General features: G+C 69.9%; 50 protein-coding genes and 3 pseudogenes. 26 read left to right on the top strand and 27 right to left on the bottom strand.

Annotated elements, in window-relative coordinates:
- From L6E10_RS25155 to L6E10_RS25140, 4 genes and pseudogenes are all read right to left on the bottom strand, one after another.
- Positions 1–1,515: pseudogene (locus tag L6E10_RS25155) on the bottom strand (hypothetical protein); the annotation flags it as partial.
- Entirely contained in the window at positions 1,515–1,823 is a 309-nt protein-coding gene (locus L6E10_RS25150; protein ID WP_236222012.1) for a type VII secretion target, read from the bottom strand. The gene L6E10_RS25150 and the pseudogene L6E10_RS25155, both read right to left, overlap by 1 nt.
- Before the next feature lie 36 nt (positions 1,824–1,859).
- Positions 1,860–2,393, bottom strand: coding sequence for a YbaB/EbfC family nucleoid-associated protein (locus L6E10_RS25145; protein WP_236222009.1), 534 nt, complete (start codon positions 2,391–2,393; stop codon positions 1,860–1,862).
- A 143-nt stretch (positions 2,394–2,536) separates the two neighbouring features.
- The gene (locus tag L6E10_RS25140) at positions 2,537–2,911 is read right to left on the bottom strand and encodes an FKBP-type peptidyl-prolyl cis-trans isomerase (protein ID WP_090095813.1); all 375 of its coding nucleotides are present in this window, start codon (positions 2,909–2,911) and stop codon (positions 2,537–2,539) included.
- A gap of 172 nt (positions 2,912–3,083) precedes the next feature.
- Here L6E10_RS25140 and L6E10_RS25135 point away from each other — a divergent pair, with 172 nt between their 5' ends.
- Complete coding sequence (locus L6E10_RS25135; RefSeq protein ID WP_236222007.1) at positions 3,084–5,039, top strand: beta-propeller domain-containing protein; 1,956 nt, start codon at positions 3,084–3,086, stop codon at positions 5,037–5,039.
- Here the strand turns inward: L6E10_RS25135 and L6E10_RS25130 are convergent.
- Complete coding sequence (locus L6E10_RS25130) at positions 5,029–5,784, bottom strand: EI24 domain-containing protein (RefSeq protein ID WP_236222006.1); 756 nt, start codon at positions 5,782–5,784, stop codon at positions 5,029–5,031. The two genes, L6E10_RS25135 and L6E10_RS25130, sit on opposite strands and share 11 nt — an antisense overlap.
- Before the next feature lie 49 nt (positions 5,785–5,833).
- Positions 5,834–6,511 carry a GNAT family N-acetyltransferase gene (locus tag L6E10_RS25125; RefSeq protein WP_236222004.1) on the bottom strand — a complete coding sequence of 226 codons (678 nt, stop codon included), beginning with the start codon at positions 6,509–6,511 and terminating at the stop codon, positions 5,834–5,836.
- Between the two features lie 136 nt (positions 6,512–6,647).
- Between L6E10_RS25125 and L6E10_RS25120 the strand changes: the two genes are divergently transcribed.
- Positions 6,648–7,013 (top strand): hypothetical protein, encoded by a 366-nt coding sequence (locus tag L6E10_RS25120; protein WP_236222002.1) that lies wholly within the window; start codon positions 6,648–6,650, stop codon positions 7,011–7,013.
- On the opposite strand, the gene L6E10_RS25115 is transcribed toward L6E10_RS25120, so the two are convergent.
- Positions 6,984–7,904, bottom strand: a complete 921-nt coding sequence (locus tag L6E10_RS25115; RefSeq protein WP_236222001.1) for a YihY/virulence factor BrkB family protein — start codon at positions 7,902–7,904, stop codon at positions 6,984–6,986. The genes L6E10_RS25120 and L6E10_RS25115 overlap by 30 nt on opposite strands.
- A complete protein-coding gene (locus L6E10_RS25110; RefSeq protein WP_236221999.1) occupies positions 7,891–8,076 on the bottom strand; it encodes a hypothetical protein in 186 nt (61 codons plus the stop codon). The genes L6E10_RS25115 and L6E10_RS25110 overlap by 14 nt, the downstream gene beginning before the upstream one ends.
- A gap of 96 nt (positions 8,077–8,172) precedes the next feature.
- On the opposite strand from L6E10_RS25110, the gene L6E10_RS25105 reads away from it, so the two are divergent.
- Complete coding sequence (locus tag L6E10_RS25105; RefSeq protein WP_236221997.1) at positions 8,173–9,786, top strand: hypothetical protein; 1,614 nt, start codon at positions 8,173–8,175, stop codon at positions 9,784–9,786.
- Here the strand turns inward: L6E10_RS25105 and L6E10_RS25100 are convergent.
- From L6E10_RS25100 to L6E10_RS25090, 3 genes are all read right to left on the bottom strand, one after another.
- On the bottom strand, positions 9,779–10,921 hold the full coding sequence (locus tag L6E10_RS25100) for a cysteine desulfurase-like protein (protein ID WP_236221995.1): 1,143 nt from the start codon (positions 10,919–10,921) through the stop codon (positions 9,779–9,781). The two genes, L6E10_RS25105 and L6E10_RS25100, sit on opposite strands and share 8 nt — an antisense overlap.
- A gap of 172 nt (positions 10,922–11,093) precedes the next feature.
- A complete protein-coding gene (locus L6E10_RS25095) occupies positions 11,094–11,759 on the bottom strand; it encodes a hypothetical protein (RefSeq protein ID WP_236221993.1) in 666 nt (221 codons plus the stop codon).
- 38 nt (positions 11,760–11,797) lie between these two features.
- The gene (locus tag L6E10_RS25090) at positions 11,798–12,940 is read right to left on the bottom strand and encodes a GNAT family N-acetyltransferase (protein ID WP_236221991.1); all 1,143 of its coding nucleotides are present in this window, start codon (positions 12,938–12,940) and stop codon (positions 11,798–11,800) included.
- 55 nt (positions 12,941–12,995) lie between these two features.
- Between L6E10_RS25090 and L6E10_RS25085 the strand changes: the two genes are divergently transcribed.
- From L6E10_RS25085 to L6E10_RS41250, 3 genes are all read left to right on the top strand, one after another.
- Positions 12,996–13,499 (top strand): DinB family protein, encoded by a 504-nt coding sequence (locus L6E10_RS25085; protein ID WP_236221989.1) that lies wholly within the window; start codon positions 12,996–12,998, stop codon positions 13,497–13,499.
- Positions 13,500–13,578: 79 nt separating this feature from the next.
- Positions 13,579–14,484, top strand: a complete 906-nt coding sequence (locus tag L6E10_RS25080; protein ID WP_236221986.1) for an NADP-dependent oxidoreductase — start codon at positions 13,579–13,581, stop codon at positions 14,482–14,484.
- A gap of 71 nt (positions 14,485–14,555) precedes the next feature.
- Positions 14,556–15,716, top strand: coding sequence for an endonuclease (locus L6E10_RS41250; RefSeq protein WP_374237478.1), 1,161 nt, complete (start codon positions 14,556–14,558; stop codon positions 15,714–15,716).
- Here the strand turns inward: L6E10_RS41250 and L6E10_RS25065 are convergent.
- The gene (locus L6E10_RS25065) at positions 15,676–16,149 is read right to left on the bottom strand and encodes an NUDIX domain-containing protein (protein ID WP_236221985.1); all 474 of its coding nucleotides are present in this window, start codon (positions 16,147–16,149) and stop codon (positions 15,676–15,678) included. The two genes, L6E10_RS41250 and L6E10_RS25065, sit on opposite strands and share 41 nt — an antisense overlap.
- Positions 16,150–16,159: 10 nt before the next feature.
- On the opposite strand from L6E10_RS25065, the gene L6E10_RS25060 reads away from it, so the two are divergent.
- Positions 16,160–17,221, top strand: coding sequence for a DNA polymerase IV (locus L6E10_RS25060; protein WP_236221982.1), 1,062 nt, complete (start codon positions 16,160–16,162; stop codon positions 17,219–17,221).
- Between the two features lie 28 nt (positions 17,222–17,249).
- A complete protein-coding gene (locus tag L6E10_RS25055) occupies positions 17,250–17,447 on the top strand; it encodes a hypothetical protein (protein WP_236221980.1) in 198 nt (65 codons plus the stop codon).
- Here L6E10_RS25055 and L6E10_RS25050 read toward each other — a convergent pair.
- Positions 17,444–18,160 (bottom strand): class I SAM-dependent methyltransferase, encoded by a 717-nt coding sequence (locus L6E10_RS25050; RefSeq protein ID WP_236221979.1) that lies wholly within the window; start codon positions 18,158–18,160, stop codon positions 17,444–17,446. The genes L6E10_RS25055 and L6E10_RS25050 overlap by 4 nt on opposite strands.
- 53 nt (positions 18,161–18,213) lie before the next feature.
- Between L6E10_RS25050 and L6E10_RS25045 the strand changes: the two genes are divergently transcribed.
- The 4 genes from L6E10_RS25045 to L6E10_RS25030 all read left to right on the top strand — a co-directional run bounded on the left by L6E10_RS25045 (position 18,214) and on the right by L6E10_RS25030 (position 22,322).
- The gene (locus tag L6E10_RS25045) at positions 18,214–19,041 is read left to right on the top strand and encodes a hypothetical protein (protein WP_236221978.1); all 828 of its coding nucleotides are present in this window, start codon (positions 18,214–18,216) and stop codon (positions 19,039–19,041) included.
- A gap of 216 nt (positions 19,042–19,257) precedes the next feature.
- The gene (locus L6E10_RS25040) at positions 19,258–19,455 is read left to right on the top strand and encodes a DUF397 domain-containing protein (protein WP_308102873.1); all 198 of its coding nucleotides are present in this window, start codon (positions 19,258–19,260) and stop codon (positions 19,453–19,455) included.
- Positions 19,456–19,644: 189 nt separating this feature from the next.
- Positions 19,645–20,499, top strand: coding sequence for a helix-turn-helix transcriptional regulator (locus L6E10_RS25035; protein ID WP_236221976.1), 855 nt, complete (start codon positions 19,645–19,647; stop codon positions 20,497–20,499).
- 230 nt (positions 20,500–20,729) lie between these two features.
- A complete protein-coding gene (locus L6E10_RS25030) occupies positions 20,730–22,322 on the top strand; it encodes a TIR domain-containing protein (protein ID WP_236221975.1) in 1,593 nt (530 codons plus the stop codon).
- 1 nt (position 22,323) lies between these two features.
- On the opposite strand, the gene L6E10_RS25025 is transcribed toward L6E10_RS25030, so the two are convergent.
- The 3 genes from L6E10_RS25025 to L6E10_RS25015 are packed head-to-tail and all read right to left on the bottom strand — an operon-like array spanning position 22,324 to position 24,012.
- Positions 22,324–23,205, bottom strand: a complete 882-nt coding sequence (locus L6E10_RS25025) for an SRPBCC domain-containing protein (RefSeq protein ID WP_236221974.1) — start codon at positions 23,203–23,205, stop codon at positions 22,324–22,326.
- A 3-nt stretch (positions 23,206–23,208) separates the two neighbouring features.
- Complete coding sequence (locus L6E10_RS25020) at positions 23,209–23,520, bottom strand: helix-turn-helix transcriptional regulator (RefSeq protein ID WP_090096078.1); 312 nt, start codon at positions 23,518–23,520, stop codon at positions 23,209–23,211.
- A 36-nt stretch (positions 23,521–23,556) separates the two neighbouring features.
- Positions 23,557–24,012 carry a GyrI-like domain-containing protein gene (locus L6E10_RS25015; protein ID WP_236221973.1) on the bottom strand — a complete coding sequence of 152 codons (456 nt, stop codon included), beginning with the start codon at positions 24,010–24,012 and terminating at the stop codon, positions 23,557–23,559.
- Here L6E10_RS25015 and L6E10_RS25010 point away from each other — a divergent pair.
- The gene (locus L6E10_RS25010; protein ID WP_374237471.1) at positions 23,912–24,868 is read left to right on the top strand and encodes a PLP-dependent aminotransferase family protein; all 957 of its coding nucleotides are present in this window, start codon (positions 23,912–23,914) and stop codon (positions 24,866–24,868) included. The two genes, L6E10_RS25015 and L6E10_RS25010, sit on opposite strands and share 101 nt — an antisense overlap.
- A 294-nt stretch (positions 24,869–25,162) precedes the next feature.
- Here the strand turns inward: L6E10_RS25010 and rnhA are convergent.
- Positions 25,163–25,600 (bottom strand): annotated as a pseudogene (rnhA, locus tag L6E10_RS25005) (ribonuclease HI); the annotation flags it as partial.
- Positions 25,601–25,611: 11 nt separating this feature from the next.
- Complete coding sequence (locus L6E10_RS25000; protein ID WP_236221971.1) at positions 25,612–26,217, bottom strand: TetR/AcrR family transcriptional regulator; 606 nt, start codon at positions 26,215–26,217, stop codon at positions 25,612–25,614.
- A 61-nt stretch (positions 26,218–26,278) separates the two neighbouring features.
- Between L6E10_RS25000 and L6E10_RS24995 the strand changes: the two genes are divergently transcribed.
- Positions 26,279–26,821 (top strand): NADPH-dependent FMN reductase, encoded by a 543-nt coding sequence (locus tag L6E10_RS24995; RefSeq protein WP_236221970.1) that lies wholly within the window; start codon positions 26,279–26,281, stop codon positions 26,819–26,821.
- On the opposite strand, the gene L6E10_RS40435 is transcribed toward L6E10_RS24995, so the two are convergent.
- A complete protein-coding gene (locus tag L6E10_RS40435) occupies positions 26,793–27,734 on the bottom strand; it encodes an amidase (protein ID WP_275676989.1) in 942 nt (313 codons plus the stop codon). The two genes, L6E10_RS24995 and L6E10_RS40435, sit on opposite strands and share 29 nt — an antisense overlap.
- Positions 27,735–27,744: 10 nt before the next feature.
- Between L6E10_RS40435 and L6E10_RS24980 the strand changes: the two genes are divergently transcribed.
- Positions 27,745–28,329, top strand: a complete 585-nt coding sequence (locus L6E10_RS24980) for a hypothetical protein (RefSeq protein WP_236221969.1) — start codon at positions 27,745–27,747, stop codon at positions 28,327–28,329.
- Between the two features lie 4 nt (positions 28,330–28,333).
- Here the strand turns inward: L6E10_RS24980 and L6E10_RS24975 are convergent, their stop codons facing one another.
- Positions 28,334–29,389, bottom strand: coding sequence for a beta family protein (locus L6E10_RS24975; protein ID WP_236221968.1), 1,056 nt, complete (start codon positions 29,387–29,389; stop codon positions 28,334–28,336).
- Positions 29,390–29,597: 208 nt separating this feature from the next.
- Here L6E10_RS24975 and L6E10_RS24970 point away from each other — a divergent pair, with 208 nt between their 5' ends.
- Both L6E10_RS24970 and L6E10_RS24965 read left to right on the top strand, forming a co-directional pair.
- The gene (locus tag L6E10_RS24970) at positions 29,598–29,876 is read left to right on the top strand and encodes a type II toxin-antitoxin system Phd/YefM family antitoxin (protein WP_236221967.1); all 279 of its coding nucleotides are present in this window, start codon (positions 29,598–29,600) and stop codon (positions 29,874–29,876) included.
- A gap of 99 nt (positions 29,877–29,975) precedes the next feature.
- Positions 29,976–30,209, top strand: a complete 234-nt coding sequence (locus L6E10_RS24965) for a hypothetical protein (RefSeq protein WP_236221966.1) — start codon at positions 29,976–29,978, stop codon at positions 30,207–30,209.
- 99 nt (positions 30,210–30,308) lie between these two features.
- On the opposite strand, the gene L6E10_RS24960 is transcribed toward L6E10_RS24965, so the two are convergent.
- Positions 30,309–30,986, bottom strand: coding sequence for an MBL fold metallo-hydrolase (locus L6E10_RS24960; RefSeq protein ID WP_236221965.1), 678 nt, complete (start codon positions 30,984–30,986; stop codon positions 30,309–30,311).
- A 139-nt stretch (positions 30,987–31,125) separates the two neighbouring features.
- On the opposite strand from L6E10_RS24960, the pseudogene L6E10_RS24955 reads away from it, so the two are divergent.
- A pseudogene (locus tag L6E10_RS24955) lies at positions 31,126–32,085 on the top strand (acyltransferase family protein); the annotation flags it as partial.
- A gap of 47 nt (positions 32,086–32,132) precedes the next feature.
- Here L6E10_RS24955 and L6E10_RS24950 read toward each other — a convergent pair.
- Complete coding sequence (locus L6E10_RS24950; protein ID WP_236221964.1) at positions 32,133–32,885, bottom strand: maleylpyruvate isomerase family mycothiol-dependent enzyme; 753 nt, start codon at positions 32,883–32,885, stop codon at positions 32,133–32,135.
- 225 nt (positions 32,886–33,110) lie between these two features.
- On the opposite strand from L6E10_RS24950, the gene uvrA reads away from it, so the two are divergent.
- Together uvrA and L6E10_RS24940 are read left to right on the top strand one after the other, a co-directional pair.
- Positions 33,111–35,990, top strand: coding sequence for an excinuclease ABC subunit UvrA (gene uvrA / locus L6E10_RS24945; protein ID WP_236221963.1), 2,880 nt, complete (start codon positions 33,111–33,113; stop codon positions 35,988–35,990).
- A gap of 193 nt (positions 35,991–36,183) precedes the next feature.
- Positions 36,184–36,651, top strand: coding sequence for an SRPBCC family protein (locus tag L6E10_RS24940; protein ID WP_236221962.1), 468 nt, complete (start codon positions 36,184–36,186; stop codon positions 36,649–36,651).
- A gap of 36 nt (positions 36,652–36,687) precedes the next feature.
- Here L6E10_RS24940 and L6E10_RS24935 read toward each other — a convergent pair whose 3' ends face one another.
- Entirely contained in the window at positions 36,688–37,284 is a 597-nt protein-coding gene (locus L6E10_RS24935; RefSeq protein ID WP_236221961.1) for a TetR/AcrR family transcriptional regulator, read from the bottom strand.
- Positions 37,285–37,359: 75 nt separating this feature from the next.
- On the opposite strand from L6E10_RS24935, the gene L6E10_RS24930 reads away from it, so the two are divergent.
- On the top strand, positions 37,360–38,511 hold the full coding sequence (locus L6E10_RS24930; RefSeq protein ID WP_236221960.1) for an NAD(P)/FAD-dependent oxidoreductase: 1,152 nt from the start codon (positions 37,360–37,362) through the stop codon (positions 38,509–38,511).
- A 72-nt stretch (positions 38,512–38,583) separates the two neighbouring features.
- Positions 38,584–39,744, top strand: a complete 1,161-nt coding sequence (locus L6E10_RS24925; RefSeq protein WP_236221959.1) for a hypothetical protein — start codon at positions 38,584–38,586, stop codon at positions 39,742–39,744.
- Between the two features lie 51 nt (positions 39,745–39,795).
- On the opposite strand, the gene L6E10_RS24920 is transcribed toward L6E10_RS24925, so the two are convergent.
- The 4 genes from L6E10_RS24920 to L6E10_RS24905 form a co-directional block, all read right to left on the bottom strand.
- On the bottom strand, positions 39,796–41,886 hold the full coding sequence (locus L6E10_RS24920; protein WP_236221958.1) for an alpha-galactosidase: 2,091 nt from the start codon (positions 41,884–41,886) through the stop codon (positions 39,796–39,798).
- A 98-nt stretch (positions 41,887–41,984) separates the two neighbouring features.
- Entirely contained in the window at positions 41,985–43,382 is a 1,398-nt protein-coding gene (locus L6E10_RS24915) for a GntP family permease (RefSeq protein WP_236221957.1), read from the bottom strand.
- Complete coding sequence (locus L6E10_RS24910) at positions 43,379–44,962, bottom strand: amidohydrolase family protein (protein ID WP_236221956.1); 1,584 nt, start codon at positions 44,960–44,962, stop codon at positions 43,379–43,381. The genes L6E10_RS24915 and L6E10_RS24910 overlap by 4 nt, the downstream gene beginning before the upstream one ends.
- Positions 44,963–44,975: 13 nt before the next feature.
- Positions 44,976–46,256, bottom strand: coding sequence for an amino acid deaminase (locus tag L6E10_RS24905; RefSeq protein ID WP_236221955.1), 1,281 nt, complete (start codon positions 46,254–46,256; stop codon positions 44,976–44,978).
- A 97-nt stretch (positions 46,257–46,353) separates the two neighbouring features.
- Between L6E10_RS24905 and L6E10_RS24900 the strand changes: the two genes are divergently transcribed.
- The 4 genes from L6E10_RS24900 to L6E10_RS24885 all read left to right on the top strand — a co-directional run.
- A complete protein-coding gene (locus L6E10_RS24900; protein WP_236221954.1) occupies positions 46,354–47,325 on the top strand; it encodes a sugar kinase in 972 nt (323 codons plus the stop codon).
- The gene (locus L6E10_RS24895) at positions 47,326–48,072 is read left to right on the top strand and encodes an IclR family transcriptional regulator (protein ID WP_236221953.1); all 747 of its coding nucleotides are present in this window, start codon (positions 47,326–47,328) and stop codon (positions 48,070–48,072) included.
- 11 nt (positions 48,073–48,083) lie between these two features.
- The gene (locus L6E10_RS24890) at positions 48,084–48,464 is read left to right on the top strand and encodes a RidA family protein (protein WP_236221952.1); all 381 of its coding nucleotides are present in this window, start codon (positions 48,084–48,086) and stop codon (positions 48,462–48,464) included.
- 75 nt (positions 48,465–48,539) lie between these two features.
- The coding region (locus tag L6E10_RS24885; protein WP_236221951.1) for a hypothetical protein at positions 48,540–49,035 on the top strand (496 nt) is incomplete at its 3' end.

Below are 49,035 nucleotides of genomic sequence, written 5' to 3'. Positions count from 1 at the left end.
GGAACCCAGGTCACCCCGGCCGCCCGGGGTGCCGGTCCAGCCCTGGCCGCCGGTCGGGGCGCGGCCCGCCGAGGGGGAGGACGGCGTGTTGCCGCCGGCGGTGGGTGCGCCGCCTCCCATCGGGGCCGCCTGGGACGGCGTGGACGACGGGGAACCGTCCGGGGTGCGGCCGGGCGGCGGGGTGTCCAGGCGGGGCGGCGCCTCGGGAGGGGCCACGGACGACTGGACGGTCTGGCCCGTGTTGCGCGCCGGGGCCGGGGCGTCCGGAGTGGACGGGGCGGAAGGGGAGGAGGGACCTCCGGGGCCGGCCGGGGACGAAGGGGAGCCGTCCGGCGTGCGCGACGCGGAGGGAGCGGACGGCGCCGACGCGGAGTCCGGGGTGCGGGAGGGGGCGTCCGGGGCCGGCGGGCTGTCCGGCGTGCGCCAGGGCGAAGGCGCGGAGGGCGGCGACGCGGACGAGGGCGACGAGCTGTCCGGGGTGCGCGCGGGTCCGTCCGGAGCCGGGGAAGACGGCGTCGACGGGGACGAGGGCGAAGTGTCCGGAGAGGACGGCGAAGAAGGCGAGGACGGCGAAGAAGGCGAAGAGTCCGGAGTGGACGAAGACGGGTCGGGCGACGAAGGCGTGCCACGCCCACCCGACGGCGAGAGGTCCGGGGCGTCGGTGCGGTGGAACAACCCGCCCGGCTTGATGGACTTCGTGGAGATCACGTCGAGCCCGGTCACCTTGCCGACCAGCTTGCCGACGACCTTCATGATCTTCGTGAAGATCTCCACCAGCCGGCCGAGCAGCGGCGAGACCTTCTTGATGGTGCTGATGAGCTTCTGGATCAGCTCACCGATCCGCGTCGCCCACTTGGAGATCGCGGTGACGGCCTGCGCCACGATCACCGGCGTGCCGAAGCCGAGGGTGAAGACGGCCTCCAGCACCCACGTGATCAGCTTCGCCACCAGGTCGGCGATCAGGTCGCGCACCATCTCGCGCACGAACCCGACGACCATGCCCATCACGCCGACGACCGTGCCGACCGAACCGGCGGTCGAGGCCGCGCCGGACAACGCGTCCAGCTGCTCGCCCGCGGCCTTGCGGTAGGCGTCCGCGGCGGCGCCGGTCCACTCCGAGGTGCCGCCGACGGCGGCCTGGTAGTCGCCCGCGATCTTCCCGAGTTCCTGCGAGACGTTCTTCCACGTCGTGGAGTACGACTCGATCACCGGCGGGTCGCCCGCCAGCCAGTCCAGGGCCTCCTTGAGCGGCTGCATGTGTTCCATCAGGAACGAGGCCGCGGAGGACAGCAGCGTGCCGAACGGGTCGATCGCCATCGAGGCCGCGTCGGCGGCCAGGCCGAGGACGCCGAGGCCGCCCTCGATCCAGTTGCCCTCCGAGATGCCCTTGTACGCGTCGGCCGCGGAGTCGGCGATGGAGAAGCCGGTCGCCCAGCCGTTGTCGCCGGTGCCCGCGTTGAAGAAGCCGGACGGCTCGGCCGGGGCCGTGGCGACCAGCGGGTTGGGTGACGACATCAGACTCCGCCGCGCAGGGTTTTCATGATCTGGTCCTCGACCTGCTGGTAGTGCTTCGCGGTCTCGGTGACTCTCTTGGCGGTGCTGTCCATGGCCTCGGCCACGCCCTTCAGCGCGTCCATGCCCCATTGCTCAACGGGGTCGAGCAGAATCCGGAACGGCTGGCAGATGATCCCGTACGCGTCGGTCGGCATCGACACGGTGTTCGCCGCGTCCACTGCCCCCTGCAGGCGCCCGTGCAGGCCCTCCAAGGCCTTGGCGTGCGCTTCCAGCACGTCCGACGTGACGTTGAAACCACCGGCGGTCATCGAACCCCCTCAAGTTCGGGCAGCGGACGGGAAAGATCAGGAGAGCACGGACTCGCCACCGAAGTCGTCGTCGTCATCGGACGGACGGCGGCGGCGCGGGGGCGGGGGCGGCGGGGCCGGGCGTGCGGGCGGCGGCGCGTCGTCCTCCACCCGGAAGTTGATCTCGTTGCGGTCGTACGGCGTGCGCGCCGGCTCTTCCGCGGGAGGAGCGGGGAAGTTCTTCTTGGCCTCGTTGAACAACACGTTGGCCGTCTCGTCCTGCGTGCCGATGGTCTCGGCCATGGCCTCCTGCAGCAGCTGCGGGATCCTCGACTGCGCGCGCTGCAGCAGCTTCATGATCTCGCCGCTGATCTCGGCCATGCGCTTGCCCGCGGCGGACTCGTTGATCACCAGGTTCTGCAGGATCCCGTTGGACCCGACCAGGATCTCGACGGAACCGTCCTGCGACCGCTCGGAGATCGTCATCCCCTGCACGCGCGTCGCCATCTCCTGGTAGCGGGCAGCGCGTTCCTGGATGTTCTTGTTCCAGTTCGCGAGCATCTGCTCGGAGCCGGCGATGTCCTCGGGCACCGGTTGATCCCCTCCTGAAACTGCGGCGGACTCCAAGGATGACGCAGCCGGACCCCATCTCGTTCCGGCACCGGGTCAAATGAGCCGATGGGACCAGCGACGTCCCGCCGATCGGAGCAGCGGGACGTCGCGGGGTCAGTGCGTCAGTTCACACCCAGCAGGTCGACGACGAAGATCAGCGTCTCGTTGGGCTTGATCACGCCACCGGCGCCACGAGCGCCGTAGCCCAGGTGCGGCGGGATGACCAGCTTGCGGCGGCCGCCGACCCTCATGCCCTGGACGCCCTGGTCCCAGCCCTGGATGACACGACCGCCACCGAGCGGGAACTGGAACGCCTCGCCGCGGTCCCAGGAGGCGTCGAACTGCTCGCCCGTCGAGTGCGAGACACCGACGTAGTGCACGGACACGAACTGCCCGGCCGTGGCCTCCGCGCCGTCGCCGACGGTGATGTCCTCGATCAGCAGGTCGGTGGGCGCCGGGCCGTCGTGCGGGTCGACCTCAGGCTTCGTGGGGGCCATCACAGACTTCCTCTCGGAACGGGGTTGTTCGCGGTCGATCCAATCACGCGCACACGAGGACGGCCGAATGGCCTACAGGGACCAAGCCCGCCGACGCCTGCCGGGGGCGGCTGCGGCGCGACCGCGGAAGAAGGGCGGCAACCCTTCCCGGCCCCGCTTACGTCCTCACACCATGAACGGCAAGAAGCTGTTGGCCGGCACCGCCGTGCTGGCCGTCGCCGGAGTGTGCGTGAGCTCCGCGGTGAGGGACGAACCCCTCACGCCACCGATCGCCGACCACGGGCCGGTGCGCCTCGTCGCGTTCGACTCGTGCGACAACGCGGTGACCGAACTGCGCCGCGCCATGGCCCCGTACGTCACGGCGTACGGCCTCGGCGGCGGCCCCACCATGTTCGCCGAGGGCATGGCCACCGACAGCGCGGGCGTCGCGCAGAAGGCCACGCCCGACGCGCGGGCCGCGACTCCGCCCGCGCAGCAGCAGGAGCACTCCACGACGAACGTCCACGAACAGGGCGTCGACGAGCCGGACGTCGTGAAGACGGACGGAAAACGCCTCGTCTCCATCGTCGGCGGCAGGCTGCGGCTGGTCGACGTCGCGAGCAAGGCCGTCACGGGCACCGTCGACCTCGGTGAGCGCCGCGCGAGCCAGCTGCTGGTCTCGGGTGACCGCGCGCTGGTCGTCACCGAGGGCCCCGTCCCGCTGTTCGAGCCGACGTCGCCGCCCGGCCGCCCGTCGTACGCGCCCGAGGCCGGCACCGAGCTCGTCCTCGTGGACCTCAAAACGCTCGAGGAGATCGGCAGCCTCAAGACCGACGGCTTCTACCTCGACGCCCGTCAGATCGGCGGCACCGCCCGCGTCGTCGTCCGCTCGCAGCCACGCCTGCCGTGGGTGTACCCGGACCAGACGACCAATGAAGCAGGATCGTTGCGCCGCAACAAGGAGATCCTGCAGAGCGAGCCCATCTCGTCGTGGCTGCCGCGCTACGAGTTGGACGAGAACGGCGCCCGTTCCAGCGGAACGCTCGTCGACTGCGCGAACGTCAGCCGCCCGGCGGCACCGAGCGCGACGTCGATGCTGACCGTGCTGACGTTCGACCTCTCCGGCAAGCTCGGCACCGGCCGGCCGGTGTCGATCGTGGCCGACGGCGACACGGTCTACGGCACGGACCGGAGCCTCTACGTCGCCGACGACCACCGCCTGCTGCCGGAGCTCCCCTCCCGGCGACCGGTTCAACGCCCCGTCAGCACGGCGATCCACCAGTTCGACATCAGCCAGGCGGGAGCGCCGAAGCACGTCGCGTCCGGCGAGGTCAACGGCACGCTGCTGAACCAGTACTCGTTGTCGGAGCACGAAGGCGTCCTCCGCGTGGCCACCACGACGGGCACGGAGACGCGGTGCTGCTGGCGCGTGCCGGCCGACGTCGCACCGCCGCAGCGGGAAGCCGCGCCGCCGTCGGAGAGCTTCGTCACGACGCTGCGCCGCGAGGGCGGCCAGCTCGTCAAGCTCGGCCAGGCCGGTGGGCTGGGCAAGGGAGAGCGGATCTACAGCGTCCGGTTCATCGGCGAGATGGGCTACGTCGTCACGTTCCGCCAGACCGACCCGCTCTACACGCTCGACATCAGCGATCCCCGGCAGCCGAGGGTGACGGGCGAGCTCAAGATCACCGGGTACTCCGCCTACCTGCACCCGGCGGGTGACGGGAAGCTGATCGGCGTCGGCCAGGAGGCCACCTCGCAGGGCAGGACGACCGGCACGCAGGTGTCGCTGTTCGACGTGAGCGACCCCGCGTCACCGCGGCGGCTCGCCCAGCACCACCTGCCGGACACGAGTTCCGAGGCGCAGTTCGACCCGCACGCGTTCCTGTACTGGCCGCAGGACGGCACGCTGGTCGTCCCCGTGTCGAGCCACCGGCCGGACTTCGAGGTGTCGTCGCTCGTGCTGCGCGTCGAGGGGGACCGGCTGCGCGACGCGGGCCGGATCGCCGAGCCGTCCGGTCAGGACGGGCGCGGCGGTCAGCGGCGCACGATCGTGATCGGCGACCAGCTGTGGTCGATCTCGGACGCGGGCGTCCAGGTCAACGCGCGCAACGGCTTGGCTCAGCAGGCCTGGCTGCCGTTCACGCCGTAGCGCGGTCCCCGGTGAGCAGGCGGTGCGAGAGCACCGTGCCGCCTGCCATCGCCGCCGGGATCACGACCAGCGCGGCGAGCGGGACGAGGCACAGCAGGTAGGTGGGGACGGCGAGCCCCAGCACCAGGCCGCGGCGCGTCGCGAGGATCTTCCTGCGCTGCTTGAACGAGCGGCCGCGGCGCGTGAACGGGATGCCGGTGAGCTCGATGCCGAGCAGGTAGCCGTTGATGCACACGGCCAGCACGGGCACGACCGTCTGCCCGACGACGGGGATGAACCCGCAGACGAACAACGGGATCGCGAACGCGATCGAGGTCGCGACGAGCAGGAGGGTGCTGCGCAGGCCCACCACGAACCCGCGCCACCAGCCGATCTGCTCGGCCTCCGGCACACCGCCGAGCTCGTCCTCGACCTCTTCGGAGATGTACTCGTAGAAGGGGCCGCCGATCATCAGCGTGATCGCGGTGAACAGCAGCACGCTCAGGCCGAGCACGGCCGCGATCACCGAGATGCCGACGGCGATCTCGGCGACGCGCTTCCCGGTGTCGCTCCACGAGTCGGCGAAGCCGGTCAGCCAGTCGGCGATCGAGTCGATGCCGGTGAACAGCAGCACCCAGCCGGTCATCATCAGCACCGCCGTGATGACCGCGGGCAACGCTCCGACCAGCACGCGCTTGGGTGAGCTGAACACCAGCCGGAACCCGCGCAGCAGCAGACCGACACCGGCACCGAAATCCTTGATCACGGCCGCAGGATAGTCGGTGCGGGGCCGTCGCCGCTGCGAAGTGCGGTGACTACCCGGGAGGAGCGGCGACGCAGGCGGTCCCGGCCCTGCGGAACCCGACGCGCTCGTAGACCCTCGCGATCTCCGCGCTGCCCGCCGACAGGAACACCAGTTCCGCGCCGTGGGCCAGGGCGTCACGAGCCAGTTCGGCGGTGACGGCGCCTCCGAGACCGCGGCGCCGGGCCGCCGGCAACGTGCCGATCCCGACGATCTCCACGACGTCGCCCGCCCGTTGCGCCGTACCGGACGCCAGCACGCCCTCACCCGGCACGTCGGCCACCGCGTACCGGTGCCGGCCCGGCATCGGGGTGGTGGCCACCGCGAGCGCGGCATCCCGTTCCGCGGCACCGGCCTCGCCCTTCGCGGTGCCCGGTGACGAGAACGCCAGCTGCGCCACCACCTCCACCTCCGGCGTCCTGGTGCCGAGCAGGCGCACGTGCGGGTGCGGCCGCGGCAGCCGGTCCGGGTCGAGGACCATCAGCGGTGCCTCGAGCACCTCCAGCCCGGCCTCGCGGGCCACGCCGAGCAGGTCCGGCGTCGTCTCGTGCACCCACTCCAGCGCTTCGGGAACACCGAGTTCTCGCTGCCGTGCGCGCATCTTCACCACGTCGTCCACCGCGGGCCGCCCTCCGGGGTACCGGGGCCGCGCGTAGAACGGGTAGCCATCACCCGCCTGCACGAACAGCACCAGCTCTCCGTGTTCCTCGACGCGAGATCCCGGTCGGGGCACAGAGTCGTAAAAGCTTTCGAGAACGTCCCACACGGACGATCACGCTAGCTACCTTTGGCGGTATGACGCACCGCATTTTCCGCAGCGGCCTCTCATGAAGGCGCTGGCGGCGCTCGTCGCCCTCCTGCTGGTGCTGACCGGCTGCGGCGGCGACCGCGAGGACCGCTTCGCCCGCCCCGGCGCGCCGAAGAACTCGCCCAGCGGGAAGTTCGTCGCGCACGCCGAGAGCACGAGCGAGGTGCGGGTGACCGACCGCAACGGCGGCGACGTCTTCCGCAAGTCCTACGAGTACGCCACGAGCTCCCGCGCCGACGGCATCGGCGTGGTGTGGCTGTCCGGGAAGGACCAGCTGTGGGTCCTCGTCCCCGGCGACACGAGCGAACGCGTCGAGGCGGGCCCGGACGGCGTGTGGACGGCGGTCGAGGCCGAGCTACCCCGGGAGATCACGCGGCTCGGGTGACGGGTCCTCCTCGCCCTGGGCGAGCCTGCGGCCGCGTTCCAGCTCCGCGTCGAACTCGGCACCGAGCAGCACGGCGATGTTCGAGATCCACAGCCACACCAGGAAGACGATCACACCACCGAGAGAGCCGTACGTCTTGTTGTACGACGCGAAGTTCGCCACGTAGATCGCGAAACCGACGGTGGCGAGCGCCCACAGCACGATCGCGAGCAGGCTGCCGGGGCTGACCCAGCGGAAGCCGGGCTGCCGCACGTTCGGCGCGGCCCAGTACAGCACCGCGAACGCGAGGCTCACGAGCAGCAGGATGACCGGCCACTTCACGATGTCCCAGACCGTCACGACGGTGTCGCCGAGGCCGAGGGCGTTGCCGACCGCGTCGGCCACCCCGCCGGTCAGCACGAGCGCGCCGAGGGTGAGCGACACCAGCACGACCGAGCCCAGGGTGAGCGCGAGGCGCAGCGGCACCGTCTTCCAGAACGGGCGGCCTTCCTCGACGTCGTACATGGCGTTGCACGCGCGCATGAACGCACCGAGGTAGCCCGAGGCCGTCCAGAGCGCGGTGAGCAGGCCGACGATGCCGAGCAGGCTGGCGGCGTTCTGGCTCTTCTGCAGCTCCTCGATGGACGACTTGACCACGTCGCCCGCCTGGCCGGGCGCGACCTCGTCGACGTACTTGATCAACTCCTGCGTCGTCGTGTCGCCCAGCAGCGCGAGCACGGACGTCAGGACGATGATCCCGGGGAACAGCGACAGCACCGCGTAGTAGGTGAGCGCGGCGGCCCAGTCCGTCAGGTTGTCGTCGTTGAACTCCTTGACGGTCCGCTTGAGGACGCCCCACCAAGCGCCTTTGTCGAGCTTGGTGGGGCTCTTGACGTGGTTACCGGCGGGCACGGCGCCAACCGAACGATCGAGTGCCGGAGCCGACACCGGCGAGGTGCAGCGCGAGCAGCAGCAGTCCGAGCACAGTGAGCGTGTTCACCGTGATCACGTCACCGAGCCCGGCCTTGGCCAGGTCCAGGATCAGCGCCAAGCCGAACGAGACCGCGGCGATGATGGCCAGCATGTGTACGCCTCCTGCCAGATGATCAAAGGCTGTGGTGAGGTGCGGATACCCGCTCGGTTCGGGGTGAACCACGCCGTTCGGAGCAATGGACGTGCCATGATCGGTCCCGTGGACGTCCAGCGCTGGCAGGCAGCGGCGGTTCCGTGGTGGGTGACCAAGGTCGGGCTCGTCGGAGGGTGGGTCGCGGCCTTCTACCTCGCCGCGAGCGCGGGTGAGGCACCGTGCACGACCGCGCACCCGTGCATGCCGGACCCGGTGTTCTCCCTCGCCGTGGTGCCGCTGCTGGCCACGCCGCTGCTGCTGCTGTTCGGCCGTGTGCTCACGGGCTGCGCGATGGGTGTGCTCTTCGGTGTCCTGGACCTCGCGCTCGACGGCAGCGCGGCGGCGAACGTCGCGTTCGTCCTGCACGCCGGTGCGTGTGCGTTGGTGGCGGCGTGGACCTTCAGGTCGCGCGCGGACCAGCACGACGCGGCGGGCGCGGCCCTCGTGTCGCTGCCGGACCTTCCGCCGCAGCGGGGAGTGCTGCGCGTTGTCGCCGTGCTGCTGGTCCTCTTCGGCTTCCTGACGTTCGTGCAGTACAGCCTGATCAACGACGAGATAGCGCAGCACGTGGCGAAGGCCAGCCGTGTCGACGCCGAGGTCGTCGAGGTCAAGAACGCGAGCGAGGTCTGGGTGGAGCTGCCGGACCGGCAGCGCACCGCGTTCCAGCCGCTCGCGGCGGACACCTACCACGTCGGCGACGAGGTCCCGGTGCTCTCCGACGGCACCTGGGTGCAGATGGCGAACGAGCCGGAGGACGTCACGTGGTGGCTCACGCTCGGCGGTGCCGCCGTGTTCCTCGCGATCGTGCTGGCCGCGCGGGAACGCCGCCGGCGCTCGTTGTGGAACGGCCCGGTGAAGGCGATCCGGCTGCAGGTGCACCCGCTCGGCCCGCGCCGGATCCTCCTGCGGCACGGCCGGGACGACATCGCCACGGTCGCCACCCTCGCCGATCTCGGGCTGGAGGAGCCGCTCTACCACGACACCGAGCAGTTCGGCCGCGTGTGGCGTGGCGAGGAGGACCCGCCGGTGCGGCTGGACCCGCCGGAGGTCCTCGTCGCGGGGGAGTGGCACCACGGCGGCCAGGTGGCGCTGCTCGTCGAGGGCGAGGTGGTGGCGACCAGCACCCTGAGCAGGGTCCGCCCGCGCCACACCGTCCACAGCGCACATCTGCCGGGAGAGCCCGTCACCACGGGCACCGCGGTCGAGCTGCCGCACGCCGTGTGGCCGGGTGACCGCCGCCGGGCCGAGGGGGTGGCGCTGCTGCTCGGTGCCGCCGGGGCGCTGGTCGCGCTGAAGGAGTACCCGGACCTGATCGTGCTGGGCCTGATCGGCGTGCAGTGCGTGCTGTCCGCCGTCACGCGGTTCCAGCCCATGCTGCGCCTCGACCACGACGCGGTCGTGCTCTACACCGGCGTCTTCACCTACCGCGTGCCGTGGGAGCAGGTGCACGGCGTGCGCCGCTCCGGTCCCCAGCTCATGCTCGCGTTCGGCCCGCACGGTGACGTGCTGACGACACCGCACCTGCCCGACAGGCAGGCGGGTGAGAAGCTGATGTGGGCGCGCGCCCGGTCGTCGATCGCCGAGCCGCGGGGCCGGAAAGTGACCCGCAAGCTCAACGTCAGCGTGTTCGCCGGGGCGGCCTACGCGGCGCTGGTGCTGTTCATCTGAGCCGGGCGACCGCCGCGAGCAGGCGGTCCACATCGGACTCGTCGGTGTACGGGCCGATGCCCGCGCGCACCGCGCCCTTGTCGCCGAGGCCGAGCCACCGCGAGCACTCCAGGGCGTAGAAGTGGCCGGCGGGCGCGTTCACGCCCTCGGCCCCGAGCCTGCGGTACACCTCGGCGGGTTCCAGTCCGTCCACGGAGAACAGCACGGTCGGCGTGCGCGAGGACGCCTTGCTGTAGATGCGCACGCCCAGGTCGCGCAACCCCGTCTCGAGCTTCTCGCGCAGGCCGAGCTCGTACTCCTCCAGCCCGTCGAGCGAGCGCATGAACTCCACCGCCGCGGTCGTGCCCGCCAGCAGCTCGTACGGCAGCGTGCCCAGCTCGAAGCGTTCCGGCACGGCGTTGGACGAGGGCAGCAGCTTGTCCGGCCGCAACGTCTCCAGCAGTTCCGGCGCCGCCGCCAGCACACCGAGGTGCGGGCCGAGGAACTTGTACGGCGAGCACACGAAGAAGTCCGCGTCCAGTGCCTCGACGTCCACCGGGACGTGCGGCGTGTAGTGCACGCCGTCGACGTAGACGAACGCCGCCATCTCGTGCGCCGCCCGTGCGATCTCGGCGACGTCCGGACGGGTGCCGAGAAGGTTCGACGCCGCCGTGATCGCGACGACGCGGGTGCGGTCCGACAGCAGCTTCGTCACGGACTCGACGGGAAGCTCGCCGGTCGTGCGGTCGAACGACGCCCATCGCACCGTGGCCCGTGCCGCCTCGGCCGCCTGCACCCAGGGCCGGATGTTGGCGTCGTGGTCCATCCTGGTCACGACGACCTCGTCGCCCGGCCGCCAGTTCTTCGACAGCGTGCGGGCGAAGTCGTAGGTCAGCTGCGTCATGCTGCGCCCGAACACGATGCTGCCCGCGTTCAGGAACTCCGCCATCGTGCGCCGTGCGGTCTGCACGACCTCCTCGGCCCGGCGTTCGGAGGCCGTGACGCCGCCGCGGTTGGAGATCGCCGAGGTCAGCGTCTCCCTGACCGCGTCGGCGACGACGTCCGGCACCTGCGCGCCGCCGGGGCCGTCGAAGTGCGCGGCACCCTCGCGCAACGAGGGGAAGTGGGCGCGGACCGCTGCGACGTCGTAGACCATGCCCTCATGGTGCTGGAGCACCCACGCATCGGGAAAGGATCAACCGTAGGGTCATCACCTGTTCGCGTGGCCGAAGTCCGGGTCGGCCAGCCCGCCGGCCAGCGCCCGCACCCGGCTCGCGCGCTCGAAACCCTTCCGTGCGAACGACTCCGCGGCGCGTGCTCGACCGCGTCTACCGTTCGCGCCGGTAGTACTGTCTCTTCTTCTCGTCCCGCACGGCGACTCCGCGTTTGCGGATCTCCCGCGCCAGTTCCGCGGCCTCCTCGGTCTCGTACTTCGAGATGGCCTTCCTGCGGGCGGTGAACAGCGCGTTCACGTCGGACGGCAGGTCGGGGGCGTGCTCGACCCACATCCGGAACTCCGCGGCGAACGGATCGGCGTCCCGCCAGCGGTAGCCCTGCGCGGTGAAGGCGCGCTCGAGCTCCGCCCTGCTCAGGTCGGACGTCTCCCTGGCCAGCTCGGCGCCGTCGCGGCCGAGCAGGACGAGCTGCCTGCCGTCGGCGAAGGCCGACTCGACCTCGTCCCGGCCGAAGCGGAAGGTCCTGTCGTCCCTGCGCAGCGCGACACCGCCCGCCGAGACCTCGACCGACATCATCTCGCTCGCCCAGAACAGCGCGAACACGACACCCGCGGCCGCGCCCACGCCGAGCGACACGACCGTTCCCCACGGCTGCGGTATGTCCGTGAACAACCGGAACACGCCCTGGAACGGGAACCACCCCAGCCTCGTGATCCCTCCGGCCGCCAGCCCGAGCCGCCAGCCCGCGGCGGCACCGGCGAGCGGGCACGCGACCCAGATGCCGTACCGGACCGCCGCGGACTCCTGCACCGTCGTCATGGACCCAATATTAGACCGAGCGATCGGTCTATTTTTGATCAGGGGAGGTAGAAGGTCAGCAGGTCGCTCGTGACCGGGGGGAACAGCCTGGTCATCAGCTCTGCCTTCGGGCCCGGGTAGACGTCGGGGAAGATCCGGCGCAGGCCGTCCATGCCGTGCGGGCCGAACAGCAGCGGTGCCAGCAGGTCCGGGGCGATCCCCGCGCCGCCCACCGCGCCGGGGCCGAGCAGCGTGCCACCCCACTCGAACGGGCCGATCTCCTCGCCGTCCCAGTGGAAGCGGACGTGCGTGCGGAAGAAGCCGAGCACCACCTCGGTGGGTTCGTGGCCGCACAGGCGCCGGGTGAAGACCGGCCGCAGGTGCTCGAGGAGCTTCGGGACGTCGGGAATGCGCACCATGCACTGGTCGAGTTCCGGGGCGCGGTCGGCGAGGAGGGGTTCCAGCGCCGGGTGGCGCTCGCCGACCAGGGCCGGGTTCACCAGCGCCACCAACGCCTTCACCGCGTCGTCGTCCACGCCGGCGACCTCACCGAGGACGACGTCGCCCTCCTCCTCGGGCGTGCTGCGGCCCGTGGCCACCGGTACGCCGTCGCGCTCGACGACCCACGTGGTCGAGCCGGTGCGGTGCAGCAGCCAGCGCCAGCACGGCGTGGTGTGGCCCATCCGCAGGTCGGCGCCGCGTTGTGCGGCGTCCTGCAGGGCCTGGAGGACCGGGATGTCGGCCTCGGTCGCCCGCCGGAGGGTGTGCCCCGCAACGGGGTGCGGGGTCTCGACCAGCGCGCGGTTCTGCTTGACCGGGATCGAGTAGACGTAGCCGAACTGGCGGTAGAAGTACGGGACGCCCATCACGAACTGGACCAGGTGACCGCGTTCGGCCGACCTGTCGTGCGCCCAGCCCATCAGCCGCCGCACCAGGCCCCTGCCCTCGTGCTCGACGTCGGTGGCGACCTGTTCGACCTGCCCGGCGGGGATGTCGAGGCCCGCGAGCGTCACCGTCTCGTCCATCAGGGTGAGGGTGGAGACGATCCGGTCGCCGTCGGCGGCGACCCCGACCCAGTCGCAGCCCGCGTCCGGGTCGGTCATCAGGAGGCGGGCGTCGACGCCGTCGCCGGGGTCGAGGCGGGAGACGATGAGTCCGGCGACCCGGTCCACGTCTTCGGGGCGCGAGGTGCGGATGTCCACGGCCGGAGTGTTTCCAGGGCGGTCGTTGTCCGCAAACGGTTTTACCGTGCCGGACATGGACTGGAACAAGCAGTTGACGGACCAGCTCGCGTTCCACTGGGACGTGGCGGCGCGGGCGCGGCTGGAAGGCCTCACCGACGACGAGTACTTCTGGGAGCCCGTGCCCGGTGCGTGGACCGTGCACGAGGACAACTCGATCGACTGGGAGTACCCCACTCCCGAACCCGCGCCGGTCACGACGATCGCTTGGCGGATGGCGCACATCATCGTGGGCGTGTTCAACGCGCGCACGGCCTCGCACTTCGGTGGCCCGCCCGCCGACCACGCCACCTGGCAGTACGCGATGAGCGCCGACGAGGCGTTGAAGCAACTCGACGATGCCTACGAAGCGTGGATGGCCGGTGCGCGCACGGCTGACCTCTCGAAGGCGGTCGGTCCGGCGGAGGGCCCGTTCGCCGCCGAGCCGATGGCCACCCTCGTGCTGCACATCAACCGCGAGGTGATCCACCACCTCGCCGAGATCGCACTGCTCAGGGATTTGTACCTCAGGGAGAGCTAGTCACCTGCAAGTGCCTACTTTCTATAAGTTGGCGCTAACTGCAAGATGGTGCCCATCGAGAACGTCAAAGGGGATCATCATGCGAGTCATCACGCAGAAGTCGGTCGGCGATGCGTCGGTGCTGGAGGTCGCCGAGGCCGCAAAGCCCGCGCCGGGGCCCGGCCAGGTGCTGGTCAGAGTGGGTGCGGCGGGCGTCAACCCGGTCGACACCTACATCCGTTCCGGAGGGTTTCCCGCGCTCGGGGAGCCGCCGTTCACGCTGGGCTGGGACGTGGCGGGCACCGTCGCGCAGGCCGGTGAGGGGTTCGCCGAGGGGGACGAGGTCTACGCGCTCCTCGACTTCCCCGGCACGGGAGGTGGCTATGCCGAGTACGTCGTGGTCGCGGCCTCGAACCTGGTGCGGCGGCCGTCCTGGCTGACCGTCGAGCAGGCGGGCGCGGCGCCGATGGCGGCGCTGACGGCGTGGCAGGCACTCGTCGGACGCGGTGGCGTCTCCGCCGGCCAGCGCGTGCTGGTCCACGCGGCTGCCGGCGGTGTCGGGCACCTCGCCGTGCAGATCGCCAAGGCCCGGGGTGCGCACGTGATCGGCACGGCGTCGGCGGCCAAGCACGACTTCCTGCGCTGGCTCGGCGTGGACGAGGTCGTCGACTACCGCACGCGGGACTTCACCGAGATCGAGCCGGTCGACGTCGTGCTCGACACGATCGGCGGTGAGTACGCCGAGCGGTCCGCCCGCGTCCTGAAGCCCGGCGGGGTGCTCGTGTCGATCATTCCCGGCAACCCGGGTTTTGACGTTGACCGAGCTGCGGAGCTCGGAATCCGGTTCGAGCTGTTCCTCAGCGTGACGGCGTCCGGTGCTGATCTCGCCGCGTTGCCGCAGCTCAGGGTGGAGATCGACCACGTGGTGCCGCTGGCGGAGGCCGCGAAGGCGCACGAGCTCGTCGAGTCGGGGCGGACGACGGGCAAGGTCGTCCTGGTGCCGTGACCACTCGTTAACCATCCGTTGACCATGTACACCGATCGTGTGCGCAACATCCACACGATCGGGGAGTGCTCATGGCACGGTGGAGTCCACTTGCTCTAGTCGTCGGTTTGCTGGCGGCGGTCGGCCTGTACGGGTCGACCGCCGCTGTCGCAGCAGCCCCGCTCACTGTCGCCCAGGCGATCAGTCAGCAGAACGCTTCGTCCGCGACGGTCCGCGGGTACGTCGTCGGCCAGCCCACGGCCACCACCACGGTCATACGTTCGGGTTACCCGAACGACTACGCGCTCGCGCTGGCCGACTCGGCGTCCACGACCAGCACGTCGAACATGATCTACGTGCAGATCCCGTCGGCGTTCCGCGCCTCGTGGGGCCTGCGCACCAACCCGTCACTGCTGGGCAGGCAGATCGACGTGACCGGCACGCTGAGCGCGTACTTCTCGCACGCCGGCCTGACCTCGTCGACGGCGTTCGCGTTCGCCGGCACGACCACCCCGCCGACCGGCACGACCACTCCGCCGACGACCACCACCACGGGGTCCTCGGCCTGCGAGGCCTACTACACCGCGGCCTGCGGCAAGTCCGGCGCGGCGCTCAAGTCGGCGTTGAACTCGATCATCCGCAACCAGACCAAGCTCAGCTACGACCAGGTCTGGGACGCGCTGAAGGTCACCGACCAGGACCCGGCCAACGCGAACAACGTGATCCTGCTGTACAGCGGCCGTTCGCAGGCGAAGTCCACCAACGGCGGCAACGCCGACGACTGGAACCGCGAGCACGTCTGGGCGAAGTCGCACGGTGACTTCGGCACCACCACCGGTCCCGGTACGGACATCCACCACCTGCGGCCGGAGGACGTGTCCGTCAACGCCGCCCGCGGCAACCTCGACTTCGACATCGGCGGGTCCGCGGTGAGCGAGGCCCCCGGCAGCTACGCCGACGGCGACTCGTTCGAGCCGCGCAACGCCGTGAAGGGCGACGTCGCGCGCATGATCTTCTACATGGCCGTGCGCTACGAGGGCAATGACGGCTACGTGAACCTGGAGATGAACAACTCCGTCTCCAACGGCACGGCGCCATACATGGGCAAGCTCTCGGTGTTGAAGCAGTGGAGCCAGCAGGATCCGCCGGACGCGTTCGAGAAGCGGCGCAACCAGGTCATCCACGACAGCTACCAGCGCAACCGCAACCCGTTCATCGACCACCCGGAGTGGGTCGCCTCCATCTGGCCGTGAGCCGTTCGAGGAAGGGGCGTTGCGCGGAGACGATCTTCGCGCTCGCCTCCTCCACGCTGAACCACTGCACGCGGTCGACCTCGGGGAAGGTCTTCTTCCGCCCCGACTTCGGCGGCCACTCCATCTCGAACGTGCCGGGGGTGACGGCGTCGGGGTCGAGGTCGCCCTCGAGCGCCCACACCGTGATGGTCTTGCCGGACCCCTTGGCCTCGCCGAGCGGGATCAGCTCGCCCTCCGGCACCGGCAGCCCGAGCTCCTCCGCGAACTCGCGCCGCGCGGCCTGTTCGGGCGTCTCGTCGTCGGTGTACTCGCCCTTCGGCACGGACCACGCCCCGGCGTCCTTGCGGGCCCAGAACGGGCCGCCCATGTGCCCCAGCAGCACCTCCAGCCGGGTGGTTCGTCTGAACAGCAGGATTCCGGCCGACCGTTTCATACTGTCCAGCATGGCGGACTGGGTCCTGCACGTGGACCTCGACCAGTTCATCGCGGCGGTCGAGGTGTTGCGCGATCCGTCGTTGCGCGGCAAGCCGGTGGTCGTCGGCGGCAACGGCGACCCGACCGAGCGCGCGGTCGTGGCCACCGCCTCCTACGAGGCGCGCGCGTTCGGCGTGCGCTCCGGCCTGCCGTTGCGGACGGCGTTCAAGAAGCTGCCGGACGCCGTGTTCCTGCCCGCCGACCACGCCCTGTACGAGGCCGCGTCGGCGGAGGTGATGGCCGTGCTGCGGTCGTTCCCGGTCGTCGTCGAGGTGGTGGGGTGGGACGAGGCGTTCGTCGGCGCCTCGGTCGACGACCCCGTCGAGCTGGCCCGGTCGCTGCAGGCGGCCGTCCTGGAGTCCACCGGCCTGCACTGCTCGGTCGGCATCGGCGACAACAAGCTGCGCGCCAAGATCGCGACCGAGTTCGGCAAGCCCGCGGGTGTGTACCGGCTGACCCGCGAGAACTGGGCCGGGGTGATGGGGCACCGGCCGACGTCCGCGCTGTGGGGGATCGGCGCGAAGACCGAGCGCAAGCTGGCCGAGCTGGGGCTGGTCACCGTGTCGGACCTGGCCGCCGCGTCGCCGGACGTGCTGGCCTCCCGCTTCGGCCCGCGGATGGGGCCCTACTACCGGACCGTCGCCCTGGGCGCGGGCGACACGGAGGTGAGCGCGACGCCGTGGGTCGTGAAGTCGCGTTCGCACGAGAAGACGTTCCAGCAGGACCTCAGCTCGTTGGAGGACATCCGGCGCGAGGTCGTGGCGCTGGCCCGCCAAGTGGCGGCCGACGTGGTCGCCGAGGGACGCCCGGCCGTGCGCGTGGGCGTGAAGGTGCGGTTCGTGCCGTTCTTCACGAAGGTGCGCCTGATGAAGCTGCCGGCGCCGACGTCGTCCGCGGACGAGCTGACCGCCGCCGCTCTGGTCGTGCTGGACCGCTTCGAACACGGCCGCGCGGTCCGTCTTTTGGGCGTGCGCGCGGAATTCTCCGACGATGATGTCGAACCGAATCCTTCTCCTTCGACGTATCAATAAGTAGACGTTGCACCGCTAGGAGAAGAAGATGACCGACTCATCGCTCACACATCGCGACCGCGCAGTTCTGAGAGCAGTGGCCGAGGGCCGTTGCGAGATCAGCGGCAGTTCCCTGCTCGTCGACGGCCTGTGCTGCGCCGACCAGTTCGCCGGCCTGCGCCTGACCACCGCGGGCCTGATCAGCGCCCGTCCGGGCCCCGCCGCGCTCACCACGGCGGGCTACTAGGTGCTCGCCGCCTGACCTTTGCGGAAGAGCGACATCAGGTACTTGTTCGAGAACCGGTGACCGTCCGGGGTTCGGTACGGTTCGGCGGCGGCCTTGATCTTCTCCGCGACTTCTTCCTCACCCTCGCGCTCGATGATGCGCTGATAGCTGCCCACGCTCAGGAAGCTGCGCACCATCGTGGCCTCGTCGGGATGTGCCAGAGGAATGTCGATCGTGAGTTCCTCCTGCGGTTCCGGCAGCCTCGGCGTCCTCCGGCCGCCAGGTCCCCGCACGGCCCGCCCGACGACCAGCAGGTCGCTCGGCAGGTCCGGGTGCCAGCCGCAGACCACCACGAAGTCCTTGCTGACCCTGACCGCCTCCTCGAACGCCTCGTCGGGGTCATCCGCGAAGAACAGCGCGTTGAACGCCGTCACGACATCGAACGTGCCGTCCGGCCACGGCAGCTTCCCCAGCGGCAGCTCGAGGAACTCGGCGGTGCTCGCCCGCCGCGCCACGGCCAGCATGGCCGGCGAGAGGTCGATCCCGGTCGCCTCGGCGCCCGCCTCGGTCGCGGCGGCGCAGAACTCGCCGCTGCCGCACGCCAGGTCGAGCACCATGGTGCCCGTGGTGATGCCGGTGCGTTCGATCGCGGTCTTCCAGGCGGGCATCGACATCGTCGCGCCGAGCGCAGCCCGCTGAGCGGCTCGGCGGCCCCACAGTTCGCCCTCGTTCACCATCCCCACCCTAACCGGGTAATCCGCTGGCCCGAGTGCGGATCATGGTGACCATGAGTGCGTTGACGCGAGTGCTGCGGTCGCTGGGCGGCGAGGAAGCGTTGTCCCGGCTGGCCGCGCTGCCGGGAAGCGACCTCACGACTTTGCTCCTCGCTCTGATGCAACGCCGTGCGCGCGCGTTGTCCGGCCCGGATGTGCTGCGCCAGTACCGTTCCGACCGCTTCGTCGCACCCGCAGAAGTCCCGTTCGCCGTGCTGCGCGCCGCCGAGGACCGCCTCCTGGCCGCTTTGCCTCCGTCGTTCTCGGTGCTGGGCCTGGCTCCGTTAGCGCCGCTCGGTGCCTGCTCGGCCGTCGCGCTGATGGACCAGAACAACGTCGTGTCGACCGTGCGCGGCACCGAGGTGGCAGCCGACCCGACCAACGCGCTCGCCCTGGAAGCCGCGCTGCGCCGCCGATCCGGCCCCGACGACGTGCGGCTGGCCGCCGTGCAGCGCGTGGTGCGGGCGCAGTTGTTCGAAGGCGCCGGGAGGTCCGCGCACTTCACGTTGTTCGCCGCGGTGTCCGCCGGTCGTGACCGGGGCTCCCTTGCCTTCGAGCGCGAGCACTTCGCCGAGCACGTGGCGTTCCTGCGCGAGGCGTGCGGTGACGTCGAGGTGCGCGTGACGGTGCTGGACCCGCGGTTTGAGGTGCTGCGCGGTGATCTGCCGGCCGATCCTTCGCGGCGGACCGAGTACTACAAGGGCTTGTGCTTCAAGGTGTTCCGCGACGGGGTGGAGATCGGCGACGGCGGCTTCGTCGACTGGACGGCGCGGTTGACGGGCAACCGCAAGGAACGCCTGCTGATCAGCGGTGTGGGCGTCGACCGGTTCGCCACGCTCTGATTCCACGCCATGTCACCGAGTCCGGGTCGGTGCTGTCCTTGATTTGTCCTCTTTCCCTTGTGGTGGCGTACCTCTGGCGGTGTTGATAAACGACTTCATGACCTTATTCTCAGTTGTGGCCTCGTCGGGTTGGAGGCTTTCCCTCCGCCGCCCTCCCGGGGTGCACGCGGGTGGGCCGGGCCGGGACGGTGGGTTCGGTCGGGGACCCCACGTGCGATGGGAGCGACGATGGCGGCAGAGCTCAGGTGGATTCGAAGCTCCTACAGCAGCAGTGGCGGCGATGCCTGCATCGAGATCGCCGTGGAGTGTCAGAAGATCGTTCTTGTTCGTGACGCGAAGGACCAGTCAGGACCACGTCTGCGGTTCTCTTCGAGCGCTTGGTCTGCCTTCGTCACATTCACGTCACCCGTTTGACGGTCTTTAACCCGTTCGGCTGTATCTTCTGACATGGGCACCCCCCCAATCGGCTTAATGAATGGCTGCGCGCTAGCATTTTGAAGATGCACAAATTGCCTGCAGTCCTTCTATGTACCCGCATCATGCCAGGTGGCACAATGGTGCCAGGCGGTTCCGTCCTGTCTGTGACCGAGGGGGACCTGCGCCTTGTCTGGTAAGGGCAATCCCGTTGCGCAGCAGCGCAAGCTACTGAGTGAGCTGAGGCAGGCTCGAGAAGCCCGGCGGTTCACCCAGGACTCCGTCGCGGAAGCGCTCGAGTGGTCCACCTCCAAGGTCATCCGCATCGAGCAGGGCAAGAGCGGTATCTCGGTCACGGATTTGAGAGCGTTGTTGCTCCACTACGGCATCACCGAGCCGGCTCGTGTCGACGAACTGGTGGACCTGGCCCGTGCGACCAAGCGGCCTGCCTGGATGGCGAAGTACCGCGGTCTGCCCAAGGGGTTCGCGCAGTTCATCGAACTCGAGTCAGTCGCGATCCGGTGCCGGTACGTGCAGACCTCGCTGATCCCGGGCATGTTGCAGACCCGGGAGTACGCGACCGCGATCGTCACCGCGGGCGGTGAAGCTCAAGACGCGGTCGAACGCGGCGTCGACATTCGCATGCACCGTCAGGCCCTGATCGGGGCCAACGGCCCGGAGATGTTCTTCATCCTCGACGAGTCGGCGCTGCACCGAGTGATCGGCAGCGTTGAGATCATGCGCATGCAGCTCCAGCAGATCAAGAAGCTGGCCGCGACCGAACAGATCTCCGTTCAGATCGTGCCCTTCTCGGTTGGAATGCATCCGGCCATGAAGGGGTCGTTCTCCATCCTTGAGATCAACGAGGACGAGAACGACTTTTCGTTGTTCCTCGAAGAGTTGTACCGGCCGTCGCGGGTCCAGGACGACTCGGAGGTCGTGCGCGAGTACCTCACGTACTTCTTCCAGCTGGAGAAGTTCGCCCTACCCGCCAGTGAAACCCCACGCGTCATCGACGAGCGGCTCGAACACCTGGGAGGTTGACCAGTTCGAAGTTGGACGGGTGTCTGCGGCAACAGGCACCCGTCCAAAGGCAACGCCGCTTACCCGACCGCACCGCGCAAAGTGAGGCGAGCAGACAACGCAGTCATCAGCCTATGGCGTTCCACCGGTCCTGACTGCCGCCATGCGGGCCATTCCGGCTCAAATGGCCTCGCCTCACCGATCCGAAGTGATCGGTGGCCTGAGGTCACCCAGCCCGCAAGGAGCCCGCCATGACCGGCCTCTTCATCAGCTACAGCCACAGCGACGGCGCTCGTGCCGCCTCGGCGCTGGCGGCTTCCTTGCGGCGACTGAGTTTCGACGTGTGGTGGGACGACGACCTGCCCGCCGCCGCGCCGCTGTCCATCCCGTCGTGGATGGAGGAAGGCTTCCGCGACCGCACGGTGATCGTCGTCGTGTCACCGGACTACCTGAGGGCGTTGGAGTCCAACGACTTCCTTGAGCGCAAGGGCGTCCGGTACGAGGCGAGACTCCTGCGGCACAAGCTCTACCACCACGGCGAGGCCTACCGGTGCGGTGTCGTGCCGGTCGTGCCGGCGGGGTTCGACAAGAACCGGCTGCCCGCGGTGCTGCAGTCGCTGGTGATCCACACCTTCGACCCGGACACAGGGGCCGGGCTCGAGGAGCTGGTGAACGCGCTCACGGGCGCGGAGGCCGTGGAAGGTGGTGTGACGGTGAGCGTGGAACCCTTCGCCGCATCGCGCAACGTGCGGGAGATGTTGCGGGACCTGGAAGACCTCGATCCCGCCGAGCCGGCGGCGCTGGTGCTGGTCGAGCGGCTGGTCGAGCTCGGGGCGGGGGACATCGAGCTCGCGCGGTCGTTCGACTCGGTGGTGGGGGCCGCCAAGGCGCACGGCGACGTGGACCTGGTGCGGCGCACCTCCGAGATGTGCCTGCGCACCTTGTCCGCGACCGAACGCCTGCGCGGTGAAGGTGCCCTGGAGGCCAAGATCCTCGTCGAGGGGCAGGCGTGGTACCTGCTGCGCGAGCACCGGCTGGTCCGCGCCGCCGCTGCTGCCGAGGACGGCACGAGGATCGCGGAGAAGTACCGCGACCTCTACACGGCGGCACGCGGAACCCTGTGCCACGCAACGGTTTTCCTGCGCATGGCGGGCGAGGGCGTTGCGTTCGACCGGGACTTCTACCTGCGCAAGAGCGAGCACCTGCTGCTGCAGGCGATCGACCGGTTCTCCGCGATCTCGGGCCGCGCGAGCGAGGAGGTCGGCCTGTGCGCCTCGTTGGGCGCGGAGTGGTGGCTGGCGCGCCACCACCTGACCGGTGACCGGGCGAACCTCGCCCTGGCGGTGTCGAAGGCGCGGTCGGCTGAGGTGCTGCTCACGCCCGGCGGAGAGTGGTACCACTGGCTGATGGTGCTGCGTGCGCGCTTGTGCCACGCCGCTCGCAAGTACAACGACGGCAGGGAGTTCGTCACCCAGGTCATCGCCGCCAACGCGTACCCGGAGGTGGTCGCACGGGCGCACCACGTCCGTGCCGAACTGTCCCTCGGCAGCCGCGAGAAGGCGAGCGCGGTCCGCGACCTCCTGGTGGCGGAGGAGAGGTTCCGCGCGTTGCGCTACGACTACGCGGCGGCGTCCTCCTGGTGGTCCGTCGCCAAGCTCGACGCGGCCAGGGTCACCGACGTCAAGCTCACGGCCGCTGACATCGATGACCTCGAGGACCTGACGCCGGATCCGCGGACCCGGCGCCGGGCCGTGCTCGAGTACGAGCAAGCGAGCGCACGCCGGTTCGGGCGCCGGTGCCCGCCCGACTGGCGCTTCCTGGTGGACCGGGTGCGGTACGCGTGAGTCAGCGCTCGGCGTAGCGCTTGGCCAGTTCCTCCTCGCGGTCGGTGGGCCACGGGCAGCGGATCTCGCCCTGCGTGGCCGCGAAGAACAGTTCCAGGTGCACGTGCCAGGCCGCGAGTGCTTCGGGGCCGTGCGCGTTCTCCTGCACGAGCGTGACCATGGTGCCCTGCAGCGGCACGTGGTCGAACTCCCAGCGCACCACGCCCTTCGGCTCGCCGTCCTGGAGCCACTCGTACTCCAGCAGGCGAGGTGCTTCGGACCTCGTGACCCTGCCCGGCGTGAGGCCGGGATGTGCGGCGCGGGTCGGCACGGCGTCGTCGGTGCCTTCGGTGAGCAGTCGCCAGACGTCCTCCAGCGGCGTCCACACCAGGTCTCGCGTGAAGCGGACGCCTTCGGGTTCGTCCGTGCCCTCGTCGAGGCCGAACTCCCTGACGTAGTGCTCGATGCGCGACAGCCACTCGGCCGGTGGCTCGAACTCCGCGCCGTCGGCGTGCGCGACCAGGGCGTCGAGGCAGGTGGTCCAGCCGGGTGCGTCGCGGCCGACGGTCAGCTTGTTCGTGACCACGGCGGTGAAGACCAGCAGGCAGCCCTCGTCCCGCGGCAGGATCTCGAAGCGGAGCACGTCGGTCAGCCAGCGGAACGCGAACACCTTCGGCGGGTCCGACTCCAGCAGTTCGCCCTCGCCGCCGTCGGAGTCCACCGGGGCCTCGTCCGGGAACGTGAAGCGCATCCTCGTGCCGTCGACCTCGACCTCGGCGGGGAACCAGTGCTTCATCTCGGCCGGATCGGTGACGACCCGCCAGACCTTCTCCGGCGAGTGCCGCAGCCTGCGCTCGAAGCGCAGGACGGGCTTGCCCTCGATCATCCGCAGTTCGGCGTCCACGGGTCAGTCCCCTTCGATCTCGTCGAGTCGTCGTTCCAGTGCGTCGAGGCTCGTCTCCCACATCCGCCGGTACGGCGCGAGCCAGGCGTCGATCTCCGCCAGGGGACCGGGGGACACCCGGTACCAGCGCTTCTGGGCGTCGGTGCGCACCTCGACCAGGCCGGCCTCGCGCAGCACCTTGAGGTGCTTCGACACGGTCGGCTGGGCGAGCGTCAGCCTGTCGACGAGGTCGCCGACCGGCTGCTCGCGTTCCCGCAGCAGGTCGAGGATCTCCCGGCGACTCGGATCCGCCAGCACGGCGAACGTAGATGCCATGCCAGCAATATAGCTCGATCGGAATATACGGTCCAGTCAGTCCGCGAGGCGGATCGCCACCTCCGTGGCCCACTTGGCCGGATCGGGCTCCACCGCGGGGTCGGTGAAGTGCGTCTCGAGGCGCGCGCCCCACCTGTCGCCCTCGCGGTCGAACCGGACGGCGTGGGCGAGGAGCCCGTCCGTGACGGCGGCCAGGCCCTCGGGACCGCCCTCGTGCAGCGCGATCAGGTACTGGCCCGCGGGCAGCGTCGCCGTGAACACCTCGCCGTCGCCGGGCACCTCCGCGACCGCCGGAATCCCCGCCTCCACCTCGAACTCCTCGGTGGAGACGCGTAAGTAGCGCAGGAACGGCGCTCCGGTGACCGGCAGCTCGCGATCGGCCAGCCACCGCATGACCTCGGGGAAGCGGTCGGCGATCTCGGCGGACGTCTCCGGCGTCACGGTGGCCTTGACCGTGGCGCAGGGCTGCCCGGCACGCGTCTCGATGTCCATGTGTCCACGCTGGCCACGGCCACCGACAGAAAATCCGCGTCCGCCGGCGGTCGAGGAACCGACGTACCTGGCGGCGTTGCAGTGCTTCCAGATGGCGGGCGCCCGGATCGTGCCCGTCGCGAGCGACGCCGACGGCCTCGACCCCGCCTCGTTGCGCGAGGTCGTGGCCGGGGAGAAGCCGGCACTGCTGTACCTCGTGCCGACGTTCGCGAACCCGACCGGCCGCACGCTCCCGGCCGCGCGCCGGGCCGAGATCGCGGAGATCGCCGCCGAGAACTCGGTGTGGCTGGTGGAGGACGACCCGTACGGCGAGCTCCGCTACCGGGGCTCCGCGGTGGCCTCGCTGGCGTCGATCAGCGACAGGACCGTCTACCTGGGCAGCTTCTCGAAGATCGGTGCCCCCGGGATGCGTCTGGGATGGCTCCGCGCGCCCGCGGAGCTGCTGCGCACGTTGGTGATCGTGAAGCAGGCCGCCGACCTGCACACGTCCACAGTGGACCAGGCCGCCGCGGCGTCCTACCTGGCGCACACCGATCTCGACGCCCACGTCGCCCGTTTGTGCGTGGAGTACGGTGCGCGCCGTGACGCGATGGTCGCCGCGTTGCCTTCCACCGTTCCTGACGGCACCACGTGGAGCGATCCGGACGGTGGCATGTTCGTCTGGCTGAGGCTGCCGGGTGACGTCGACAGCGCCGTGTTGCTCAAGGAGGCGTTGAAGCACGACGTCGCTTTCGTGCCGGGGGCACCCTTCTTCGCCACCACGCCGGACCGCGCGACGTTCCGGATGTCGTTCACCAGCACCACCCCGGAGGAGATCCGCGAAGGCATGGCGCGGCTGGCGAAGGTGCTGCGCTGAGCCGCGGTCAGGCCCTCGGCCCGACGCTGGTCCGTGTCACGAGAACAGTTCGAGCGCGTGCTGGTGGTGCTCGCAGCGGCCGCCACCGGTCGCGATGGTGCAGGGCGTGCCCTTCTTCGTGAGGGCACCGCACTGCAACGCCGGGTCGTGGATGTGGCACAGGCCGTTCGCACCCGCGGTGATCGGGCACGGCGTGCCCTTCTTCGTCGGCGTGCCGCACGGTTCGCCGCTCAGTTCACGCGGCTGCTTCGGCTTGGCCGCCTTCTTCGGTTTCGCCTGGGGCTGCGCGACTTCACGGCCCGTCACCTCCTCCACGCCGCGCACGGCCAGGCGGTCGGCGCGTTCGTTCTCGGGGTGACCCGCGTGGCCCTTGACCCAGTGCCACTCGACGTCGTGCCTGTTCGCGGCTTCTTCCAGGCGGCGCCACAGGTCGGCGTTCTTGACCGGCTCCCGGGCCTTCGTGAGCCAGCCGTTCGCCTTCCAGCCGTGCACCCAGGAGGTGATGCCGTTACGGACATACGTGCTGTCCGTGTAGAGCTTCACGGTGGATGCGCGCGTAAGGCTCTCCAGCGCCATGATGGGCGCCATCAGTTCCATGCGGTTGTTCGTCGTCGGGCCGATGTCACCGCCGTACATGTCCTTCTCGTGCGCGCCGTAGCGCAACACGGCACCCCAGCCACCCGGACCGGGGTTGGGGCTGCACGCGCCGTCGGTGTAGATCACGACCTCCATGCGGCATGAGGCTACCGACGGGCTCCGGCGTCCTTGCGCTGACGGTTGCCCTCGACGTCGTGCCCGTGCAGGAGCACGCGAACGCCGGCGGCGATGTCCTCGTCGTCCGGACGTGACCCGCTGATGCTGGGGTCGCCGGTCATCGTGAGCACCATGAGGTGCACGGCGGCTCTCCGCGGGTCCCGGAACCCGAGTGCCTCCAATCGCGACGCCAGCTCCCGCCGCACCTTCCGCGGCCCGGTCTCCTGCCACGCCTCGATCGCCTCGGCCGGGATGTGGGCGAGCTCGGCGTTGATCTGCCGCACGAGCGCGAAGTGCTCGGCGTGACCCTGCTGGGCGCTCATGGCCCTCCCGAACGCCGTCAGGTCCTCCTGCAGGTCCGTGACCTTGTGGAAGTGCCGCTCGATGATCGCGATCTGGTCGCGCGCCGCATCGCCCGCGCTGGCCTGGATCACCTGGCGGAAGAGGTCGGCCTTGTCCGCGAAGTGGTTGTAGAGCGTGCGTGTCGACACCTCCGACTCCTTCGCGATGGCGTCGATGCTCGCCCGCGAGTAGCCGTCACGGGCGAACACGCTCAACGCCCCGCGCAGGACTGCCTGCCGCTTGTCCGGTCGCATGACCCGATTCTAGTACAACGATCGTTGCACTAATTGCCATGGCCGTTGTACTTTGGCGGTCATGCGAATCGCAGTGGTTCTGGGGAGCACGCGTCCCGGCCGTCGTTCCGAAGCCGTGGCGCAGTGGGTCCTGAAAGTCGCCAACAGCCGTGCCGACGCCACGTTCGACCTCATCGACTTGGCCGAAGTGGACCTACCGATGCTCGACGAACCGATGCCCGCCATCGTCGGTCAGTACCAGCACGAGCACACGCGGGAGTGGGCGTCGCGCATCGCGTCGTACGACGGCTTCGTGTTCATCACGCCCGAGTACAACCATTCGTTCCCCGCGGTGCTGAAGAACGCCATCGACTACCTGTACGCGGAGTGGAACGACAAGGCGGCCGGGTTCGTGGGCGTCGGCGGCTCCGGCGGCTTGCGCGCCGTTGAGCAGCTACGGCTCGTGCTGGCCGAACTGAAGGTGGCCACCGTGCGCACACAGGTCGCGTTCGGCGGTGGCGATCTGGAGGGGGAGCCGCAGCACCACGACACGCTGCACGTGATGCTCGACGAACTGGTGGCGTGGGCGTCGGCGCTCAGGTCCATCCGAGCCGTGGCGGCCTAGCGATCAGGCGGGCGGCGGCGACCAGGTCCACCTCGCGGCCGTGCCTCGCCACGGCCTGCAGTCCCACCGGCAGGCCTTCGGCGTCGAACCCGGCCGGGATGCTGATCGCCGGGTGACCGCTGAGGTTGAACGTCCAGGTCAGCGCGGTGTTGATGCGCGAGCCCGGCCCGTCGTGCCCGTGCGGCGGACCGGGCGTCGTCGGGGTGAGCAACAGGTCCGCGGTCTGGAACAGCTCGTCCAGCACGGGGTTGGGGCCGCAGCGGTGGGCGAACCAGTCGTCGGCGGGGTCCGGGAGCCGCAGGTCGACCGGACGCGGGCTCAGGGGAGCAGCGGCCCTCCAGGCGATCTCGGCCTGCTCGTCGTCCACGTCGGCGAAGCCCAGGTCCGCCGACCAGACGGCCGTGGGGGAGCTGACCTCGTCGAGGTCCAGGTAGGTCATGAGCAGGGCCGGATCGCGCACGAACACACCCACCGCGGCCCGTTCCGAAGAGGTCGTCTTCAAGCCGTACACGCCGCACCACGCCGCCGGCACGCGGATCGAGCCCGCGCCGTCGACGCCCGTGGCCAGCGGCACGACACCCGACGCCACCGCGACCGCCGATCCCGCCGACGACCCACCCGGTGTGCGATCGAGGTTCCACGGGTTGCGTGTGACGCCACGAGAGTTACGGCCCCACGTCTGCCAAGGAGTGCTGCCATCGGGCGTGGTGGTGAGTCCGATCGGGATGCACCCTTTGGCCACCAACGCTTCGCGGTGGCTTCGCCGCTCGCCGCGCTTGACCGCGATCGGCATCCCGGCGAACGGCAGCGACGGGTCGACGTCGAGATCCGGTGAGCGGAAGACCTCGTGGAACGCGCACAGGGTGGGCTCCACGACGTCCAGGCGCGCGAGCGCCTCCCGCACTTCAGGCATGATCCACCCCGTGAAATGGACTCGCGCTGTGCACCACCTGGCTGAGCTCGCCGAGAAGTGCGGCGACCTGCCGGCCTCGTTCTTCCGGTTCCAGGTGGTCGAGCTGTGGGTCTTCGGCGATCTGCTCGACGTGCCGCGCGACGTCGAGACCATCCAGGTTGCGCTGGTCGCCGACCTGCCGGTGGACGAGGTGCCGTGGCTGAGCGAGCCGGTCGGCGCCGAGCACTGGGCGAACTCGACGCGGCTGTCGCGCAACCCGTTCGACGCCCGGTGGCGATCCGGGGACGCACCCGTGTGGAACCACCGCATCGAGCGGCCCGCGCTGATCTGGAGCGCGGCGGACGGCGTCAACGAGGAAGCGCTCGTGGCGGTCAGCGACGGCACGGCGGAGCTGGTGCGGTCCGCCGCGCCGTCCGCCGAGGAGCTGCGCAAGCGGGTCGAGGACGAGCTCGCGGTGAGCCTCCGGGCGTTGCGGCGGGAGAACCAGGCCTACACGGATCACCGGTGGAGCCCCGGCAAGCTCACACCGTATTCGGACGCGTTGTGGCGCACGACCACCGGGTACCTGGACCTGCTCGACGCGCTCGCCGGCTGACTGGTCACAGCTCGTCCGGCACGCGTCGAGTCAGGTGCGCGATGTGGTGCGACGTGGCCATCGCGATCCAGCGCGCGACGGAGCCCGCGGTCCTGTTGCCTCCGCGCCGGCACGCGGCCAGTTCGCGGTCACCCCACGAGTAGCCGGTGCCGGCGAACTCCTGCCTGGCCACGAGCTCGTCGGCGATGTCGGAGAACGCCTCGCCGGCTGCTCCCTCCGCCACCTTCCCGGACTCCCTGACGAGCCGGCGCCGCAGCGTGATCACGTTGCCGGGCACGGTGTAGACGAAGTACGGGTTGGGGAGGCGGCCACCGGTGCCGCCGGCAGCGGACGGCCGCGGGTGAACGACGCCGTAGTCGCCGTAGTGGATCTGCGCTTCGCTCACCCCGGCCACGAGTTCGCGCCAGAGCCGGACCTCGGGCCGGTCCCGGACGGTGGTGGTGTACCCGTGCCTGGTGTCGGGGATCGACCCGGCGAGCAGCGTCGTCGAGGCCGGCCCCAGGTGATCGGTCAGTGCCCTGGCGAGCACCACGGCCGACTCGACCTGCCGCTGGTCGACGTTCTGCACGTGCCCCAGGTCGATGACGGCGTGCATCGCCTGGTCGCCGAGGCGCGTCAGGCTCGCGATGTGGCGGAGGCGGTCCACGGGCCGGTCGACACCGAGGTCGCGGAAGCGGACTACGACTTCCCGAGGCCGGTGTTCCTGGAGCAGCGCTATCGTCCTCAGTTCGCCGTCGGCTGCCGAGGCCGGAACCACCGGGATCAGGGCCGGGACATCCGGGACGAGGAGCCCGCACTTGTCCTGCAGCGCGTTTTCGATGCAGTTGTCGAGGTGTTCGAACGGGCCGCCGGCGCACTGCGCGAGCCCACCGGCGGGAGTGAGCAGATGCGGGTCGATCCACGCGGGTCGTCCTCGTTCTGCCAGCTCCACCGCGGCGTCCACCAGCGACCGGAAGACGCCGCGGCCTGCGGGTCGCACGGAGTCGAGAAGTTCGATTACGACTCTGGGTGTGGAATTCTCGTGCTTGTCGAGATGAAGCAAAGAATCGAACTCGCCCATTTTGCTCTTCAAAGCGACCAACGGTGTAAAGGACATGCATCGCCCCTTCCCCAGCACGGCGCGAACCCACTTCGATCATGCTGGGGGAAGATGGGCGAATGGCCCGCCGGACGAGTGAACTTCGCAGGTCGTCCGGCTGTCTCATCCCACCAGCCGCATGAGCGCCTCACGACGTAGCGTCGCTACTACGCGGGTCTAGGCTTGGCGTGTGAAGTTCATCAGTCAGCGGGAGTTTCGCAACTGCTCTGCGGCGGTCATGGACGCGGTGGAGGCGGGCGAGACGTACCACGTGACGCGGAACGGGGTTGAGGTCGCCGAACTCCGGCCGCTGCCCCAGCGCCGCCGGTTGACGGCCGAGGAACTCGTCGAACGACACAGGACCTTGCCCCAGGTCGATCACCTCCGCATGCGTCATGAGGACGAGAAGTGCTTCGGCGACGAGGACCGCGTTGGCGATGTTGAGCCGTGGGAGCGCAACCGTGGCTGAACGCCCCGAAACCGGGTGCTCGACACGTGCGCTTAGACCGACCTCGGCCTTCTGGACCCGGTAGGACTGCCGGAGGTTCCTGAGCTCACGGCGGTCGCGATGGCCGAGTTGCACCAGGGTGTGGCGATGGCCAAAGACGCGGCATCCAGAGCTGCACGCACCGAGAAGCTCGGCGCGGCGATCGTCGACTTCGAGGCGCTGCCCTTCGACGGCCAGGCAGCAGCCAGATACGGCACCTTGGTCGCGCTCACGATGGCGGCGAACCGGAATCCGAAGCCTCGCCGGATGGATTTGACGATCGCAGCTGTCGCATCGTCACGTGGATGCCGCTGAACACGCGAAATGCCGAAAACTTCAAGGGCCCGACAGCATGGTGACGACCATCGAGGTTGTCGGGGAGCCCGGACTGGCGGGCTCCCCGACCGGCGAGGCTCACCAGCCGCGCGAGCGCCACTCCGCCAGCGAAGGACGCTCCTCGCCGAGCGTCGAGTCGTCGCCGTGGCCCGGGTAGAACCAGGTCGAGTCGGGCAGCACCGCGAACAGGCGGTCCTCCACGTCGTTGATGAGCGACGCGAAGTTGTCGGCGGACGTGGTCTTGCCCACACCCCCCGGAAAGAGTGAATCTCCGGTGAAGAGGTGCGGATGGCCGTTCGGGTCGTCGTAGACGACGGCGATGGAGCCCGGGGTGTGGCCGCGCAGGTGGATGATCGAGAGCGGGACTTCTCCCACGTTGATGGTGTCGCCGTGGTCCAGGAGGACGTCCGGTGCGACGGGGAGGACGGGGGCGTCCAGTTCGTGCGCGGCGGTGTTCGCGCCGTGGGCCGCGGCCGTGGCTTCGAGTGCCTGCCAGTGATCGGCGTGCTGGTGCGTGGTCACGATCGTGCGCAGGCGCGGGCGGTCCGGGCTGTGGGCCAGCAGGTCGGCCAGACGCTCGTGGTCGTTGGCCGCGTCGATCAGCAACGCCTCGTTCGTGGACCGGCAAACCAGCAGGTAGGCGTTGTTGTCCATGGGGCCGACGGAGATCTTGGTGATGGTCAGCGCGTCGAGGGTGCGGCGGGCCGCGGGGCCCTCCGGATCGACATGACCGGTGTAGTTCTCGAGTACGTCCACGGTGGCAGACGGTAGCCGCTCGAAGCGGCGGCACGCACACCTTCAGGTTGCATACAGGTCTCACCCATAGGGTAAGTAAGGATCAAGCTTCGAACCCCGAGTACTCCGAACGCACCAACGGACAGGGTCCCCGCCTCTCGTGATTCCAGCGCAACGACAGCAGCCCCGGACGGCCCGCAGGATCAGCTGGGACGTCCTCCGCGTCGTCGCCATCGGGTGCGTGCTGCTCCACCACGCGACTCTCACCAGCGTGAGCAGCCACCCCGAACTGGGGCCGCTGCCGTTCACGTTCCCGATGTCGATGGGCGCCAGCACGCTGATGGTCGTCTCGGCCTTCTTCGCCTGCGCATCGCTGAACAGCGGCAGACCGGGGCGGTTCCTGTGGCGAAGACTCGCGCGCCTGCTGCCCGCTTACATGGCGGCGGTTCTCCTGACGTACGCGGTGCAGAGGTGGATCGCGCCGCCGGGGTGGAGCCAGCTCGACGGCAGGGACGTCGTCTACAACCTGCTGCTGGTCAACCAGTGGTTCCCGGACGTCGACATCGTCGACTTCGCCTACTGGACCGTGCCGGTGCAGATCGCGGCCTTCGTCGCCGGTGCCGCGCTGGTGAAGGTGCTGAGGGGGACGAAGCTCCGCGTCTTCCTGTGGGCGCTCGTCGTCACGCCCCTGCTGCTGCGCCCGTTGCTGGACCACTCGCACGCGTTGTTCGTGATCTACAACGGGTTCGCGCTGCACAGGGCGCAGTTGTTCGCCGCCGGCATCGCCATCTGGCTGTGGCACAAGGACAGGCTGAAGACCCCGCACCTGGCCGCGCTGCTCACGGCGACCCTGATCGCGCAGGCGGTTCACACGACCGAGTACGGGTCGACGCTCGGCTTCGGTGTCCTGCTGCTCATGGTGTGCGCGGCGGCCGCTGGACCCGATTGGGTGTTCTTCAGCCCGATCGCCAAGCCGATCACGTGGCTCGCCGGCATCTCGTACGGGGTCTACCTGGTCCACCAGCAGATCGGCACCGTGGTGATGGACCGCATGCACGCCTTCGGGCTGCGGTCCTGGTGGATCCTCGCCGGGTTCGTCACCTCGGCCCTGGTGCTCGGGTGGGCGATGACGAAGTTCGTCGAACGGCCCGCGTACCGCCTGCTGACTCAGACCCAGTCGGGCAGCTCCGGCAGCTCCCCGCGCAGGTCGGCGCCGTCGGTCCTGCCGGTCAGCCACCCCAGGACGGCGCTCGCGGACCCGCTCACCGAACTGCGGCTGGCGGGGCCGTTGACCACCCAGCTGCGCTGATCGCCACCGGGCAGCGTCACCTCGACTCCGAACGGCTCGACCCTGCCCTCGAACTGCTGGACGGCGTCGTCGAGGAACTCCTCCACGAACTGCTCGGGCAGGTCCCCGAACCCGACACCGGCGTCGAGGTCGACCAGGTGGATCCAGATCTCGCGCAGCCGCAGCAGCGGCACGGTCGACGCCGGGATCACCTGGCCCTTGGGCGCGCTGACCTCCGAACGCCAGGCGTGCGCCGGCATCTCGCGGCACGCGGCGTCGAACCGCAGGCACGCGGAGTCGAGGTCGGCCCTGATTACCTGGAGGCTCCGGCGGGAACCCTCCTCGATGTCGGCGTCGCGGTCCGTCCGCGACGTGTAGGCCTGGTGCTCCACCCCGGTGCGTGCCCAGGTGAGGAGGTTCACCAAGGCGTCCGCGTTGCGCGCGAGGTGGGTGATGACGTGTCCGCGGGACCACCCGGGGAGCAGGCTGGCGCCGCGCACGGCGCTCTCGTCCAGCTCTTCGACGGTCTCGTAGAGCACGTCCGTCGCCTGGCGCACGGCGTTGATGTGCCGGTCCGGCACCCCTCGCGGCGCCGGTACGGACGTGTCCTGCGTGGACGGCGTGTAGGTCATGTGCTGCCTCTCCCCGACGTTGAGGCTTCTGATCGAAGTGACCAGCCTAGGAGTAAACCCAGCTCAGGGGAATGCGACAGCTGTCCGAACCGTTTCTGTCAGGGGTGCGCCCTAGCATGGTCGGCGGGTCGGTCACAGCCTCCAATCCGATGCTAGTACTCTTCGAACGCTTGTTCGGAAGAGTGTGGCGTGAGTGACCCGCCAATCGCAGCCGAAGGGACCCCAGTGGCAGACCGTCTTGTTGTTCGCGGCGCCCGCGAGCACAACCTGCGCGGCGTGGATATCGACCTGCCGCGGGACAGCCTGATCGTCTTCACGGGGCTGTCCGGCTCCGGCAAGTCGAGCCTGGCTTTCGACACGATCTTCGCCGAGGGGCAGCGCCGCTACGTCGAGTCGCTCTCGGCCTACGCACGCCAGTTCCTCGGGCAGATGGACAAGCCCGACGTCGACTTCATCGAGGGTCTCTCGCCCGCGGTCTCGATCGACCAGAAGTCCACGAGCCGCAACCCGCGCTCGACCGTCGGCACGATCACCGAGGTCTACGACTACCTGCGCCTGCTCTACGCGCGCGCCGGCAAGCCGCACTGCCCGCAGTGCGGCGAGGCGATCGGCAAGCAGACGCCGCAGGAGATCGTCGACCAGGTGCTCGCGATGGAGCAGGGCACCAAGTTCCAGGTGCTCGCGCCGGTCATCCGCGGCCGCAAGGGCGAGTACCTCGACCTCTTCCAGAACCTGCAGACGCAGGGCTACTCGCGCGCGAAGGTCGACGGTGTCGTCCACGCGCTGGCCGAGGTGCCCAAGCTCAAGAAGCAGGAGAAGCACCACATCGCGGTCGTCATCGACCGCCTGAGCGTCAAGGCCTCGTCCAAGCAGCGCCTCACCGACTCGGTCGAGACGGCGCTGCGGCTCGCCGACGGTCTGGTCGAGCTCGAGTTCGTCGACCTCCCGGAGACCGACCCGAAGCGGATCAGGGGCTTTTCCGAGAACCTGGCGTGCCCCAACGGCCACCCGCTCGCCATCGAGGACCTGGAGCCGCGGTCGTTCTCCTTCAACTCGCCGTACGGCGCGTGCGTGGTCTGCACGGGCATCGGCGTGCGCAAGGAGGTCGACCCGGAGCTCGTGGTCCCGGACGACGAGCTGAGCCTCGCCGACGGCGCCATCGCGCCGTGGGCGGGCGGGCAGACCGCGGAGTACTTCCAGCGGTTGCTGCAGTCGCTCGGCGAGACCATCGGCTACCGGATGGACACGCAGTGGCGGCACCTGCCCGCCAAGGCGCAGAAGGCGATCCTGCACGGCATCGACGAGCAGGTGCACGTCCGCTACAAGAACCGCTACGGCCGTGAGCGCTCCTACTACGCCAACTACGAGGGCGTCATCCCGTTCCTCGAACGGCGCCAGGAGCAGACCGAGTCCGAGTACATGCGGGAGAAGTACGAGGGCTACATGCGCGAGGTCCCGTGCCCCGCGTGTCAGGGCACGCGCCTCAAGCCCGAGATCCTCGCCGTCACGCTGCACCACGGCAAGAAGGGCGACCGCTCCATCGCCGAGGTCTGCGCGATGAGCGTCGCGGAGTGCTCCGACTTCCTCGACGGCCTCAAGCTCGGCAAGCGCGAGTCGATGATCGCGGGCGCGGTGCTCAAGGAGATCCAGGCCCGCCTGCACTTCCTGCTCGACGTCGGCCTCGACTACCTCTCGCTCGACCGCGCGTCCGGCACGCTGTCCGGCGGCGAGGCCCAGCGCATCCGGCTCGCCACCCAGATCGGCTCGGGCCTGGTCGGCGTGCTGTACGTGCTGGACGAGCCGTCGATCGGCCTGCACCAGCGCGACAACCACCGCCTCATCGAGACCCTGACGAGGCTGCGCGACCTCGGCAACACGCTGATCGTCGTCGAGCACGACGAGGACACGATCCGCACGTCGGACTGGGTGGTCGACATCGGCCCCGGCGCGGGCGAGCACGGCGGCAAGGTCGTGCACAGCGGCCCGTACAAGAAGCTGCTGACGAACAAGGAGTCGATCACCGGCGCCTACCTGTCGGGCCGCAAGTCGATCCCGATGCCCGCCAAGCGCCGCAAGATCGACAAGAAGCGCCAGATCACCGTCGTCGGCGCCCGCGAGCACAACCTGCGCGGCATCGACGTGTCGTTCCCCCTCGGCACGCTGACCTCGGTCACGGGCGTGTCCGGCTCGGGCAAGTCGACGCTGGTCAACGACATCCTCGCCACGGTGCTCGCGAACAAGCTCAACGGCGCTCGCCAGGTGCCCGGCCGACACACCCGCATCAACGGCCTGAACGAGGTCGACAAGCTCGTGCGGGTCGACCAGTCGCCGATCGGCCGCACCCCGCGGTCGAACCCGGCCACCTACACCGGTGTGTTCGACCACGTCCGCAAGCTGTTCGCGGCGACCACCGAGGCGAAGGTCCGCGGCTACCAGCCGGGCCGCTTCTCGTTCAACGTCAAGGGCGGCCGCTGCGAGGCGTGCGCCGGCGACGGCACCATCAAGATCGAGATGAACTTCCTCCCGGACGTCTACGTCCCCTGCGAGGTGTGCAAGGGCGCGCGGTACAACCGCGAGACGCTCGAAGTGCACTACAAGGGCAAGACGATCTCCGAGGTCCTCGACATGCCGATCGAGGAAGCGGCCACGTTCTTCGAGCCGATCAACGCGATCCACCGCCACCTGCGCACGCTGGTCGACGTGGGTCTCGGCTACGTGCGGCTGGGCCAGCCGGCACCGACGCTGTCCGGTGGTGAGGCGCAGCGCGTGAAGCTCGCGTCGGAGCTGCAGAAGCGCTCGACGGGCAAGACGGTCTACATCCTCGACGAGCCCACGACGGGTCTGCACTTCGAGGACATCCGCAAGCTGCTGGGCGTGATCAACGGCCTGGTGGACAAGGGGAACACCGTCATCGTCATCGAGCACAACCTCGACGTCATCAAGACGTCCGACTGGGTCGTCGACATGGGTCCCGAAGGGGGCTCCGGCGGCGGTATGGTCGTGGCGGAGGGCACTCCCGAGCAGGTCTCCGCGGTCGAGAAGAGCTACACGGGGCAGTTCTTGCAGCAGGTGCTCGAAAACGAGGTGGTGTCGGCAGCAGGGTGATGATCCTGCTCACCACGAGCGCGCCCTCCAGGCGTCGGAGCTTCCTCCTCTGCTCGGCAAGTGAACACGAGCGGCCTGGTGGGGCGCTGGAGTCTCGCTGGAGCCGCAGTACACGCCGTGAGGAATTCCCGGTCGTCTGTGAGTTTCGCTGGGAAGCTGTCACTGGGACGAGCGATCCGGGATGATGGCGGCCGTGTCACTCAACCGCTATCGCTTCCGCAGCGTGTGGCACGTCGACGCGTCCCCGGCAGATGTGTACGAGGTGCTGTCCGACATCGCGAACTACCCGGTGTGGTGGCCCGAGATCCGGAAAGCGACGAAGATCGACGACGAGAGCGGCGAGCTCCGGTGCCGTTCGTTCCTGCCCTTCGACCTCGTCGTGCAGGTGAAGCACAGCATCCGCAACCAGCAGGCCGGCCTCCTGCGCGCGACGCTGTCCGGTGATCTCGAGGGCTACGCCAGCTGGGAGATCACCGGGAGGGACGGCGGCACGGACCTGGTGTTCGACCAGGAGGTCGTGGTCAACAAGGTGCTGTTGCGGCGCCTGGTGCTGATCGCCAAGCCGTTCCTGCGCGGCAACCACGACCTGATGATGCGCGGCGGGTTCAAGGGCCTCAAGCAGGTCCTCGAGGCCAAGACCGCGAGCCGTCGCGAGTCCTAGTCGCCCAGGCGCACGTCCCACCGGCGGGTTCCGGTGTCAGCTCCCGCCGGAAAGGTGCCGCACCAGCAACGCCAGCTGTTCCGCGTACTTCGCGGCGAACTCGGGCGTGGCCGGGTCCTCGCCGGTGATCTGACCCGCGGTGTGCCGCAGCGTCAGCGGCGCGGAGGCCGCGGCCATGAGCGCCAGCAGCAGGAAGCCCGGGTCGAGGTCCGCGGGGAGCTCACCCGACTCCTGACGTCGGCGCACCTGCTCGACCTGGGTGCGCAGGAACGTCTCGTCGGTGGGTGGGCTGTCACCTGCCAGGTTCGACCACGCCCACAGCCGTGCGTGGTCGGTCAGCGTCGTGTGCACGAAGCCCGCGATCACGGTGCCCAGCGGCTGGTCGGTGCTCGACATCTCGGCCGCGGAGCCGTGCCAGCTCGTGGACAGCTCCTTGTACAGGCCCTCTTTGCCGCCGAAGTAGTACGAGATCAGCTGCTTGTTCACGCCCGCCCGCGCCGCGATGTCGGTGGTGCGCGTGGCCGCGTAGCCCTTCGCGCCGAACTCCGCCGCCGCCGCTTCCAGGAGCAGGGCGCGCGTGCGTTCCGGGTCGCGCTTGCGTTCCGAGGCACGGGGAGAACGGCGTTGATCCACGTCGACACGGTAGCCGACGGCCAATTTTCAACCGTTGGGTTGACTTAATCAACCGTGCGGTTGAAACTAGGCGGCATGAGGATCGCGGTGATCGGTGGGGGAATCGGCGGGCTGTGCCTGGCGCACGGGTTGCGCGAGGCCGGCATGGACGTGGAGGTGTACGAGCGGGACTTGTCGCGCACGGACCGCCTGCAGGGGTACCGGGTGCACATCAACCCGGACGGTGCCGCCGCGCTGCGGGAGTGCCTTCCCGCGGCGAACTGGGAGCGGTTCGAGCGGAGCGCGGGGTTCAGCGGCAACGGGTTCGGCTTCCTGACCGAGCAGCTCAAGCCGTTGCTCGTGCTCGACCAGGACGAGGAGAAGCACTACTCGGCGAGCCGGATCACGCTGCGGCAGGTGCTGCTCGACGGGCTGGACGTGCGGTTCGGCAAGCGGTTCGAGCGCTACGAGCAGGGGGACGGGATCAGGCTGCACTTCGAGGACGGCACCACGGCCGAGTGCGACGTGCTGGTCGGCGCGGACGGCATCCGGTCGCGGGTGCGCCGCCAGTACCTGCCACACGCGGGAACGGAGGAGGTCGGGATCACGGCGGTCGCGGGCAAGCTCTTCCTCGACGAGCACGACTGGATTCCGCCGAGCTTGCTCGTCCGGGCCAACTCGATCGTCCCGACCAGCCGGTGCGGGATGTTCCTGGTGGCCCACGACGGCCTCGGCTACTCCGACGACGAGGGCGTGCTGTTCGACAACGTGCGCCCGTACCTGATGTGGGCGTTCGCGGCCAAGGACCTCGACCTCGGCGGCGGGCTGCAGCGCGAGGTGCTGCGGCGCATCGCCGGGTGGAGCCCCGACCTGCGCAGGATCGTGGAGGCGTCCCACTCCGACACCGTCAGCCAGTGGCACATCAGGTCGTCGAAGCCGATCGGGCGCTGGCGGCCGACGAACGTGACGCTGCTCGGCGATGCGGTCCACGCCATGACCCCGATGCGGGGGATCGGGGCGAACATCGCGTTGAAGGACGCGCAGCTGCTCACGCGCTGCCTCGTCGAGGGCGGCGACGCGATCGCCCGGTACGAGGCGGAGATGTACGAGTACGGGTTCGCGGCGGTGCGCGACTCGTTGCGGGCGGCGAAGCAGTTCGCCGAGGGCAGCCCGGTGGCGCGCACGCTGTTCCGGACGGTGCTCAGGACGGCGTCGGCGGTGCCCGCGTTGAAGCGCGCGATGTTCTGAAGATTCGTTTGAACCGTTCTGGCCTCCCGCACGTGTGATGGGCGTTCGAGGGCACGAGCCGGGAGGTTCAGGATGATCCGCAGGAGCGCCGCGGTCGTCGCACTGGGGTTGATCTCGCTGACCGCCTGCGCCGGCACGCCGGAGAGCAAGCCGGTCGCGCAGCGGCAGGAGAGCGTGGTGGCGCTGAACGTCGCCGAGAACGCCGGCCTGGGGCCGGTGGTCACCGACGTCGAGGGGTTCACCCTCTACCGCTTCGACGGGGACAAGCCCGGCGTGTCCACTTGCGACGGTGAGTGCGCCGCGACCTGGCCCCCGGCAACGGTTCCCGGCGAGAACTTCGCGGTCGACGGCGTCGACCGGGGTCTGGTCGGCTCGATCGTCCGCGCGGACGGCAGCCGGCAGCTCACCGTCGGCGGCATGCCGCAGTACCGGTTCGCCCAGGACACCAAGCCCGGTGAGACAAAGGGCCAGGGTCTGCGGGGCAGGTGGTTCGCCACGGCGAAGGACGGCGCCCGCACGCAGCTCGCCGTTCGCACGGGCGTCGTCGCCGGGCTCGGTGCGGTGCTCACCGACAACGCCGGTCTGACGCTGTACCGGTTCGACGGCGACACGGCCCAGCCGCCGGCGTCCACTTGCGACGGTGGGTGTACCGGAACGTGGCCGCCGGTGTACGTCGAGGGCGGGACGCCGCGGGTGAAGGGCGTCGACCCCGGGCTGCTCGGCACGATCACGCGCGAGGACGGCGGAAGGCAGCTCACCGTCGCCGGCTGGCCGCAGTACACGTTCAAGAACGACGCCAAGCCCGGCGAGGCCAACGGCGTCACGGTGGCGAAGTGGTTCGCCACGGCCACCGACGGCAAGAAAGCCCAGCAGAACAAGGCGATCGCGCTCACCACCGCGACCGTCGGGAACCTCGGGGTCGTCGCGACCGACTCCGGCGGCATGACGCTGTACCGGTTCGACGACGACTCCGCGGACCCGCCGGCGAGCACCTGCTCGGGTGAGTGCGCGCGGCAGTGGCCGCCTGCGTTCGTGAACGAGGGCTTCCAGGTGCAGGGCGTGGATCCCGCGCTCGTGGGGACGGTCGAACGGGACGGGAAGCAGCAGCTCACCATCGCGGGGTGGCCGCAGTACCTCTTCGCGGGGGACGGGGTCTGCGGTGATGCCAACGGGCAGGGCGTTGGCGGGAAGTGGTGGGCCACCAAGGCCGGCGGAACGCGCGCCGGCCGGTGACGGGGGAGAGGAGAGCCCCGGCGGGACACGTCCCGCCGGGGCTCTTCGCGATCAGCTCAGCCGCAGCAGGACGGCCTGCTCCGGCTCCAGCACCGGCAGCTGCACGCCGACCTCCGCCAGCACGGAACCGGGCAGCTCCACCGCCTCCCAGTTCGCGGGGCCGCGCTGCGTCAGCCGGGGCCGTCCGGCCGGAGCGTCGAACGACAGGCGGTACGTGCGCGCCGGGTCGAGCCCGGGCAGCCGCACCCGGCGGGGCTTGTTCTGCACCGACGTCGTGAGCTGCGCGTAGCAGAAGAGCGCCTCGGACCTGTCCTCGGCGACGACTCCGTGCACCCACGCCGCGGGGTCCGGGTGGTCGGAACGCACGACGACACCGCTGTGCACCAACGACCGCACGTCCTTGTAGTACTCGATCGCGGCCCGCAGCCCGGCCAGCTCGTCGTCGGTGGCCGAGTTGACGTCCCACTCGATCCCGAAGTGCCCGAGCAGCGCCGTCGCGACCCGGAACGACAGGTCGTGCACGCGTCCGGTGGTGTGCGACTTCGTCGGCCCGACGTGCTGGCCCATCAGCTCCGGCGGCAGGAACACCCCGGTCCAGCGCTGGATCAGCTGGCGTTCCAGGGCGTCGTTGCAGTCCGACGTCCACACGCGGTCGGTGCGCGCGAGCACGCCGAGGTCGATCCGGCCGCGACCGGACGAGCAGCTCTCGATCTCCACGTGCGGGTGCCGCAGCCGCAGCTCGTCCAGCAACCGGTAGAACGCGGCGGTCTGGTCGTGCACGCGCGAGCCGATGAGGTCGCGGTTGTGGTCCCACTTCACGAACGCGATGTCGTTGTCCGCCAGCACCGCCGAGACGCGTTCGAGGATGTACGCGTACGCCCCCGGGTGCGCGATGTTCAGCACCTGCTGGTTGCGCGACGACGGCGGCAGCACGCCGGGACGCGGTCCGAGCACCCAGTCCGGGTGAGCCCGGTAGAGGTCGGAGTCCGTGTTGACCATCTCGGGCTCGAACCACAGCCCGAACTCCATGCCGAGCGCGCGGACGTGCTCGATCAACGGCGTCAGCCCGTCCGGCCACACCGTCTCGTCGACGTACCAGTCGCCGAGGCCTGCGGAGTCGTCGCGGCGGTGGCGGAACCAGCCGTCGTCCAGCACGAACCGCTCGACCCCCAGGGCTGCGGCGGTGTCGGCCAGCGAGGTCAGGCGCGCGAGGTCGTGGTCGAAGTAGACGGCCTCCCACGTGTTCAGCACGACCGGCCGCGGCCGCAGCGCACGTTCGCGCAGCTGCCGGTGGAACGCCGCGCTGATGCCGTCGACGCCCGTGGACGAGTAGGCCGCGTAGATCCACGGCGTCTCGTACTCCTCGCCCGGTGCCAGCGTGATCTCCCCCGGCAGCAGCAGCTCGCCACCGCCCAGGACGGGCAGGCCGTCGACCAGGTTCTCGGCGTACGTCACGTGGTTGCCGCTCCACGCCACGTGCACGGCCCACACCTCGCCGTCGCGGAACGAGAACCCCGGTGTGCCGGCCAGCAGTCCGATGGTCGCGTCGTGCCCGGTGCGGCCGCGCCGGTTCTCGCGCACCCACGAGCCGTGGTGGAACGCCTGCCGCTGCGGCGCGCGTTCCCGGCTCCAGCGGCCGGTGAAGTCCAGGAGCTCCGTGGCGTGCGACGGGACGGGGAGCGCGGTTTCCAGGCCCTCCAACGCGTACGGCGTCGCGCCGTCGTTGCGGACGACGTGCCGGACGCGGAGCATCCCGGACGGCAGCAGCTCGACGGTGCCGGTCACGGTCAGCGCGGCGGCCTCGTCCGACGCGACGTAGCGGAAGATCGAGCCGTCCTCGCCCGAGAACGACGTGACCTCCAGCGCGGGGGCGAAGTGCTCACCGCCGCGGTGACCACGCAGGCCGGGGCGGCCGGCGTACCCGGCACCGGCGTCGGGCAGCAGTGCGAGGGGGACCGGGAGGTCCGGCGAGTTGTTCGGGTTGGTCCACGAAACGGCGTCGACCAGGCCCCGCAGCGCGGCCTGGTCGACGTCTCCGAGCGTGCGTCCCCAGTGCGCCACGACCGGCAGGCTCGTGCCCGCGATGGTGATGACGACGCTGGAGATGTCGTCGTGCAGGTGCACGACCTCCGTGTTGCTCATGCGGGCCCCGTCCACATCAAACACAACTGAACATTGCGCCGATCCTCAGATGTGGACGGGGTGTTGTCAAGCGTTGGGGAATGTTGAGTTGTGTCCGATCAGACGACCAGACTGAGCGCCGCGGCGACCACGAAACCGACCACAGAGAGGATGGTCTCGAGGACCGTCCACGACTGCAGCGTCTCCTTCACCGACAGCCCGAAGTACCGCGACACGATCCAGAACCCGCCGTCGTTGACGTGCGAGGCGATGATCGAACCGGACGCGATGGCCATCACGACCAGGGCGAGCTGAGGCTGCGAGTAGTCCAGGTCCCCCAGCACCGGTGCCACGATGCCCGCGGTCGTCACGATCGCGACGGTCGCGGACCCCTGCGCGATGCGGATGACGCAGCTGATCACGTACGCCAGCGCGATCACCGGCAGGCCGATGCCGGACAGCTCGCTCGCCAGCGTCTTGCCGATGCCCGTCGCGGCCAGCACGGCGCCGAAGAAGCCACCGGCACCGACCACGAGCAGGATCATCGCGACCGGCTTCAGCGAGGCGGCGGACAGTTCCGCGACCTTCTCGCGCGTCATGCCGCGCCGGAAGCCCAGCAACCAGAACGCGAGCAGCACCGAGATCGTCAACGCCACCGCGGGCGTGCCGAAGAACGTCGCCACCGAGTACAGCCGCGTGCCCTTGGTCAGCAGAATCGAGCCGAACGTGCCGGCGAGGATCAGCACCAGCGGCAGGCCGATGATCGAGAGCACCAGGCCCAGCGACGGCGGTTCGCGGTCGCCGTTGTCCTCGCGCGCGGCCTCGGCCGCCGCCAGCATCTCCTCCGGCACCGGCACGGTGATGCGCTTGCCGATCCAGTACGAGTACAGGACACCGCCGACGAACCACGACGGGAGCGCCACCGCGACACCCATGATGATGATCCAGCCGAGCGACACGCCCAGGAGACCGGCCGCCGCCACCGGTCCGGGGTGCGGCGGCATGAACGCGTGCATGACCGAAAGGCCCGCCAGCAGGGGCATGCTGAACAGCACGATCGACTTCCCGCTGCGCTTGGCCGCCACGTAGACGAGCGGTGCGAGCACGAAGATGCCGATGTCGAAGAAGACCGGCACGCCGAAGATCAGGCCGGCGAGGCCGATCGCGACCGGCGCCCTCTTCTCGCCGAACGCGGTCATCAGCTTGTCCATCAGCACCTGCGCGCCACCGGACGCCTCGAGGATCGCGCCCAGCAGCGTGCCGAGACCGATGATCGCGGCGATGTGCCCGAGGATCGAGCCGAAGCCCTTCTCCAGCAACGAGTCCGAGGCCTTCTGCGCCGACCCGACCAGCTGGTCCACCGGCACGCCCGCCAGCAGCGCGACCAGCAGCGCGACGACGATCAGCGCGATGAACGGCTCGACCTTGAACTTGATGATCAGCAGGAGCAGCACCGCGATGCTGACTACCGCGAGGGTGAGCAAGCCCCCTGTTGAGTGTTGCAACCAGTCGATCACGGGCGGCTCCTGAGTGAATGGCCTGGCAATGAGCCGGTGGCGGTTCCGTCGTCGATCACCGTCACCCCGTTGCAGAACACGTACGGGATGCCGGCGGCCTGCTGCCGAGGCTCGTCGAACGTCGCCGTGTCGGCGATCGTCTCGGGGTCGAACAGCACCAGGTCTGCCGCGTAGCCCTCGCGGACCAGACCCCGGTCGGTGAGCCGCAAGCGCTTGGCCGCGCGGCCGGTGAGGTGCTCCACGCACTCCTCCAGGCTCAGCACGCCCAGCTCGCGGACGTAGCGCGCGAAGTAGCGGGGGAACGTGCCCCACGCGCGCGGATGAGGCCGGTCGCCTACCAGCAGCCCGTCGCTGCCGCCGGTGTGCGCCGGGTGCTTCATGATCGCCTGCACGTTCTCCTCGTGGCCCACGTGCATGAGGCAGGACGTACCCATCCGCTCGTCGATCAACACGTCGAAGTACAGGTCGGCCGGTGCGCGTCCGAGTCGCAGCGCTGAGGCGTGGACGCTGGTGCCGACGAGGTGCGCGTTGCGGTCGTTGCGGACGCCATTGATCTCGATGGAGTCCCAGTCGACCGGCACGCCGTGGCAGCCGTCCGAACCGGTCTCCTCGATCTCCACGCGGATGCGTTCGCGGGTGTCCACATCGGACAACCTCGCCAGCGCCCTGTCCGGCCCGCCCTCCGTGGCCCACGACGGCAGCAGCGCGCTCAGGTACGTCGCCCCCGGCAGGTAGGGGTAGGTGTCCAGCGAGATGTCGGCACCCTGGGCGATCGCGTCGTCCAGCAGCCGCAGCAGCTCGGGCGCGCGACCCTTGTTCACCGGGAAGTTCATCGTGGCGTGCGCGAGGTGCAACGCGCAGCCGGACCGCTTCGAGACCTCCACCATCTCGGCGTACGCCTCCAGCGCACCGGCGCCGTAGCTGCGGTGGTGGGGGCTGTAGAAGCCGCCGTGCCGGCCGACGACCTCGCAGAGCTGCACGAGCTCGGACGTGTCCGCGTACATGCCGGGCGTGTAGGTGAGCCCGGACGACATGCCCATCGCGCCCTCCGCGAGCGACTGCGCGAGAACGGACCTCATCCTGTCCATTTCGGACTCCGTCGCCGGGCGGTCCTCCCAGCCGACGGCCAGCATCCGCAGCGTCCCCTGCGGCACCAGGTACGCGGCGTTCACCGCGATGCCCTGGTCCAACCGGTCGAGGTACTGCCCGACCGAGCGCCAGTTCCAGTCGAAACCGGGCGGGTCGTCGTTCCACCCGGCGAGCTGGCCGCGCAGCGTCGCGAGCACCTCGTCGTCCACCGGCGCGTAGGACAGGCCGTCCTGGCCGAGCACCTCGGTCGTGACGCCCTGGGAGACCTTCGCCAGGTGGTCCGGCTCGGCGAGGACGCGCAGGTCCGAGTGCGAGTGCATGTCGATGAAACCCGGCGCGAGCACGAGCCCGTCCGCGTCGATCGACCTCGTGGCGGAGATCCCCTCACCGATGGACGAGATGACGCCGTCCTTGATCCCCACGTCCGCCCGGTGGGCGGGCGCGCCGGTGCCGTCGGCGATCAGCGGTCCGCGCAGGACGACGTCGTCCATCGCAACGCTCCTTCTAGAAGTAGGTGCGGATCAGGTCGACCACGGTCGTGCCCCGCACGACCGGGATCAGCTGCCACTTGTCGAACACCGTGCAGGGGTGCGACAGGCCGAGCCCGACCCAGTCGCCGACGCGGACCGTGGCCTCCGCGCCGAGCTGGAGGAACGCGTGCTGGTCGTTCAGGGCGGTGATCTCCGCCCCGGCCAGCGGGGCGATCGCGCCGTCACCGCGGCGCACGAGCTGCGGTTCCGGCAGGCCCTCGTCGAACGACGCGTCGCGCTTGCCGATCGTCAGCAGCGCCAGGTCGCGCTGCGGCCGTGACGTCACCTGCGCCCAGGCCCGGAGCGCCGCGCGGAACGGCTCGACGCCGTCGATCCGCGCGAACGGCGAGATCCCGCGGTAGAAGCCGTCGTCGTGCGTGATGTACGCGCCGCTGCGCAGCACCGGCGTCACCGGCACCGGCCACGGCTGGGCCAGCGTCGCCGCCACCTGGTCGAAGTACGCGCTGCCGCCGGCGGTGACGACCACCGAGTCGAGCTCGTCGAACATCCCGGCGTCGGCCAGCCGCAGCACGAGCGTGCGGAGATCGCCGAGGTACCGGTCGACGACGGACTTCGACGACTCGGACGCGTCGTGCGCCAGCGCGCCCTCGTAGCCGCCCGCGCCCACCAGCCGCAGCACGGGGCTCTGGTGCACGGCCCGCGCGACGGCCATCGCCGTCTCCAGGTCGCGGGCGCCGGTGCGGCCACCGGGGGCGCCCAGCTCGACCAGCACGTCGACCGGCCGTGACGGCTGGAGCTCCCGCAGCGTCTCGCTCATCAGCGCGACGCCGGCCTCGGAGTCGGCCCAGCAGCTGAACTCGAAGCGCGGGTCGCGGTCGAGCTCGGCGACGAGCCAGCGCAGCGCGGCCGGGTCGAGCAGCTGGTTGGCGAGCAGGACCCTGCTCACGCCGAACGCCCGGTAGACGCGCAGCTGCGACGCGTTGGCCGCGGTCAGCGCCCACACGCCGTGCTCGACCTGCCGCTGGAAGAGCTGCGGTGCCATCGTCGTCTTGCCGTGCGGCGCCAGCTTCACGCCGTGGTTGTCACACCACTTCGCCATCGTCGTCAGGTTGTGCGCCAGCGCGTCCGCGTCCAGCACGACGAGCGGGCCGACGAACTCGTCGGCGAACAGGTCCAGCCCCTGGCCGGCGACCTCGCCGATGGTCGAGCCGAACGTGCTCGAGGGCAGGCCCTTGAACCGCCAGTCGATCTTCTCCGACCTGATGTCCGCGACGGCCGCCAGATCCAGCTCCATCAGATGTTGCATATTTTGCAACTCCCATTGCGCGATGTGATGCTGAGTTGTGTAGCATTCGGTCTCGCCGCCGTCAACGAACACCTCTGGAGCGCGCATGCGGTTCGATCACGTCGGCGGTGTCGTGTGTCTCGGCGAGACCATGGTGATGATGGTTCCGGCTGAACCCGGTCCCGTGCACCTGGTGCGCACCTGGCACAGGGCCGTCGGGGGCGCCGAGTCCAACGTCGCCGTGCACCTCGCGCGTCTCGGCGTGCCGTCGTCGTGGGTCAGCGCCGTCGGCGACGACTCGTTCGGCCTGGCCGTGCTCGACGCGGTGGGCGGGTTCGGCGTGGACGTGTCGCGGGTGCGCGTCGACCCCGGCCGGCCGACCGGCCTCTACGTCAAGGAAGCCTCGCCGCACGGCAGCCCGGTGCGCTACTACCGGCGCGGGTCGGCGGCGTCGGGCATGGGACCCGAGATGATCGACCGGCTCGGCCTCGGCTCCGGCGAGGTGGGGCTCGTGCACCTCAGCGGGATCACCGCCGCCCTGTCCGACTCGTGCCTGGAGATGATGCGCGAGCTGCTGCGCAGGCCGCGCCACGGGTTCCGCGTCTCGTTCGACCTGAACTGGCGTCCCGCCCTGTGGACCGACCGCGACCCGCGCGTGCTGCGCGAGCTCGCGGACTCCGCCGACGTCGTCCTCGCCGGATCCGACGAGGCCGAACTGGTGTGGGGCACGGGTGATCCCGCCCGGCTGCGGCAGCTGCTGCCCGGTCCGGCGTCGCTGGTCGTGAAGCAGGGCGCGGAAGGTGCCACGCTGCTCGAGGGAGGGGAGTCGTACTTCGAGCCGGCGCTGGAGGTGCAGGTCGTGGAACCGGTCGGCGCGGGTGACGCGTTCGCGGCGGGCTTCCTCGCGGCCACGCTGGCGGGCGAGGCCCCGTCGGTGCGGCTCAGGGCCGGGCACCTCCAGGCGGCCTCCGCTTTGCTCACCGCCGAGGACGTCGGAGATCCTTTGCCGGACGACGTGACGGTTCCCCTGCTGCACGCCGACCCGCGGACCTGGGCGTCCGCCCGCCTGGAGGTGTAGATGAGCCAGAGCCTCGACCGAGCGCTCACCCTGGTGAGCCAGCTCGCGACCGGACCGAAGACGCTGGACGAGCTCTCCGGCGTGATCGGCGTGCACAAGTCGACGACGCTGCGCCTGCTGCGCACGCTGGAGACGCACCGCTTCGTGCAGCGCGACGGCGTGCACCACTACCGCCTCGGCACCGCCCTGTTCGACCTCGCGAACCGAGCCCTGGAGGAACGGGACGTCCGGCGCGCCGCCGAACCGGCGCTGCGCGACCTCAACTCCCGCCTGGGCCACACCGTCCACCTCGCGTCCTACGAGGACGGTGAGGTGATCTACATCGACAAGTACGAGTCCCGGCACCAGATGCGCATGTACTCGCGCATCGGCCGCCGCGCCCCGCTGCACTGCACGGCCGTGGCCAAGATCCTGCTGGCCGACCTGCCGCCCGCCACCCTGCGCAAGGTGCTGGCGGGCATGGAGTTCCCGCGCCTGACCGAGAACACCATCCCCGGCCCCGCCGAGTACCTCGCCGAGCTGGAACGCGTGCGCGCCAACGGCTACGCCGTCGACAACTCCGAGCACGAGGACTTCATCCACTGCATCGCCGCGCCGATCAGGGGCGCCCGCGGCGAGGTGCTCGCGGCCGTGTCGATGTCCGTGCCCAAGGTGCTGCTCGACTTCGACGGCCTGCTGTCCCACCTGCCCGACCTGCTCGCCACCGCCGAGGCTGCCTCGGTCGAGTGCGGTTACGTTCCGAGATAAGGGGATTTCCGTTGTCCAAGGTTGAGATCAAGACCGCTGACGCGCCGCAGCCGGTGGCCCGTTTCTCCCAGGGTGTGCGCAAGGGCAACATCCTGCAGGTGGCGGGCCAGGTCGCGTTCGACCCGAAGTCCGGCGAGATCGTCGGCACCACCGTCGCCGAGCAGACGCGCCAGACGTTCGCGAACCTGAGCGCCGTCCTCGCCGCCGGTGGCGCGTCCATCGACGACGTGGTGATGATCCGCGTCTACCTCACCGACACGGCGCACTTCGCCGAGCTGAACGAGGTCTACGGCGAGTTCGTCACCGACCCGGCTCCGGCCCGCACCACCGTGTACGTGGGGCTCCCGGCGGGGCTGCTGGTGGAGATCGACGCACTCGCGGTCGTCGACTGAGCTGTTCGTCGCAACGGCGGCCCCGGGTCTCAGCTGGACTCCGGGCCGCCGTGGGCGTTGTGACACCATCCGCGCATGAAGTGGTACGCGGACAGACCTGTCAGGTTCACGCGTCAGCTGATCGTCGACCTCCTCGCCGTCGGCTGGGTCGCGTTCTGGATCTGGGTGGCCACCACCGTCCACGACTGGGTGCTCGAACTGCGCGCGCCGGGGGACGGGCTGGTCAACGCGGGCGGCAGCATTCGCGACGCCTTCACCAACGCGGCCGGCAAGGCCAGGGGTGTGCCGTTCGTCGGGGAGGACCTGGCGGGAGCGCTCGGCAACGGCAGCAAGGCCGGCGAGACGCTCACCGACGCGGGCAACGCGCAGATCGGCGTGGTCGAGGACTCCGCGTTCTGGCTCGCCGCCGCCCTGGTCGTGGTTCCCGTGCTGTTCCTGCTCGTCACGTGGCTGCCGGTCCGGCTCCGGTACGCGCGCAAGGCCGCGGACACCGCGCGGTTGCGCGACAAGCCGGACCTGCTGGCGCTGAGAGCGCTCACCTCGTTGTCGCCGCGGGAGCTCGGCAGGTTCG

The sequence above is a fragment of the Lentzea sp. CC55 genome (assembly GCF_021056325.1).
Lineage (GTDB): Bacteria > Actinomycetota > Actinomycetes > Mycobacteriales > Pseudonocardiaceae > Lentzea > Lentzea jiangxiensis.
This window is presented reverse-complemented; position numbering and strand designations above follow the sequence as displayed.

Coding starts and splice junctions, on each gene's coding strand:
- L6E10_RS25150 (WP_236222012.1), bottom strand. CDS start 1,823: ATGACCGCCGGTGGTTTCAACGTCACGTCGGACGTGCTGGAAGCGCAC.
- L6E10_RS25140 (WP_090095813.1), bottom strand. CDS start 2,911: ATGGCCCCCACGAAGCCTGAGGTCGACCCGCACGACGGCCCGGCGCCC.
- L6E10_RS25135 (WP_236222007.1), top strand. CDS start 3,084: ATGAACGGCAAGAAGCTGTTGGCCGGCACCGCCGTGCTGGCCGTCGCC.
- L6E10_RS25120 (WP_236222002.1), top strand. CDS start 6,648: ATGAAGGCGCTGGCGGCGCTCGTCGCCCTCCTGCTGGTGCTGACCGGC.
- L6E10_RS25110 (WP_236221999.1), bottom strand. CDS start 8,076: ATGCTGGCCATCATCGCCGCGGTCTCGTTCGGCTTGGCGCTGATCCTG.
- L6E10_RS25105 (WP_236221997.1), top strand. CDS start 8,173: ATGATCGGTCCCGTGGACGTCCAGCGCTGGCAGGCAGCGGCGGTTCCG.
- L6E10_RS25100 (WP_236221995.1), bottom strand. CDS start 10,921: ATGGTCTACGACGTCGCAGCGGTCCGCGCCCACTTCCCCTCGTTGCGC.
- L6E10_RS25095 (WP_236221993.1), bottom strand. CDS start 11,759: ATGACGACGGTGCAGGAGTCCGCGGCGGTCCGGTACGGCATCTGGGTC.
- L6E10_RS25085 (WP_236221989.1), top strand. CDS start 12,996: ATGGACTGGAACAAGCAGTTGACGGACCAGCTCGCGTTCCACTGGGAC.
- L6E10_RS25080 (WP_236221986.1), top strand. CDS start 13,579: ATGCGAGTCATCACGCAGAAGTCGGTCGGCGATGCGTCGGTGCTGGAG.
- L6E10_RS41250 (WP_374237478.1), top strand. CDS start 14,556: ATGGCACGGTGGAGTCCACTTGCTCTAGTCGTCGGTTTGCTGGCGGCG.
- L6E10_RS25065 (WP_236221985.1), bottom strand. CDS start 16,149: ATGAAACGGTCGGCCGGAATCCTGCTGTTCAGACGAACCACCCGGCTG.
- L6E10_RS25060 (WP_236221982.1), top strand. CDS start 16,160: ATGGCGGACTGGGTCCTGCACGTGGACCTCGACCAGTTCATCGCGGCG.
- L6E10_RS25055 (WP_236221980.1), top strand. CDS start 17,250: ATGACCGACTCATCGCTCACACATCGCGACCGCGCAGTTCTGAGAGCA.
- L6E10_RS25045 (WP_236221978.1), top strand. CDS start 18,214: ATGAGTGCGTTGACGCGAGTGCTGCGGTCGCTGGGCGGCGAGGAAGCG.
- L6E10_RS25040 (WP_308102873.1), top strand. CDS start 19,258: ATGGGAGCGACGATGGCGGCAGAGCTCAGGTGGATTCGAAGCTCCTAC.
- L6E10_RS25030 (WP_236221975.1), top strand. CDS start 20,730: ATGACCGGCCTCTTCATCAGCTACAGCCACAGCGACGGCGCTCGTGCC.
- L6E10_RS25020 (WP_090096078.1), bottom strand. CDS start 23,520: ATGGCATCTACGTTCGCCGTGCTGGCGGATCCGAGTCGCCGGGAGATC.
- L6E10_RS25010 (WP_374237471.1), top strand. CDS start 23,912: ATGACCTCGGGGAAGCGGTCGGCGATCTCGGCGGACGTCTCCGGCGTC.
- L6E10_RS25015 (WP_236221973.1), bottom strand. CDS start 24,012: ATGGACATCGAGACGCGTGCCGGGCAGCCCTGCGCCACGGTCAAGGCC.
- L6E10_RS25000 (WP_236221971.1), bottom strand. CDS start 26,217: ATGCGACCGGACAAGCGGCAGGCAGTCCTGCGCGGGGCGTTGAGCGTG.
- L6E10_RS24995 (WP_236221970.1), top strand. CDS start 26,279: ATGCGAATCGCAGTGGTTCTGGGGAGCACGCGTCCCGGCCGTCGTTCC.
- L6E10_RS40435 (WP_275676989.1), bottom strand. CDS start 27,734: ATGCCTGAAGTGCGGGAGGCGCTCGCGCGCCTGGACGTCGTGGAGCCC.
- L6E10_RS24975 (WP_236221968.1), bottom strand. CDS start 29,389: ATGGGCGAGTTCGATTCTTTGCTTCATCTCGACAAGCACGAGAATTCC.
- L6E10_RS24965 (WP_236221966.1), top strand. CDS start 29,976: ATGGCCGAGTTGCACCAGGGTGTGGCGATGGCCAAAGACGCGGCATCC.
- L6E10_RS24950 (WP_236221964.1), bottom strand. CDS start 32,885: ATGACCTACACGCCGTCCACGCAGGACACGTCCGTACCGGCGCCGCGA.
- L6E10_RS24930 (WP_236221960.1), top strand. CDS start 37,360: ATGAGGATCGCGGTGATCGGTGGGGGAATCGGCGGGCTGTGCCTGGCG.
- L6E10_RS24925 (WP_236221959.1), top strand. CDS start 38,584: ATGATCCGCAGGAGCGCCGCGGTCGTCGCACTGGGGTTGATCTCGCTG.
- L6E10_RS24920 (WP_236221958.1), bottom strand. CDS start 41,886: ATGAGCAACACGGAGGTCGTGCACCTGCACGACGACATCTCCAGCGTC.
- L6E10_RS24910 (WP_236221956.1), bottom strand. CDS start 44,962: ATGGACGACGTCGTCCTGCGCGGACCGCTGATCGCCGACGGCACCGGC.
- L6E10_RS24905 (WP_236221955.1), bottom strand. CDS start 46,256: ATGGAGCTGGATCTGGCGGCCGTCGCGGACATCAGGTCGGAGAAGATC.
- L6E10_RS24900 (WP_236221954.1), top strand. CDS start 46,354: ATGCGGTTCGATCACGTCGGCGGTGTCGTGTGTCTCGGCGAGACCATG.
- L6E10_RS24895 (WP_236221953.1), top strand. CDS start 47,326: ATGAGCCAGAGCCTCGACCGAGCGCTCACCCTGGTGAGCCAGCTCGCG.